Raw genomic sequence first — 57,440 nt, forward strand, 5'->3', positions numbered from 1 at the left:
GTCCTCGCCTTCCTGCGCGAACACGAGGACGACCTGGTGCTGTGCGTGCACAACTTCTCACGCTTCGCACAGCCCACCGAACTCGACCTCAGCCGCTACGACGGCCGCCACCCCGTCGAGCTGTTCGGCGGAGTCCGCTTCCCCGCCATCGGTGAACTGCCCTACCTGCTCACCCTCGCGGGCCACGGCTTCTACTGGTTCCGGCTCACCAGAGCCGCGTCCCGGATCGGTCGCCGCCAGTGAGCGTGCGCCGCGGAAAGGATGGGTCACCGTGACGAGGACCGCACCCCTGCGACCGGGCAGCGCGAGCGGCGTCCGCTCCGTCGGACCGCTCGCCGCGCTGCTGTGCGAATGGCTGCCCCGGCAGCGCTGGTTCGCCGGCAAGGACCGGCCGCTCACCGATCTGCGCATGCTGTCGATGACCGAGCTGTATCCGGGCTGTCTGCATCTGCTCGTGCACGCCGACCAGTCGGGGCTCCCGACGCCGGGCGGCACTCCCCCGGCCGGCGACTGCTACCAGCTGCTGCTGGGCGTCCAGGAGCATCTGTCGCCCCGGCTGGGGCGTGCTCTGATCGGCAGGGTCGAACAGGGGCCGCTGGCCGGGCTGACGGTCCATGACGCGCTGCAGGACCCCCGCTCGGCGCAGCTGCTCCTGGAGCGGATGCGCCACCCCGGCGCCCTGGGCCCGCTGTGCTTCGAGTCCGACCCGTCCGTGTCGCTGCCCCCGGGGCTCGCGCCGCGGCTGCTGGAGGCCGAGCAGTCCAACACCTCGCTGGTGTACGGGGACGCGTTCATCCTGAAGATCTTCCGGCGCGTCCAGCCCGGGGTGAACCCCGATCTGGAGGTGCCCGTCGCCCTGGCCGGGCAGGGGTGCGGGCGGGTTCCCGCGCCCGTGGCCTGGTTCCGCACGACGCATCCGCAGGAGGCGACCCTCGGCGTGCTCCAGCCGTTCCTGCCCGACGCGTCGGACGGCTGGACGCTCGCGCTGCGGGCCCTGGCCCGCGGGGAGGACTTCACGGCCGAGGCCGAGGAGCTGGGACGGGCCACCGCGGACGTCCACCTGGCGCTGGCCGCGGCCCTCCCGGCCGGTCCGGACGCCGAGGACGGACGGACCGCGGCGGCGATGACCGAACGGCTGGAGGCGGCGGCCCGCCACGTGCCGGCGCTGCGGCCGTTCGTCCCCGGGCTGACCACCGCGTTCGGCGCGCTGGCCGTGTGCGACGCCGGGCCGCCCGCCCAGCGCATCCACGGCGACCTGCACCTCGGTCAGGTCCTGCGGGCCGGACGCGACTGGTTCGTCATCGACTTCGAGGGCGAGCCCTCGCGTCCGCTGGCCGAGCGGCGCAGCGCCCATTCCCCGGTCCGCGACATCGCCGGGATGCTGCGCTCCTTCGACTACGCCGCCCGCCAGCGCCGCCCGTGGCGGCCGGAGTGGGCACGGCGTTGCCGGGAGGCCTACTGCGCGGGCTACGCGGCCCGCGCAGGCTGGGACCCCCGGAAGAAACATGCCCTGTTGCGTGCCTACGAGACCGACCGAGCCGTGTACGAAGTGCTGTACGAGGCCCGTAACCGTCCCGACTGGCTGCCCGTACCCATGGCGGCGATCGAGCGACTCGCCGTCCGAGGAGGCTGACCCCCGTGGCCCTGCGTGACACCACTCCGCCCGAGTCGGCCGGCCCCCGCCCGCGCACGGCGCCCGCGCTCGATCCGGGCGACCGCGACCGCCTGCTGTCGGGCTCCCACCACGATCCGCACGCCCTGCTGGGCGCGCACCCGGTACCGGGCGGCATCCTCTTCCGGGCCCTGCGCCCCTTCGCGGACGCCGTGAGCGTCGTGATCGACGGCGATGCCACGCCGTTGGCCTCTCAGGGCGACGGTCTCTTCGCCGCCGTCCTGCCGTCGGCCGAGTCGCCCGCGTACACGCTGCTGGTGTCGTACGACGGTGTCGAGCACAAGGTGGACGATCCGTACCGCTTCCTGCCCGCCCTCGGCGACCTCGATCTGCATCTGATCCGCGAGGGGCGGCACGAGGAGCTGTGGAAGGCGCTCGGCGCGGAGCCGATGGCGCACCAGGGGGTGAGCGGCACCCGGTTCACGGTGTGGGCGCCGAACGCCAGGGGGGTGCGGGTCGCCGGGGACTTCTGCTTCTGGGACGGGACAGCCTTCCCGATGCGGTCCCTGGGCTCGTCCGGGGTGTGGGAGCTCTTCCTGCCCGGCATCGGCGAGGGCGCCCGGTACAAGTTCGAGATCACCTCCCGCCACGGGCACCGCTTTCTCAAGGCCGACCCGATGGCGCGGCGCTGCGAGGTACCGCCGGACACCGCGTCGATCGTGCACGCCTCGCACTACGAGTGGACGGACCGGGAGTGGATGGCGCACCGGGGCGACGTCCCGGTGCACGTGGCGCCGTTCTCCGTGTACGAGGTCCATCTGCCTTCCTGGCGACCAGGTCTGACTTATCGTCAGCTGGCCGAGGTGCTCCCGGCGTATGTCGGCGACCTCGGTTTCACCCACGTGGAGTTCATGCCGGTCGCCCAGCACCCGTTCTCCGGCTCCTGGGGGTACCAGGTCACCGGCTTCTACGCGCCGGCCTCCCGGCTGGGCACGCCGGACGACTTCAAGTGCCTGGTGGACGCGCTGCACCGGGCCGGGATCGGTGTGATCGTGGACTGGGTGCCGGCGCACTTCCCCAAGGACGACTGGGCGTTGGGGCGGTTCGACGGGGACCCGCTGTACGAACCCGGGGACTCCCGGCGGGCCGAGCACCCGGACTGGGGGACGTTCGAGTTCGACTTCGGGCGCGTCGAGGTACGCAACTTCCTCGTGGCGAACGCGACTTACTGGTGCGAGGAGTTCCATGTCGACGGTCTGCGGGTGGACGCCGTCGCCTCGATGCTCTATCTCGACTACTCCCGGGACTCCGGGCAGTGGACGCCGAACGTGTTCGGCGGCCGGGAGGATCTGGACGCGATGGCGTTCCTGCAGGAGATGAACGCGACGGTGTACCGCCGCAACCCGGGGGTCGTCACCATCGCGGAGGAGTCCACCGCGTGGGAGGGGGTGACCCGGCCGACCGACAGCGGCGGTCTGGGATTCGGGCTGAAGTGGAACATGGGCTGGATGCACGACTCGCTCCAGTACATCGCCAAGGATCCGGTGCACCGCAAGTACCACCACAACGAGATGACGTTCTCGATGGTGTACGCGTACAGCGAGAACTACGTGCTGCCCATCTCCCACGACGAAGTGGTCCACGGCAAGCAGGCGCTGGTGTCCAAGATGCCCGGCGACTGGTGGCAGCGACGCGCCAACCAGCGGGCCTATCTGGGCTTCATGTGGGCCCATCCCGGCAAGCAACTCCTTTTCATGGGACAGGAGTTCGCGCAGGGCGCGGAGTGGTCGGAGGAGCACGGGCCGGAGTGGTGGCTGCTCGACCCCGGCTACGCATCGGCGGGCGATCACCGGGGCGTGCAGGATCTGGTGCGCGACCTCAACGCCGTCTACCGGGCCACCCCCGCGCTCTGGGAGAGGGACACGGACCCGGCAGGCTTTCGCTGGGTGCTCGGCGACGCGGCGGACGACAACGTCTTCGCGTTCCTCAGGCACGACGCCCACGGGGCTCCGCTGCTCGCCGTCAGCAACTTCTCCCCGGTCGTGCGCCACGACTATCCGCTGGCCGTCCCCGGCGACGTCCCGGCCTGGCGCGAGGTACTCAACACCGACGCCGCACGCTACGGCGGCAGCGGCGTCGGCCAGGCAGCCCCGGTCGCGTCCCGCGAGGGCCGGATCGGGCTGACGCTGCCGCCGCTGGCCACGGTGTGGCTGGCGCCCTCGTCCGCTTGAAAGCAGGCGGAGGGGGCAGGCGGGTGCGTACCACCCACCACAGGAAGGTCACCTCGCGTGCGCACCGTCGGAGTGGAGGAGGAACTTCTCCTGGTCGACCCCGGGTCCGGGGAGCCGCAGGCCCTGTCCGCCGCCGTCCTCGCCCGTGCCGCGCGGTGCGCGGCGGACGACGACGTCTTCGAGAAGGAACTGCACAGCCAGATGCTCGAGTTCAACACCCACCCACAGTCGGGGATGGACGAGCTCGGCGCGGAGATCGTGCGCATCCGCGGGGAGGCGGCACGGCATGCCCGGGAGGCCGGGTGCGCCGTCGCCGCGCTCGCCACCTCGCCGTTGCCGGCGCGCCCCTCGATCGGCATGAACCGGCGCTACCAGTGGATGGCGGAGCAGTACGGGATCGCGACGCGTGAGCAGATGGTGTGCGGCTGCCACGTGCATGTGTCCGTCGAGTCGGACGACGAGGGCGTGGCCGTCGTCGACCGGATCCGGCCCTGGCTGCCGGTGCTGGTCGCGCTGAGCGGCAACTCGCCCTTCTGGCAGGGGCGGGAGACCGGCTACGCCAGTTACCGCAGCAGGGTGTGGCAGCGCTGGCCGTCGGCGGGTCCGACCGAGCTGTTCGGTTCCGCCGAGAGCTACCGCCGACGGGTGGCGGACATGGTGGACACGGGCACGATCCTCGACGAGGCCATGGTCTACTTCGAGGCCCGGCTCTCGGCCCGCTATCCGACGGTGGAGGTGCGGGTGGCGGACGTCTGTCTGCACGCGGACACCGCCGTGCTGATCGCCACGCTGGTGCGCGGGCTCGTCGAGACGGCCGCCCGGGACCGGCAGTCGGGCCGGGGTCCGCTCGACCACAGCGTGAGTCTGCTGCGGCTGGCCAACTGGCGCGCCGCGCGCACCGGGCTGACCGGGGACCTGCTGCACCCGGCGACCATGCGGCGCACCCGCGCCGAGACGGTCGTGGAGGCCCTGCTGGAGCACGTGGAGGGCGCGCTGTCGGACAGCGGTGACCTGGAGCGGGCCCGCGCCTCCTGCGCCCGACTGCTGCGGCACGGCACCGGGGCCGAGGTCCAGCGTGAGGTGTGGGAGCGCACCGGCAGTCTGCGCGAGGTCGTCACCGCCTGCGTGGAGCACACGCAGGCCTGAGGAGCCCGGCCCTGGGGTCGAGATCGTCAAGGCGGATTACATATCCGTTCCCGGCCACAAGCGGTCTCTCCTGGGCTACATTCGACCACCGTCGATGACCCTTCCCGTCGGCGGAGTCACAGCCCGCACACGTCAGGAGCAGCGCATGCGCGACTTCGCCCTCGCTCCCCCAGCCCCCTCGCCCCTGACCGGAGGGCTCGCCGACAGCGTCTTCGAGACCGCCGCCCGTACCCCCGCGCTCCCGGTGCTCGCCCGGCGCGCGGACGCCTCCGCCGGCTGGGAACAGGTCACGGCCGCCGAGCTGTGCGACGAAGTGACCGATCTCGCCAAGGGGTTCGTGGCGTCGGGGATCTCCCCCGGCCACCGCGTCGCGATCATGGCGCGCACCCGGTACGAGTGGACGGTGCTGTGTCACGCGTTGTGGGCGGTGGGCGCCGAGGTGGTGCCCGTCTGTCCGACGTCCTCGCGCGAGCAGGTCGAGTGGATCCTGCGGGACTCCGGCTGCGTCGGGGTGGTCGTCGAGGACGAACAGAGCGTCATGACCGTGGGATCCGTGTGCGCGGCCCTGCCCGCGTTGCGCCACGTATGGCAGTTGGACGCGGGAGCGCTCGAACAGCTCACGCAGCGCGGTGAGTCGGTGGCGCTCACCACGGTGAACTCGCTGCGCCGGATCGTGCTGCCCGACTCCTCGGCCGTGATCGCGTACACCTCCGGCACCTCCGGGCGGCAACGGGGCTGCGCGCTGACCCACCGCAGTCTGGCCAGTCCGTGCGACACGCTCCTGGCCGGCTGGGGGCACACGGCGGCGCCGGAGGGCGAGCAGGCGAGCGTCCTGGCCTTCCTGCCGTTCTCCCATGTCTACGGACTGATGATCCAGGGGCTGTGCCTGCGCGGGGGCATCCTGATGGGTCACGAGCCCGACCTCGGCGCCGAAGCGGTCACGGAGTCGCTGCGCACCTTCCGCCCCACGTATCTGTACGCGGTCCCCTCGGTGTTCGAGAAGATCTACAAGAACTTCCTGCGGGTGGCCCAGGAGGCCGGACGCGGCGCCCTGTTCGAGCGGGCGGCGGAGACGGCGCGGGTCTTCGCGGCCGCCGTCGAGCGGCAGCGCCTGGGCCGCGGCTCGGGGCCGGGCCTCGATCTGCGGCTGCAGCACGCGGTGTTCGAGCGGACGGTGTACCGCAGACTCCGGGCGGCGCTCGGCGGCCGGGTCCACCGCGCCACCTCGGGCGGCTCGCCCCTCCTGCGCGATCTGTCCCTCTTCTACGAGGGCATCGGCATCTACGTGCACGACGGGTACGGCCTGACGGAGACCGGCGGCGGGATCACCATGCAGCCCCTGGGCCGGGAGAAGTCCGGCACCGTCGGGCAGCCCCTCCCGGGCACGGACCTCCGGGTCGCGGACGACGGGGAGATCCTGGTGCGCGGCCCGTCGGTCTTCCAGGGCTACCTCAACGACGACGCGGCGACGCGTGCGGCCCTGTCGGGCGGCTGGCTGGCCACGGGGGACCTGGGCTACCTGGACTCCGACGGCTATCTCACGATCACCGGCCGCAAGAAGGACGTCATCATCACCAGCGGCGGCAAGAGCGTGGCGCCCACCGCGCTGGAACAGCGGCTGCGGATGCACCCGCTCGTCCACCAGGCGGTGGTGGTGGGCGACAACCGGCCCTGCGTGGGCGCGCTCATCACCCTCGACCCCGACTTCCTGGCGCACTGGCGCGGTGGTCTGACGCTGCACGGGGACTCGCAGAGCCGGGAGACGCGCGAGGAGAACGCGCTGCGGGAGGAGATCGGGCGGGCGGTGGCCGCCGCCAACAGCGCCGTGTCCCGCTCGGAGTCGATCCGGGCCTTCCGTATCCTGCCGCAGCCCTTCGACCAGACCAACGGGCTGCTGACCCCTTCGATGAAGCTGCGCCGCGACTCGATCGTGGCGCACTACGCGGCGGAGATCGAGGCGATGTACCAGGCGCGGGCGCGACTGCCCCGGCAGAGTCCTCAGGAGGAGGTCCTGAACTGGGACGACGCGGACGACGTGTTCCGCTGAGCCGGCTCCGGCCGTCCGCGGGGAGCGCCCGCGGGCCCACCCGGTGCGGGACCGCTCCGGCCGCCTCTCGCACGTGGGGTGATCACCTGGTGACGGACCGTCGGATCCCGGCCCGCCCCGGCGGCGAGGAGCCGTGCCGTACGTCCTGCGGAGCCGTAGGCCGCGACCGGACGGACGCGTAGCCTGGGCGGCCCCGGGAACCCTGCAAGGGGCGAAGCCGGACACGGACACAGCCGCACGAGAAAGGACGACGGTCCCGGCCGAGGCGGGACCGCACACTGACATGGCAACCGAGCCGCGGGGTAACGAAGCATTGTCCTCCTGGGCGATTCCGAGCCGAACGGCCCGTTTTGCGGGTGAACCGCACGACGTGACGGGTGCGCGACTGACCACGGAGGAATTCCTCCACGACCTGGCGCGGGCGTCACCGCCGACGGCGCCGGAGTGCTGGCACGACATCGTGCTGATCGTCACGGAGCTGGCCGCCAACGCGGTCCAGTACGCGCCGGGGCCGTTCGAGCTGCAGCTGCGGCGCACGTTCGACGGGGTGCACGTCACGGTGCACGACACCAACAGCACTCCGCCGACCCCTCGCCCGTTCCACCCCGACAGCGGCGGCGGGGGCATAGGCTGGTACCTGGTGCACACGCTCTGCACCCAGGTCAGCGTGGTGACCGCGGACGCGGGACAGGAGCCGGGCAAGGACGTCCACGTCTTCCTGCCGTGGTGAGGCCACGGTGCGGCCGGCGTGCGGTGCGCGCTGTTCAGACCGGGCGGTCGAGGTCGCGGACCGGCAGAAGCACGCTGATCGTCTTCCCGCCCGTGGACCGCTTCTCGACGTCGATCTCCCGGGCCAGACGGACGACCAGCGGCCAGCCGTAACCGCCCGTACGACCCCCGGCGGGCGGGGAGCCCGGCCCGTACGCGGCGGCCGGCACGACGTCGCTGTGATCCCGGACGTCGACGCGGATCCCCTCGGGAACGGGCGTCACCTCGAACCCGGCCAGTCCGCCGCCGTGCCGGAGGGCGTTGCTCACCAGCTCCGACACGACGAGCAGCAGATCGATCACGTCCTCCTCGCGCGCCGGGTGCGTCGAGGGATCCCACCGGGAGTCCACCACCGCACGGGCATGGGCCCGGGCGGACGCCGCGGTCGTCACCCGCGCCGCGGGCGCGCAGGTCCGTACGGTCGCGGACTCCCCTTCCCTCACGGCGACGCCGTCCCCCTCGGGGCCGGGCGGCCGTAGTGTTCGCCGACGGCCGTGAGATAGGCGGGGTCGCCGGTCTCGCTGTCGGTGCGGAAGCGGGGCGCCTCCTTCACCTCGTCGCCGGTGCAGGCCAGAGAGACCTGGCGGGCCGCGTGGTCGACGCCCTTCACCAGGCCCACCGGGACGACGGCGCTCCTGCCGAACACCCAGACGCCGGTGTCGACGACCAGGTGCCGCATCCCCTGCGGCCCGGCCTCGCGTTCCACATGTCCCAGGGTGCCGTCGGTCGTCACGACGGCGTAGCCGGTGAGGTCCTGTCCCTCGACATGACCGCTGCCCGGCGCGTACGACCAGATTCCGTGGATGGTCACGCTGCTCCCTTCTCGCGTTCCACAGCTGCAATTACCCTGCCGGGGCAGCCGCATTCGGGGCGGGACGGCCTGTTTCGGGCCTCGGCCGGGCGGGCGTGGGCGCCCGCCCGGGAAGCCGCGGGAAACAGGTGCACCACGCCCGCACGACGCGGGGGCGCCGGGGCGGACGGACCGCGTCGTCGCGGAGAGGAAATCTGATCGGGTACCCCGCTTCCGGTCATGCATGCATCGTGTGCACGCTCTGGAATTCCTGTGTGGGCGAAGTGATGTGAGGCTTTGTTTCCGTGCGCTCGCGTGGGTTAGCCTGCGGCGGATTTCTCTCATCGCACACTTCCGTGAACTGCGGAAACACTGGCGCGACATGCGGGGCCGCCCACCCGGGCGGCCCGGTTCCGAGTCCCCGTCCGGGGGCTCCTGGGGAGCGGAACGAGGATACGCATGACCAGCAACGTGACCGAGACGTCGGACACGGTTCCCGGCGACCACGAGCTTCGCCAGCTCCTGGCCGGCCTGACAGCGGTACGGGACGGGGACTTCGGCACCCGGCTGCCCACCGACGGCGACGGTCTCATGGGCGACATCGCCACCGTCTTCAACGGCATGGTCGACCAGCTGTCGGTCTTCACCTCCGAGGTCACCCGGGTGGCGCGGGAGGTGGGCACCGAGGGCACTCTGGGCGGACAGGCCGAGGTGCCGGGGGTGTCCGGGACCTGGGCCGACCTCACCGACTCCGTGAACGCCATGGCGGGCAACCTCACCACGCAGGTGCGCGACATCGCCCAGGTGGCGACCGCGGTGGCCAAGGGCGACCTCTCCCAGAAGATCGACGTGCCGGCCCGCGGCGAGATCCTCCAGCTGAAGGAGACCGTCAACACGATGGTCGACCAGCTCTCCGCCTTCGCCGACGAGGTCACCCGCGTCGCCCGCGAAGTGGGCACGGAGGGACGCCTCGGCGGCCAGGCCCAGGTGCCGGGGGTGGCCGGGGTGTGGCGTGACCTCACGGACTCGGTCAACTTCATGGCCGGAAACCTCACCAACCAGGTCCGCAACGTCGCCCAGGTGACCACCGCGGTGGCCAAGGGCGACCTCTCCCAGAAGATCACCGTCGACGCCCGCGGCGAGATCCTGGAACTGAAGAACACCATCAACACGATGGTCGACCAGCTCTCCGCCTTCGCCGACGAGGTCACCCGCGTCGCCCGCGAGGTCGGCACCGAGGGACGCCTCGGCGGCCAGGCGGACGTCAAGGGCGTGAAGGGCACCTGGCGAGACCTCACGGACTCGGTCAACTTCATGGCCGGAAACCTCACCAACCAGGTCCGCAACGTCGCCCAGGTGGCGACGGCGGTGGCCAAGGGCGACCTCTCCCAGAAGATCACCGTCGACGCCCGCGGCGAGATCCTCGAGCTGAAGAACACCATCAACACGATGGTCGACCAGCTCTCCGCCTTCGCCGACGAGGTCACCCGCGTCGCCCGCGAGGTCGGCACGGCGGGCAACCTCGGCGGCCAGGCCACCGTCCGCGGGGTGTCCGGCACCTGGAAGGACCTCACAGACAACGTCAACGTCATGGCGTCGAACCTGACGGGTCAGGTCCGCTCCATCGCCCAGGTCGCCACCGCCGTGGCCCGCGGCGACCTGTCGCAGAAGATCACCGTCGAGGCCAAGGGCGAGGTCGCCGCGCTGGCCGATGTGATCAACACCATGGTGGACACGCTCTCCGCGTTCGCCGACGAGGTCACCCGCGTCGCCCGCGAGGTCGGCACCGAAGGACGCCTCGGCGGCCAGGCGCAGGTCCCGAACGTGGCCGGCACCTGGAAGGACCTCACCGACAACGTCAACTCCATGGCCAACAACCTCACCGGCCAGGTCCGCAACATCGCCCTGGTGACCACGGCGGTGGCCAAGGGCGACCTGTCGAAGAAGATCGACGTGGACGCCCGCGGCGAGATCCTCGAGCTGAAGACGACCATCAACACGATGGTCGACCAGCTCTCCGCGTTCGCCGACGAGGTCACCCGCGTCGCCCGCGAGGTCGGCACCGAAGGACGCCTCGGCGGCCAGGCCGAGGTGGAGGGCGTCTCGGGCACGTGGAAGCGCCTGACGGAGAACGTCAACGAGCTGGCCGGGAACCTGACCCGGCAGGTCCGGGCGATCGCCGAGGTCACCAGCGCCGTCGCGGAGGGCGACCTCACCCGGTCGATCACCGTGGTGGCCTCCGGTGAGGTCGCCGACCTCAAGGACAACATCAACTCGATGGTGGAGTCGCTGCGCGAGACCACGCGGGCCAACCAGGAGCAGGACTGGCTCAAGACCAACCTGGCGCGCATCTCGGGCCTGATGCAGGGCCACCGCGACCTGCCCGTGGTCGCCGAGCTGATCATGGACGAGCTGGTGCCGCTGGTGTCGGCCCAGTTCGGCGCCTTCCATCTCGCCGAGGACGGCCCCGACGGACCCGAGCTGCGCCTGGTGGGCGCCTACGGCTACCCCGCCGACGACACCCGGCCCACCCGCGTCCCCTTCGGCCGCTCCCTGGTCGGCCAGGCCGCGCGCAGCCGCCGCACGATCACCGTCGACGAGCTGCCGCCCGGCTATGTCACCGTCTCCTCGGGGCTGGGCGAGGTGGAGCCCAGCGCCCTGCTGCTGCTGCCCATCGTCTTCGAGGGGCAGGTGCTCGGCGTGATCGAGCTGGCGTCGGTCACGTCCTTCACCCAGACCCATGTGGACTTCCTGGAGCAGCTGCGGGTGACCATCGGCGTCAACGTCAACACCATCGTGGCGAACGCCCGCACCGACGAGCTGCTCGACGAGTCCCAGCGGTTGACCGCTGAACTGCAGGCCAGATCGGCCGAGTTGCAGTCCCAGCAGGAGGAGCTCCAGCACTCCAACGCCGAACTGGAGGAGAAGGCCTCGTTGTTGGCGGCGCAGAACCGCGACATCGAGGCGAAGAACCTGCAGATCGAGCAGGCCCGGCAGGAACTGGAGGCGCGGGCACAGCAGTTGTCGCTGGCGTCGAAGTACAAGTCGGAGTTCCTGGCGAACATGAGCCACGAGCTGCGCACCCCGCTCAACAGCCTGCTCATCCTGGCCCAGCTGCTGGCGCAGAACCCCTCGCGCAACCTCACCCCGAAGCAGGTCGAGTACGCGGGCATCATCCACTCGGCCGGCTCGGACCTGCTGCAGCTGATCAACGACATCCTGGACCTGTCGAAGGTCGAGGCGGGCAAGATGGACGTCTCGCCGGAGCGGGTCTCGCTGCGGCAGCTCATCGATTACGTCGAGGCCACGTTCCGGCCGATGACCTCGCAGAAGAGCCTGGAGTTCAGGATCGACACGGCCGCGGGGGCCCCCGCCGACCTGCTGACCGACGACTCCCGGCTGCGTCAGGTGCTGCGCAACCTGCTCTCCAACGCGGTGAAGTTCACCGAGCAGGGCGGCGTGGAACTGCGCATCGAGCCGGCCTCCGACGAGGAGGTGCCGAGCGGTGTGGTGCGCGGCGGCACCGTGGTGGCGTTCCGGGTGAGGGACACCGGCATCGGCATCCCCGAGCAGCAGCTGGAGACCATCTTCGGCGCCTTCCAGCAGGCGGACGGCACCACGAGCCGCAAGTACGGCGGGACGGGTCTGGGGCTGTCCATCACCCGCGAGATCGCGCACCTGCTGGGCGGCGCGGTGACGGTGGACAGCACTCCGGGGCGCGGCAGCACCTTCACCCTCTATCTGCCGGTGGCGCGACGGGACTTCCAGGAGGTCATCGACGGCGGCCGGCCGGTGGAGCGGGTCCTGGGCGAACCGCCCGCGGCGATCCCCGCCGGCGTCCCCGGCGTCCAGGGCGTGCCGTTGGCCGCGGGTCCGGCCGCGCGGCGCCCGCGCCGGCTGCTGGTGGTGGAGGAGCGGCCGCGCGGTCTGCTGACGCTGGTGGCCGAGAGCGTCGTCGCGGACATGGCGCGCGGCCGGGAGGACGGCACGTCGGCGGCACCCGTCGACATCGTCACCGCGGTCGGCGCGCACGAGGCCGCGGGCGCGCTGGCCGCGGAGCCGTGCCACTGCGTCGTCCTGGAGCTGGGCATGCCCGACGCGGAGGCGTCGCGGTTCCTGGAGGCCCTGCACAACGACTCGGCGCTGACCGGCGTGCCGGTGCTCGTGCACAGCGGGCACCGCGCGGACCTCGCCCAGGAGCGGAGCCTGCAGTCGCGTGCCGCGGGCAAGCCGATGGAGTTCCTGTCCAGCCTGGACGAGCTGCGCGAGCGCATCACGCTGCACCTGTCGGCCGAGCAGCCGGGGGACGTCCTGGCGCTGGTGCGCCCGGACGAGCCGCAGCAGCCCGAGGGGCCGCCGCCGGTCGACGACGCCGTCGTGGGCCGCACGGTCCTCGTGGTCGACGACGACGCGCGCAACCTGTTCGCGCTCAGTGGCATTCTGGAGCTGCACGGGGTGCGGGTGCTGCACGCGGAGAACGGCCGCGAGGGGATCGACACCCTGCGCAACAACCCGGACATCGCGATGGTGCTGATGGACGTGATGATGCCCGAGATGGACGGGTACACGGCCACGGCAGAGATCCGCCGCATGCCCGAGTACGCCGAGCTGCCCATCGTCGCGGTGACGGCCAAGGCCATGCCCGGCGACCGGGAGAAGAGCCTCGCCTCAGGGGCCAGCGACTATGTCACCAAGCCGGTCGACACCCATGACCTCATGGCCTGCGTCCGCCGCTGGCTGTCCGTCTGAGGAGGTCCTGCCCGCCCCGCGCCACAGGCGTTCCGAGCCGAGGAGACCAGCACACCGTGACCATTCCCGCCCAGCCCACAGAATCCGGCGACGCCCGGTCCGGTCCGGCGGCGCCGGCCGGCGCCGCCGGGGCCACGACCGCCACGGCGAGCCCCGCCCCGCCCGCCGGGCACGCGCTCGTGTCCGGGCAGGACGCGAGCCTCGCCGAGGCGGACGCGGCGTCCTCGCCCGTGGGCCGGCTGGCCGCCACCGTGGACCGGCTGCGCCAGGAGGTGCGGGCGGCCCAGGCCGAGGCCGACGGGCGGGCCCTGGTCGAGCTCGCCAAGGGCATCCTCGTGGAGCGCCTGGGGTGCGGGCCGGCCGAGGCGGCGCAACAGCTGACCGCGCTCGCCGAGCAGGCCGGGACGACCCCGCTGGAGTTCGCGGTGGAGGTCATCAACCAGGCGGCCAAGGACCGCGTCTCGGAGGTGACGGAAGCCTTCCTCGCCGCCGTCCGGGGGGTGGACGATCCGGCGGAGCAGTCGACGGCCGTGCGGCTGCGGACCGCCGAGAGCGGGGCGCTGGCGGCGGCGCACGACACGCAGGCGGTCGCCGACTCCCTGCTGCAGCACGCGCTGGGCCCGCTGGGCGCGGTGGCGGTGGCGATCTGGGCGGTGGGCTCCGACGGCTCGCTGACGCTGGCCGGGAGCGCGGGCTTCTCCCCCGGCGAGGCGGAGCGCTGGCGGTACGTGCCGCCGGACGTGGCCACCGTGGCGCGCAACGCCCTGGCCGAGGGGTCGACCCAGTGGATCGGATCGCTCGAACGGACCGGGCTGCCCACCGTCGGCCGCCAGCTGCATCCCGAGGGCGGACGGGTCGCCGTGCCCGCCGCGACGGCCGGGCGCGTGCACGGGATCCTGGAGATCGCCTGGCCGTCGCCCCTTGCCCCGCAGCCGCCGCAGGTGATGCGGCAGGTGGAGGCGCTGGCGGAGCTGTGCGCGCACACCCTTCAGTCGTACGCGTACGTGCGCGGGACCGATCAGCAGCCGGTCGTGCTGCCGGACGCGTCGGAGCTGATGGACCTGACGGACGGCCTGCACGATCCCGCCCTGGTGCTCGTGCCGCACGTCGACGGGGCGGGCAAGCTCCTGGACTTCCGCATCCAGCACGTCAACGACCGGTTCCTCGACCCGGCGGGCCGGCCGCGGGCGGTGATCAACGGCGCCCTGCTGCTGGAGGCCTATCCGATGGCCGCCGGCGGCGGCGACCTCTTCCAGCGGATCGAGCGGGTGCACGCCACGGGCGAGCCGTTCCGGGCCCGCCGGATGAGTCTGACCGCGCTGGTCGGCGAGGTGCCGCTGGCGGCGGTGGCCGATCTCAGCATCAGCCGGCACGGCACGTGCGTGCTGCTCATCTGGCGGATCGAGGACGAGGCGGCCCGGCTGGCGAGCCTGTTGCAGAACGCCCAGCGCCTCGGCCGCATCGGAGGCTTCGAGGAGGACCTCCTCACCGGTGAGACCACCTGGAACGGGCAGCTGTTCGCGCTGTACGGGCGGCCGCTGTCGAGTCCTCCGGTCCGGCTGGAGGAACTGGCGGAGCACACCCACCCCGACGACGCGGTCGTCGTGGGCCGTCTGCTGCGCACGCTGCTGCACCGCCGCCGGCCCGCTTCCGCCGCCTTCCGGCTGCAGCGGCCGGACGGGGTGACCCGGCACATGCGGATCGTGGCCGAGCCGGTGCTGGACACCGACGGGCGGCTGGTCGCCGTGCGCGGGGCCTACCAGGACATCTCCTCCCAGCACTGGACGGAGGTGGCGCTGGCCGCCACCCGCGACCAGCTGGCGCAGACCGAGCAGCACGCCAGCGAGCGCAGCCGGCTCGCGCTGCAGCTCCAGCACGCCATCATGCCGCCCACGCGGGCCCCGCTGGAGGCTCCCGGCCTCCAGGTGGCGGTCCGCTACCGGCCGGCCGAGGAGGAGCACCTGGTGGGAGGCGACTGGTACGACGCCGTCGTGCTCCCCTCCGGGCTGGTGATGCTGTGCGTGGGCGATGTCGCCGGACACGGCATCGAGGCGGCCACCAGCATGGTGGTGCTGCGCAACGCGCTGCGCGGTCTGGCCGTGACCGGGGCGGGACCGGGGCAGCTGCTGTCGTGGCTCAACATCGTCGCCCACCATCTGACCGGCTCCATCACGGCCACCGCGGTGTGCGGTCTGTACGACCCGTCCCGGCACACCCTGCGCTGGGCCCGCGCGGGCCATCTTCCGCCGGTGCTGGTGCGGGACGCCCATGCGGCGCCGCTGCCCCTGCTCGCGGGCATGCTGCTGGGCGCCGTGCCGGACACGGAGTACGAGGAGGCGGAGGTCCAGCTCGCGGCGGACGACACCCTGCTGATGTACACCGACGGCCTGATCGAGCGGCGCGACCGGTCCGTGGAGGAGTCGCTGACCCAGTTGCTGGTGCAGGCCCGCACGGTGCCGCCGACCCTGGACCAGCAGCTGGACCGGCTGCTCACGTACAGCAGGTCCGACACGGACGACGACACCTGCATCGTGGGCATCCGGCTGCGGTGATCGTGGGCATCCGGCTGCGACAGGAGTCCGGGCGGGCGCGGGTCTGCGACGTCGATGCATGTCCCGGGGATTCGGGGGTATCCGCCTGTGCGCACCAACAGGCCCAAGATCCGCAGGTGGAAAGGGGCTGGACCGGACCATGGGGTACGTATCCGTGCCGCCCGTCGTCCCCGTCCACCGTCGCGGCGCATCGAAGTCGCCCGCCGGGGCAGACGCCCCCGACCGCCAGCTTTCGGAGGAACACGTGTCCATCGCCCAGAACCCCCTGTCCGTCGAGGTCACCCTCCCTCGTGAGGACGTCGCCCTGGTCACGGTCGCGGGCCATCTCGATCTCGACACCGCGACCGAGTTCCAGGCGCATCTGGCCAACCAGCTCCATCACGGACGACGGCACTTCCTCATCGATCTCTCCGAGGTCCCGTTCATGGACTCGTCCGGGATGAACATCATCCTGCGGGTCTACCAGGAGGCCCGAGGGCTGCCGGGCAGCGTGCACGTGATCAATCCGACGCCGGCGGTGCGCCGGGTCCTGGACCTCACCGGGGTCAGCATCACCGTGCCCATATCCGACAAGCCCGAGCAGGCGCTGGAACTCATCGACCGGCAGCACGCGTCCGAGGCGCCCGACTCCCGCGGCCGCTGAGCGGCGGGACGCCGTCCGCGGGGTCCCGGGCGCCGGGCCGGGCCGGAAAACTCGCAGGGGCGGACGACCGACGCCCAACAGTTGTCATTTGACAACTGTCCAGCAAAGCAACAGAGTGAGCGGGACCGATGCGGGAGGGATCACGGATGCGCCGGTGGGCGAACCCGATCGCCCGGGAACACCGTCAGGCGGTCCGGGCGTCAGCGGCGTCGGACTCGTGGATCTGCGCGGCCGCGGCCGCGCAGAAAGCCTCCAGGCCGCCCAGCAGCGCGGCGCGCTGCGCTTCTGGCATCTGCTCCAGCACGCCTTCCAGGGCCGCCTCCCGGCGCGACCTGAGGTCGGCGAGGAAGGCGCTCCCGCGGCGGCTCAGGAACAGCTCAAGCTCCCGGCGGCTCCCGGCGGAGGTGCGGCGCTCGACGAAGCCGACGGCCTGGAGCCGGTCGCACAGACGGCTGGTGGACGGCGGAGTGGACCCGAGGGAGTCGGCGAGCGTGCGCAGGTTGATGCCTTCGTGGTGCTCCAGGATGAACAGCACACGCAGCTGGGAGGCGGAGACCGGCGCCGTGGAGGCACGACCCCAGAGGACTTCCAGCAGTTCCGACGCCTGTGAGGTCACACGCGCCACCTGGTGGGGCTGCGGACGCGAGGAACGCGAGGAGGGCGACATCACGGTGACACTCTCGCAGGCTTCTCGGCGGCTGTCAGCCCACCCCCGCCGCGGGGAGACGACGGGACCGGCCGCGTGAACGCACTCGTCGCCGCCGCACGCGCCCTGCGCGCGGCGGCACCGCACCGGCTGCCCGGCGCGCTGCACACCGTGCTGCGCGCCCGTCACGCGGCCGAAGCGGTCGACTTCCGGCTGGCCGACTACGGACTGACGGCGCTGCTGACCGTGGCGCCCGACGGGCACGACCCGCAGCACCGGCGGTCGGTCCCCCTGCACGGCAGCGCCCCCGGCCGCGCCTTCGGGTCCCAGGAACCGTACGTGGAGGACCGCGCCGACGGCCTCGTCGTCGCGCACCTGCCCGTGACCGTGCGCGGCGACCGGCTGGGCGTCCTGTCGGTCACACTGCCCGCAGCGGAGCTCGACGACGGGCGGCTCGCCGAACTCGCCGAGCTGGCGCGGCTCCTGGGGCACGAGGTCGTCGTCGCCGAGCGCGACACCGACGTCTACCGGCAGGCACGCCGCACCGACCGGCTGACGCTGGCGGCCGAGATGCAGTGGGAGTTGCTCCCGGCCCGGTCCTGCGCCGCCGACGAGTACGCGCTGGGCGCCCAGCTCGAGCCCGCCTACGCCGTCTTCGGGGACAACTTCGACTGGGCAGCCTCGGCCGACCGGCTGCTGGTGTACGTCACCGACGGCATGGGCGAGGGCATCGAGGCGTCGCTGCTGACCGGACTCGGGATCAATGCGCTGCGCAATGCGCGCCGGGCCGGGATCCCGGTCGCGGACCAGGCGGCCCTCGCCGACCAGGCGATCCACGCCCACTACCGGGGCGAGGCGCACCTGTCGGTGCTCCTGGCGGAGATCGAGCTGTCCACGGGGTGCATGCGGGTCGTCGACGCCGGCTCGCCGCAGCTGCTGCTGGTGCGCGACCGGGCCCTGACCCGCCTCGCGCTCGACGCGCAACTGCCGCTGGGCATGTTCGAGGAAACCGACTACACGGCGCAGGAGTTCGACCTGCTGCCGGGCGACCGGCTGCTCTTCGTCAGCGACGGGGTGCACGCGGTCGCGTCGCCGGACGGCGTGGCCTACGGCGAGCACGCGCTCGCCAGGGCGGTGGCCTCGGCGGCCCTGCTGCCGGCGGCGGACGTCCCCGGCGCGGTGCTGCGCGAGCTCACCGCCCACCGCGGCGGAACCGAGCCGGACGACGACGCGCTGGTCGTGTGTCTCGACTGGTTCGCAGGACAGTTCCCGTCGTCGTCCGGCAGTCCCGATGCGGATCTGCCGCCCGGCGACGGGCCCAGTACGGTCCCCTCGCCATCGGCGGGACCACAGCGACACGAAGCGGACGAGGAGTGAAGCAGTTGCCGGAACACGACACGGCGGCACGCAACGCGCAGAACCCGACGCCCACGGAGGAGGTCGGCGCGTTCCTGAGCCGCCGCCGTGAGCAGATCGCCCAGCGATGGGCCGACGAACCCCTGTTCCGTGCGGTGTTCACCGTCTCGCGGGACGAGGCGGTGGAAGCGGGCCGGGCGATCGCCGACGCGCTCGCCCAGGTGGCCGGGTCAGGCCGGGTGGAGGACACCGACGGCTCCGGCTTCACGCCGGTGCGCGAGCAGCTGGCGATGACGGCGGCCTCCCGGGCCCGCGCCGGACTGACCACCGCGCAGATCTCGCGCGAGGTGGACGCCCTGCGCGTGCCCGCGGTGGACCTGCTCGTCGCCGACCTCCCGCAGGCCTCGTCCGAGCACGTCAGGGAGTGCGCGACGACCCTCACGGCGCTGATGGGGACGCTGCGGCTCGTGGTCATGGAGACCTCGCTGACCGAGGGCCAGGCCCTCATCGACCGGCAGCAGGTGCAGCTGCTGGAGGTCGCCACGCCGGTCATCCGGCTCTGGGACGGCATCGTCGCCGTCCCGCTGATCGGCACGCTCGACAGCGCCCGCAGCCAGGTCGTGATGGAGACCCTGCTGGAGTCGGTCGTCGACCAGCAGGCGCGGTTCGCGATCCTGGACATCACCGGGGTGCCGACGGTCGACTCGCTGGTGGCGCAGCACCTGATGAAGACCGTGGCCGCCGTGCGGCTCATGGGCGCGGAGTGCGTCGTCTCGGGCATCCGGCCCGCCATCGCGCAGACGATCGTCCATCTCGGCCTCGACCTGCCCGTGGTCACCCGCTCCAGCCTCGCCGACGCCCTGGCCTACGCCCTGCACCGGCTGGGCGCCGACATCGTGTCCGTGACGCCCGGCGGTGCTGGTCCCCGGTGAACCACGATCTCTCGCGCGCGGGCGCGGCCCCCGTGCCGGTGCTCCGGCTCGGCGACGTCCTGCTGGTAACCCTCCAGGGCGACCTGCACGACGGCACCGCGGAGCGACTGCAGCAGGACATCGCCGAGTCGATCGTCCGCAGCCGGGTGACCGGAGTGGTCATCGACATCTCCGGGGTCGAGATCATCGACTCCTACCTGGGACGTGTGCTGGCCGAGATCGCGGCCGGCTCGCGTCTGCTCGCCGCCCGGACGGTGGTGGCGGGTATGCGGCCCGCGGTGGCGATCACCCTGGTGGAGCTGGGGCTGACGCTGCCGGGGCTGCGGACCGCGCTGAGCACGGAGGCGGCCTTGGAGCTGCTCGCGGCGCCGGTGGACCGCCCGCGCCGGGAGCCACGGTGAGCGGGACGGCCGCGGGCGTCGACGCCCGCCTGCCGATCCGCTCGGACCTGGATCTGGTGTGGGTGCGCCAGCACGTGCGTCAGGCGGCCGCCGCGGTCGGTTTCGGCCTGGTCGAGCAGACCAAGCTGGTCACGGCGGCCAGTGAGCTGGCCCGCAACACCCTGGTGTACGGCGGTGGCGGCGAGGTGGCGACCGAGCGCGTGCAGGACGGGCGGGGGACGCATGGACTGCGGCTGACCTTCACCGACCGCGGGCCGGGCATCCCCGACCTGGAGCAGGCGCTGAGCGACGGCTACACCTCGGGCGACGGGCTGGGCCTGGGCCTGGGCGGAGCCCGTCGGCTGGTGCACGAGTTCGCCATCGACAGCGCGCCCGGGTCCGGCACCACGGTCACGGTGACCTCCTGGGCCGATCGCCCGCCCCGGCCACGGGAGGAGCTGAGATGACCCGCGTGTGGGACGTCCCCGTGCACGACTCGACGCGGCTGCGCGACGCACGGGTGGCCGCGGAGGGCGCGTCGGCGCTGGCCGGTCTGGACCGGGCGCGCGCCGACGCCGCCGCCCTGGTGGCGACGGAGCTGGCGACGAACCTGCTCAAGCACGCGCACGGCGGACAGCTCCTGGTGGAGGCGGTCGCCGCGCCGGGCGGACGCGCGGACGGCCTCATGGTCCAGATCGCCGCCGTGGACCACGGGCCGGGCATGGCCGACGTCCCGGCGGCCCTCGACGACGGATTCTCCACGGCAGGCTCGCTCGGCGCCGGCCTGGGCACCTGCCGACGGCTGGCGGACGACTTCGACCTGCACAGCGTCCTCGGGCGCGGCACGGTCGCGCTCGCCCGGATAGGCGGTACGGCGGCGTCCCGCGGCCGCCCCGGCGCGGCCGGAGGCCGGACCGGCTCCGGCGCGGCGGGCGAGGTCGTCGCGGACGCGCCTTTCGGGGTGCGCGTCGGCGGGGTCAACGTCCCCTTCCGGGGCGCCGAGCACTCCGGGGACGCCTGGACCTGCGTACGGGCCGGCGACCTGCTGACGCTGATGCTCGCCGACGGGCTGGGACACGGGCCCGAGGCGGCCCTCGCCTCGACCGCGGCGGTGGAGGAGGCCCGGCGTTCGGGCCACCTCCCGCCGGCCGAGCTGCTGCGCCGACTGGACGACGCGCTGCGCGGCACGCGGGGAGCGGCGGCCGCGGTGGCCCAGCTCGACCTGCGGGCCGGGCGGCTGCGGTTCGCCGGCATCGGCAACGTGGGCGCGCGGCTGCGCGAGGGCGATTCCTGGCGGCATCTGCTCTCCCGGCCCGGCATCGTCGGCGCCTACCGGCCCTCGAGGCTGCCCGAGACGGAGGCCCGCTGGGCCCCGGACCGTCTCCTCGTCCTGCACAGCGACGGGCTGCCCAGCCGCTGGGCGCCGCCCGCCGATCCCCGTCTGCTGTCCGCCGACCCCGCGCTCACCGCCACCGTGACGGTGCGCGACGCCGGCAGCTCCGCCCGCCCGGCGCGTGACGACACCGCCGTGGCCGTCCTGTCCCCGACCCCGCCGGACCGCACATGACCCGCACCTGGGAGATCAGCACCGTCACCGACGCCGCACGGGTGCGGATCGCGACCGCGCGGGTGGCCGCCGCCTGCGGCGTGCCGCCGCTGGAGCGCACCCGGCTGACCGCCGCACTCGGCACGCGGCTGCGCCGGTGTCTGGCCGAGGGCGGTGCCTGGCGGCTCGTCCTGACGACGGCCCGGGCGACCCTGCGGGTCGAGGTGGCCCGCTCCCCCGCCGGCGACGAGCCGCCGTGGCTGATCACCGCGCCCTGTCCCGGACCCGCCGGCCCGGCGGCCGACCCGCTGGCGGCCGACGCCCCCGTGCTCTCCGAGGCCCTGCTCGGCGCCGACGAGGACGCCGCCGTCCTGCTGGACCGGCTCGCCGGGCAGGAGGAACTCGTCGCCTTCCACCGGGAGGAGCTGCACCAGACCAACCAGGGCGTCCTGGCGCTGCACGCGGAGCTCGACGCGGCCGGGCGGGCGCAGCGCGAGGCCTTCGCCGCGGAGCGCGCGGCGCGCCGGGAGGCGGAGGCCGCCCGGCGCAGGCTGACCTTCCTGGCCGACGCGAGCGCGGCGCTGACGGCCTCCCTCGACCATGAGGAGATCGTGCGCCGGCTGCCGGAGCTGCTGGTCCCCGAGTACGCCCGCACGGTCGACGTGTGGCTCCTCGACGCCGAGGGGGACCGCGGCCCCTCCGTCCCCCGTCCGGCGGCCGCCGTGCTCGCGGCCCGCACCGGCCGGCCGCAGTACGCGGCGGCGCGGCCGGGCGGCCTGCCCGGGGTGAACGACCAGCCCCCGTCGGCGCTGCTGCCCGACCGGCCCCTGCTGTGCGTGCCGCTGCCCGCGCGCGGCGCGCCCCTGGGCGTGCTGACGCTGACCCCGCCGGGTGAGCGCTGGGACCCCGACGACGCCGTGATGCTCCTGGAGCTCACCCGGCGGGCGGGCGGCGCGCTGGAGAACGCGCGCCGTTTCGAGCACAACCAGGACATCGCCGAGACCCTTCAGCGCGCCCTGCTCACGGAGCTGCCGAGCCTCCCCGGCCTGCGCCTGACGGCGCGCTATCTGCCGGCGACCTACGGGCTGAACATCGGCGGCGACTGGTACGACGCGTTCCGGCAGCCCGACGGCAGTCTGATCACGGTGATCGGCGACGTGACCGGGCACGGCCTGCACGCGGCGGTGATGATGAGCCAGCTGCGCACCGCGCTGCGCGCGTACGCCGTCGACGGGGGCACCCCCGGCGAGCTGCTGACGCGGCTGCACACCTTCCTGCACCACCTTCAGCCCGACCTGTACGCCACAGCCGTGATCGCACGCTTCCAGCCCGGCGAGCCCGTGCTGACGTGGGCGGCCGCGGGGCATCCGCCGCCCGTGCTGCGCGGGCCCGACGGGCGGGTGCGCACGCTCGACGCCAAGCCGGGGGCGATGCTCGGCATCCCACTGCACCAGGAGATCTCCGACCACACCGTGCCGCTGGAACCCGGTTCCACGCTGGCGCTCTACACCGACGGACTGGTGGAGCGCCGCGCCCAGGGCATCGACCCGGGGATCGAGCGTCTGTCGGCGGCGCTGGGCGCGTTCCGCGCCGACGAGCTGGACGCGGATCTGGACGGGTCGGCGGAGCGCATCCTGGAGCCGATGCTGAGCGACTCGGAGCGCGACGACGACGTCTGTCTGCTGCTGTGCCACCTGGACGGCCGTTTCGACGGCCGTTACGTCAGCCGCGCCGACGGCGGTCCGCACGGACGGGACGTACGGCTCGGCGGTCGTCCCGGCGACCGCCGCCTCGACGGGCGTCTCGACGGCCATCTGCCGGCCGGGTCCTGAAGGGCGCTCAGCCGTCCGTCCCGACGCGCCCGCGCCCGGTCCCTCCGGTCCGTCCGGTTCCGGGGCTCCTGGCCTGCGCCTGGTGGAAGGCGAACAGCCCCCGTTCCAGGGCCGCGCGCTGGGCGGGCGACATGCCCTCGAACACGGCCGCGAGCCGCCTTACCCGGCGCTCGCCCACATCGGCGAGGACACGCTTGCCGTAGGCGGTCAGCACGAGCCGCACCTCGCGGCGGTTGCGCGGGTGGACGGCGCGCTCCAGCAGCCCCGCGGCCTCCAGCCGGTCGCACAGACGGCTCGCGGTGGGCAGGCCGACGTCGAGGCGCTCGGCCAGGGCGGTCAGGTTGAGCTCCGGTCTGTGCCGGACCGTGCGCAGGGCGAGCAGTTGCCGGGCGGGCAGCCGCGGCGCCGCCTCCTCCACAGCCGTCAGCCAGCAGGCGACCAGGCTCTCGACCGCGTCAGCGACCTGACGGGCCTGTGCCCGCCCGCCGTCCCGCCCCACGTCCCGCCGAGCGTCCCGCCGGCCGTCGCCGGCGTCCTCCGCACAGCCCACCGTCATCGCTCTCCGAGCACCGCGAGTGTCATGTACGTCGGCCTACCCGAAGGCAGGGGGCGTACACAGGGCCGTCCGCGGGTACGGAGGCAGCCTCAGGAGAAACGTTCGTCTGCATGCCTCGTCCGACTGGCGCAACCGGTCCGGGCGCGGTGGGATCGATGAGGTGCGAACGCCCGGGGGCGGGGCACGCGCATCAGGTCGGGCAGACCGCCTGGAGCCGCAGAAAGGGATGGACATCGTGACACGACCCAGGATCCTGGTGGTGGGCGCGGGTTTCGCCGGAGTGGGGTGCGTGCGGCGTCTGGAACGCGCGCTCTCCGCCGCGGAGGCCGACGTCACCCTGGTGACGCCGTTCGCCTACCAGCTCTATCTGCCGCTGCTGCCACAGGTCGCCTCAGGCGTGCTGACGCCCCAGTCGATCGCCGTATCGCTGCGCCGCAGCAAGAAGTACCGCACGCGGATCATTCCCGGCGGCGCCATCGGCGTGGACCTCAAGGCGAAGGTCTGCGTCATCCGGACCATCACCGACGAGATCGTCAACGAGCCGTACGACTACATCGTGCTGGCTCCCGGCAGCGTCACCCGCACCTTCGACATCCCGGGGCTGACCGACCACGCCTTCGGGATGAAGACCCTGGCGGAGGCCGCGTACATCCGCGACCACGTCATCACCCAGCTCGACCTCGCCGACGCCAGCAACGACCCCGCCGAGCGGGCCGCGCGGCTGCAGTTCGTGGTCGTGGGCGGCGGCTACGCCGGCACCGAGACCGCCGCGTGTCTGCAGTTGCTCACCCACAACGCGGTCAGGCGCTACCCGCGGCTGGATCCCGGCCTGATCAAGTGGCATCTGATCGACATCGCCCCGAAGCTGATGCCGGAGCTCGGCGACAAGCTGGGCCGCAGCGCGCAGGAGGTGCTGCGCAGGCGCGGCATCGAGGTGTCGCTGGGCGTGTCGATCGCCAAGGCGGGACCGCAGGAGGTCACCTTCACCGACGGGCGGGTCGTCCCGACGCGGACGCTCATCTGGACGGCGGGCGTCGTGGCGAGCCCCCTCATCGCCACGCTCGGGGCCGAGACGGTCCGCGGGCGGCTCGCCGTGGAGGCCGAGATGAACCTGCCCGGCGAGGACGGGGTGTTCGCGCTCGGGGACGCCGCCGCCGTGCCCGACCGGACCAAGGGCGAGGACGGCGCGGTCTGCCCGCCCACGGCGCAGCACGCGATGCGGCAGGGCAGGGCCGTCGCCGACAACGTCATCGCGACGCTGCGTGGGCAGTCGATGAAGCCCTATGTGCACAAGGACCTCGGCCTGGTCGTCGACCTCGGCGGCACGGACGCCGTGTCCAAGCCGCTCGGCGTGGAGCTGCGGGGGCTGCCCGCGCAGGCCGTGGCCCGCGGCTACCACTGGTCGGCCCTGCGCACGGGCGTCGCCAAGGCGCGGGTGCTCACCAACTGGACGCTCAACGCGATCGCGGGCGACGATTTCGTCCGTACCGGGTTCCAGGCCCGCCGGGCGGCGAAGCTGAAGGACTTCGAGTACACCGACAGCTATCTGACGCCGGAGCAGGTGCGGGCGCAGGTGGAGGGGACCGGGCCGGATTCCGCCTGAGATCCACCGGCCACCGCAGAACACGGGCACGGCAGAGCACGGGCAAGGGAGAGTACGGCGGCGTGAGGGCGGCGGCACGGGCGTTCGGACCACGATGGCGAGATCGGGTCGCGGCGTCCGACCCCGGACTGCTGCGGCTCGCGGCCGGCCTGCGGACGGTGGGCGCGATCGCCGTCACGCTGGCCGTGCTGTCGCTGCTCGGCGCCGACGTCCCGCATCTGGTGGCCGGCGCCATCGCCGCGATGGTCGCCACGTTCGCCGTCCGGGAGAAGCAGCGCGGCCGGCAGGCCGTCACCCTGGCGCTGGGCCTGCCGGTCGCGCTGGCGTCGGTGTCGGTCGCGGCGCTGCTCAGCTCACGGACGGTGGCCGGCGACCTCTTCTTCGTCGCCCTGATCTTCTGCGCGGTCTACGGGCGCCGCTTCGGCGACCGGGGCACGGCTCTGGGGCTGATCGGCTTCCAGGTCTACTTCATGTCCCTGTTCGTCGGCGTCGGGACGTCGTCGCTGCCCGGGTACTACGGGGTGATCGCGGTGGCCTTCGCCGGCAGCGCGGCGGCCCGGTTCGCGCTCGTGCCGCAGACCCCGACGGGGATTCTGCTGCGGCTGCGGCAGGCCTTCCGGGCCCGGCTGGCGCAGTTGCTCGACGCCCAGCTCGACCTGCTGGACGCCGCACCGGACGACATGGCGAAGGCCGTCGCCCAGGTGCGCGAGGGCACCGCCCGGCTGCACGACACGGCCATGATGATCCAGGGCCGGCTGGACGAGGGCACCCCGGACGAGTCGGTGGCCCGGCTGGTGCAGCGGCGGATCGCCGACGCGGAGATCGCCGCCGAGCGCCTCGGTCTGCTGCTGCTCACGGCCCGCAGCGCCGAGCGCGCCGACACGCTGACCATGCACCTGCCGGGCGCGCCCCTGCCCGAGAGCAGCCGGCTGCCGGTGCGGGACGAGGCCCTGGAGACCCTGCGCCACGATCTGCGGGCCCTGGGGCTGCTCGTACGGCATCCGGTGGCGGCGGGGTCGGGGACGGCGTTGTCGCAGGTGCGCAACCGGCTGCTCGGCTACCGGGACGAGGATAACCTGCCTAAGGCGCCGCCCGCGGTGCAGGACGTCTTCCGGGGCGTCGGCGAGGCGGCGCGGGCGGTGCTGGGGCTGCGGATCGCGCTGGACGGCCCGCAGGACGAGTCCGGCGACAGCCCCGAGACGGCACGCTCGCGCGAGGAGCTGGACGCCGAGGACGCCGCGATCGGCGGAGCCGAGGAGGGCGAGGGGGCGGCGGAGCAGGCCACGGGGCTGCGGCGGCCCACCACCCGGGCCGCCGTGCAGGTCGCCGTCGGGTCGGCGCTGGCCATCGTCGGGGGCGAGCTGCTGTCCGCGCACCGCTGGTACTGGGCGGTGCTGACCTGCTGGATCGTGTTCATCAACACCGCCTCCACCGGGGAGATCCTGGTCAAGGGCTACCGGCGGCTGCTGGGCACCGTGCTCGGCGTGGTCGCCGGCATCGCGCTGGCGGGGCTGGTCGGACACCACACGTGGACCGCGTTCACGGTGGTGCTGCTGTGCGTCTTCGCGATGTTCTACACGGCACCGCTGTCGTACACCCTGATGTCCTTCTTCGTGACGGCCGCCCTGGGCGTGCTGTACACGCTGCTGCACACCTACAGCCTGTCGGTGCTGGTGCTGCGGGTGGAGGAGACGGCGCTCGGAGCGGCCTGCGGGATCGTCGCGGCGGCGCTGGTGCTGCCCGTGCGCACGGACCGGCGGACCAACGAGTTGCTGACGGCCGTGCTGGAGCGGCTGACCGAGGTCACCGAGGCGGCCGTGGAGCAGCTGAGCGGCGCTCCCCCCGCCGACCTGCTGGACCGGGCCCGCGATCTCGACCAGGCGCTGGCCGACCTGCGGGCGGCGACCCAGCCGCTGACGCATCCGGTGACGCCGCTGCGGGCGCGACGGGACACCGCCCGCTACGTGGTGGCGCTCCTGGAGACCTGTGCCTATCACGCCCGGTCCCTGGCGGCCACGGCCGAGCTGCTCCCGACGCATCCGTCGATCGCGGCGGACCCCCGGCTGCGCCGGGCCGGGCAGCGCATCGTGCACAACATCGGGGCGATCTCCGCGCGGGTCGCGCAGGAGCCGAGCACCGCCGAGGTCGTGACCGGACCCAGTATCGCCGCGCTGCTGAAGCCGGGCGTGCCGGGGACGCCGCGCTACGGCCGGGTGACCGACCGGGTCCTGCGGCATCTCCAGCGTCTGGACGAGGCGGTGGTCGGCCTCGCGCGCCCGCTCGGGGCGCCGGTGGCGCCGCCGCGGTGAGGCGTGGCCCCGGCCGGGCCCGGAAGTCCGCTCCGAAGCCGCTCAGAAGTCCGTGGACATGCCGCTCGCGGCCGCTATGCCCCGCAGCGCCTCGGTGTCCTGCTGACGCTGCTGGATGCATCCGGCGATCTCGGCGAGGCGACCTGGGTCGGACGCCGTCGCCGCGTCGGTGACCACCCGGACCGGGCCGGTTCCGTCGACCTGGATCTCCACCAGCTGGTTGTCCAGCCGGCCGGTGACCGCGGTGGCGATGACCAGGGCGGCCTCGTCGCGGATCTCCTGGGGCAGATCCTCGGTCTCCTCCGGGTCGAGGGCGAAGTCGAGGCTCTCGGGAGGCTGTTCGTCGAGGGCGCGCAGCGCAGGCGCCACGACCTTCAGCAGAAGCTGGTAGTCCTCGCTGTCCATGCGGACGCGAAGCAGGTCGAGGTACATGTCCACGGGCCGTCCGTCGCGCGGGAACTCTGCATCGTTCATCTCGTCCGTGTTCCCCGGGAAACCGACGTCAGACCTTGCGCCAGCGTGCCATGGCGAACGAGAACAGTCCGAAGAGGACGAGCCCGGCCGCGACGCAGGCCAGCAGGCCGGGGCCGGCGGGGGTCCCGGCGAACGAGCGCAGCGTGTCGTCCAGCCCCTTGGCCCTGTCCGGCTCGTACTCGACGGCGGCCCGCACGGCGAAGACACCGGCCGCGGCGAAGACCAGGCCGCGGGCCGCGCCGCCGCCCACCCCGGTGACGTCCACCAGACGCCGCACGCGCGGGGACATCTCCCCCAGCCGCAGCTTCTTGTGGTAGGAGCGCATGACGGCGCGGGCGCCGATCCACAGGCCCGCGACGACGATCCCGACGCCGGCGACCCCCACGATCCACTGTCCACCGGGAAGGCCGAGCACCCGTGCGGTGACGTCGCGGGACTGCTCGTCGCTCGAGCCTCCGCCGCTGCCCGAGCCCGCGGCGAAAGCGAGGACGGAGTACGCGACGAAGGAGTAGAAGGCGCACCGGCCGAGCGCCAGCAGCCGCTTCCTGGCGCTGCGGCCGTCCTCGCCGACCGCGCCGAACACGGCCTCGGAGAGCCGCCACAGCGCCATGCCGACCAGCCCGACGCCCAGTGCCCAGAGCACCACGGAGCCGAAGGGCTTCTGGGAGATCTCGGCGAGGGCGCCCCGGCGGTCGGCCTCCTCCTTGCTGTCGCCGAAGGCGATCTGCAGGGCCAGCAGCCCGACCAGCAGATAGATCACGCCGCGTGCGGCGAACCCGGCTCTGGCGGCCCCCTTCGTCACCGAGCCGCGTGCCGCCCGTTCCGCTCCGGCACGGCCGTTGCGCGCCATGGCGCTCGTGTTCATTGCGTCCCCTCCCGGAAGTCTCCCCGAATTTCGCAGGATCCGACTGCCCCGGCTCCGGCCGCACACACGCGCGAGGTGTGCACACACACCTGCGGCCGGCCGCCCCCGAGCAGGGGCAGCCGGCCGCGGAGGGCGCGTGAAGCGGTGCGGGGCGGGGCGTGAAGCAGTGCGGGGCCCGGCGGGGCGGCACGGACGCTGCCGCGGCTGGTCCTGCGGACCACCGGTCGGGTCACCGTGAACCGCCCCGCGCGCGGCCGCCGCCTCTCAGGCGTACACGCGGGGGCCGTCGTCGGTGTGCGGACGGGCCGCGGTCGCCTGCGAGCGGGCCGCGGTCGCCTGCGAGCGGGCCGCGGTCGCCTGCGAGCGGGCCGCGGTCGCCTGCGAGCGGGCCGCCGTGTCGGCGGCGGCGGCCGCCTCCAGCCAACGGCGGGCCGTCTGCAGGGCCTCGTCCACGTCCCGCGTGCCGGTGGACACGCACGGCGTGTAGGCGAGGTCGCGCTCCTGCGCGCACGCCTCGGCGGCACCGGTCGCGGACAGCGCTTCGTACTCGTCGACGAGTTTGCGCAGGACGGCGGGATGGGGCATGAGCATCGGCGGGCTACTCCGTAAGTCGGAAGTGAGGGCTCGGGTGTACTGCTGTCGGCTGTCAGCGCAGGGCTTCGTTGCGCACCCGCTCGCAGCTGCGGCTGATGAGGCGGGAGACGTGCATCTGGGAGATGCCGAGCTGGTCGGCGATCCTGCTCTGTGTCATGTCCTCGAAAAAGCGCATGTAGAGGATGGCGCGTTCGCGTTCCGGAAGGCGGCGCAGCCCTTCCTTGGCGGACTCCCGGTCGACCACGACGTCGAAGGAGGAGTCGGCGGCCCCGAGGGTGTCGGCGAGGCTGTAGCCGTCGTCGCCGGAGGGGGCCTCGGCATCCAGCGACAGGGTGCTGAAGCTCTCCAGGGCCTCCAGGCCGGCGCCCACCTCTTCCTCGGTCAGGCCGGTGCGGGCGGCCAGGTCGGCGACCGACGGTTCGGGCGCCCCGGGGCTCTGGGCGAGTTCGCGGCGGGCGACGCGCACCTTGTTGCGCAGTTCCTGCACCCGGCGGGGCACCCGCAGGGCCCACATACGGTCGCGGAAGTGCCGCTTGATCTCGCCGGTGATGGTGGGCACGGCGTAGCTCTCGAAGGCCCCGCGTTCGGGGTCGAAGCGGTCCACGGCCTTCACGAGTCCGAGGGCCGCCACCTGGCGCAGGTCCTCGATCGCCTCGCCGCGGTCCCGGAAGCGGCCGGCGATCCGGTGGGCCATGGGCAGCCAGGCCGTGACGATCTCGTCGCGCACGGCGTCCCGCTCGGGCCCCTCCTCCAGGGCGACCAGCCGGGCGAACCGGCTCGCGGTGTCGGGCGCGTCGTCGTGGACGCGGCGCGGCGCGGTGGTGGGGGTGGCCGTGGTGGCGGTAGGGGTGGGGGTGGCCGATGCGGCGGGACGGTTTGTCGACATGTCGCTGAGCATGCGTAAACGCTCCTGAACGGTTGTCTCAGGTGACTGACGACGGGAGGGCTTCCTGACACCCGGGGCACGAGCAGCGCCCCGAAGCGGTCCCACCGCTCCCGTCGGCGCGCCTCCGGTCCGAAGCACGAACCTCCGTCTGCCCTGCCCCTGGACGTACAAACTCCGCATGCGCAAAAGGTGTTCACGCAGCCCTCGCCGCCGGGCCGCCGACCGGGTGGCAAGGGCGGGGGGCGCGGGTGCACGGGGGGCTGCGCGGGGGCCTGCCGGGGCCGGCGCGTCGCCGCCCCGTGACGGCCGGGCGGTCCCGAGGGCCGCAGGTCGGGCGTCCGGGCCGGACGCCCCCGTACCCGGCCGTCGGGGCCGGACGGGGGTGGGCGGTCGCGCCACGACGAAGCCCTCACTCAGCGAAGGGTGTCCGGGGAAGACCTCGGCGAGGGCCCCGACGGCGGCGATCCCCTCGTCGGGGAGGCCTGCCGTCTCCTGCGCCGTCTCCCGCCGTGCTCCGCCCGGCCGGCCGTCCCCGCGACGAGCGAACCGTGCGGACCAGGAGCGATCGTCCGGGAAACTTCGGGAGCGCCCGGGAGCCATCGTCCGGCCCGGCGCGGGTAGGCGATCTGCATGACCGATGTGGTGGACTCCGACGAACTGCTGCGGCGCATCCAGCGCTCCCGCACCTGCGCCCGCGAGGAGCTGCTGGCCTGCCGGGCCCGCAGCGCCGATCTCTCCCAGACCGATCCGGACGGGGCGCGCGACGCCCACGTGCGGGGCCTCGCCTACGAGGCCGTGGTCAGAGTGCTGGACGAGATCCTGACCCCCGGCCGCTCCGCCGACGCGGACTGAACCGGAACTGGCGTACGCCGCAAGCCAGTTGTGGACCGCTTCGCCGGCTGAGGCGGCGAAGGCGGGCGAACTGCGCACGATCGCACCGGAGATGACCGCGAGCCGACGAAGACGGAGTGAAACAGGTCACTGGACCGGGTTTCCCCTGAGTGAAACCTCCACGGATGGTTTACGGTTCATCCATACGTGGTGGACGGGGTCGACGCACCTCCTCCTCCGTCCGCCACCCCTTGACTGCCCTGGCTGGCTTCCCCCGTCCAGCCAGGGCTTCTCCATGCCCGCACCGCGCCGGCGCCCGAGGCGCCCGGGACGGAGGATGTGCGGAATCCGGGAAAGTACCGTCCGCCGAGGTGCCCGGGGCGGTGGCAGCGGCTGAAATGGGAGAGGGAGAGAACCCCCACCGAATCGCCGGCGAGGAGCCCCGCGCCATGACCAAAGCGACCAGACTGCTGACCGCCCTTCCCCCGCCCCAGCGTGGACGCCTGATGGAGCTCGCCCGGGAGGTCTCCTTCCCGGAGGACACCCGGATCTTCGAGGCGGGCGGCGCGGCCGACCGTTTCTGGATCGTCCGGTCCGGGGCGGTCTCGCTCGTCCAGCAGGTGACGCCCCTGCGACGGGTCACCGTCGCCAGTCTCGGCGCCGGCGACCTGCTGGGCTGGTCCTGGCTCTTCCCCCCGTACCGGTGGGACTTCGGCGCCGAGGCCTTCAGCCCGGTGCGCGCCTACGAGTTCGAGGCGCAGCCCGTGCTCAGGCTCTGCGAGGAGGAACCGGCGCTCGGGCTGTCGCTGGTGCGGATCGTGGCGGAGATCCTCGCGCACCGGCTGGAGATGACCCGGGGCAGACTGATGGAGCAGTACGGCTCCCACCGGCACGGGGCCCTGTAACCGACGGCCCGCACGGCACGACGACCGGCCCGGCACGACCGCACGCCCGGCGCCCCGGCGGATCCAGGTACCCTCCGCCCGCGGATCCCGGTCCGGCGCCCGCCCTCAGATGCGGTACCGGCGCAGGGCGGGGACCGCGACCGCCAGCCCCAGCATGAGCGCGACGACCAGCAGGCCTCCGCCCGCGACCGCCGCACGGGGCCCGAACGCCGCGCCCGCGGTGCCGTGCAGGACGTCGGCCAGCCGCGGGCCGCCCGCGACGACGACCGTGAAGACGCCCTGCATCCGGCCGCGCATCTCGTCCGTGGCGGCGGACAGCAGGATCGCCCCCCGGAAGACCATGGAGACCATGTCGGCGACGCCGGCGCACGCGAGGAACCCCACCGCGAGCCACAGACCGCGGCTCAGTCCGAAACCGGCGATCGACACACCCCACGCGACGACGGCGCCGATGACCATCCAGCCGTGCCGGCGTGCCCGGGAGAACGTGCCGGAGAACAGTCCGCCCAGCACCGCCCCGATCGGGATCCCCGCGAAGAGCAGACCGAGGGCGAGCCCTTCGCCGTACGAGGCGTACGTCTCGGCGGCGAGCTGCGGGAACAGGGCGCGGGGCATGCCGAAGACCATGGCGATGACGTCGGCGAGGAAGGACAGCAGCAGGACCTTGTGCAGGGCGATGTAGCGGAAGCCCTCCGCGATCTCACGCAGCCCCGCGCGCCGGGCGGTCGCGCTCGCCGACGGGGGCAGGGCGGGCAGCCGGAACACCGCCCACAGCGTCACGCACAGCGCGACGGCGTCGAGGAGGTACAGCTCGGGGAGCCCGATCACGGGTATCAGGGCGCCCGCGAGGAGCGGGCCCGCGACGAGGCCCGTCTGCATGACGGTGGAGCCCAGGGCGTTGGCGGCGGCCAGTTCGTCCGCGGGGACCAGCCGGGCGATGGAGGCGTTGCGGGCGGGCGAGTTGAGGCCGAAGAACGCCTGCTGGGCGGCGAGCAGCACCATCAGCACGGCCACCGAGTCGAGCCCGGAGAACGCCTGGATCCAGAACAGCACCGAGGTGACGGCGATGCCGCTGTTGGTGACCAGCAGCAGCTTGCGGCGGTCGACCGCGTCGGCGACCGCGCCGCCCCACAACGCGAACAGCACCATCGGCACCAGTCCGGCGAGGCCGGCGTAGCCGACCCAGGCGGAGGAGCCGGTGATGTCGTAGATCTGTTTGGGCACGGCGACGGCGGTGAGCTGGCTGCCCACGGCCGTGACGACGGTCGAGGACCACAGCCGCCGGTATGCCGGCCGGCGCAGGGGCCGGGTGTCCATGGCCCAGCGGCGCCGGCCGCGCGGGGCAGGGCCGCGCGGACTCGGGTCGGCCTCCTCGGCCGGGGGTGCGGGGGTGCTCTCGCCGGTGTCCACACGCTTCCTGGTTGCTCGTTACATCTTTCGATTCCGTGGGTCACTATGGCAGCCCTCCTGCGATGTCCGCCGCCCTTTGGACGTACCGTCCCGGATCACGGACCTCAGGCCCCGGCGATCAGCAGCCCGCCGAGCGTGATCATCGTGACGGCCACCAGGCCGTCCAGGACCCTCCAGGCCGCGGGGCGGGACAGGAAGCGGCCGAGCAGCCGGCCGCCGAAGCCCAGGGCGGCGAACCAGCACAGACTGGCCAGCGCCGCGCCGAGGCCGAACGTCCAGCGCAACGGGCCGCGGTCGGCGGCGATCGAGCCGAGCAGGAAGACCGTGTCGAGGTAGACGTGGGGGTTGAGCCACGTCAGCGCCAGACAGGTGAGCACGGCCCGGCGGCGCGAACCCTCGGCCGCGCCGTCCGTGCGCAGCGCCTCCGTGCCGGGCCGGACCACCCGGCGGGCCGCGAGCAGTCCGTACCCGAGCAGGAACGCACCGCCGATCCAGCCGACCACGGTCAGCGCCCCGGGCCAGGCGGCCACCACCGCGCCGACCCCGCCCACGCCGAGCGCGATCAGCAGGGCGTCGGACAGGGCGCAGATCCCCACGACGGCCAGGACGGCGTCCCGGCGGATCCCCTGGCGCAGGACGAAGGCGTTCTGGGCGCCGATGGCGACGATGAGCGAGAGACCGGTGCCGAAGCCGGCGGCCGCGGCGGCGAGTGCGTGGGACATGCCGCTCACGCTAGGCAGTCGATCACTGCCGGTACAGCTAAAGATTCTTACGTATCATTAGCCTTCATGATGTCCCGGGCGCCGGTGGCGCGGTGATGCTGACGGACCTCCCGCTCGACCAGGTGCGGACACTGCTCGCCGTGGTCGACGAGGGCACCTTCGACGCGGCGGCGGCCGCCCTGCATGTGACGCCGTCGGCGGTCAGCCAGCGCGTCAAGGCACTGGAGCAGCGCACCGGCCGGGTCCTGTTGCTGCGCACCAAGCCGGTGCGGCCCACGCAGTCCGGCGAGATCGTCGTGCGGTTCGCCCGCCAGCTGGCCAGGCTGGAACGCGACACGCGGGCCGAACTGGGCATGAAAGGCGAGGGCGAACCGACCCGGGTGAGCGTCGCGGTGAACGCCGACTCGCTCGCCACCTGGTTCCTGCCGGCTCTGGACAGGGTGGCGCAGGAGCCGCCGCTCTGCTTCGAACTGCACCGTGAGGACGAGACCCGCACGGCCGAACTGCTGCGGGAGGGGCTGGTGATGGCCGCGGTGACCTCGTCGCCCGTCCCCGTGACCGGCTGCTCGGTGCGGGCCCTGGGCACGATGCGCTACCTGGCCGCGGCCGAGCCCGGCTTCGTCGCCCGTCACCTCGCCCACGGCCCGCTCGACGAGACCCTGCCCTCGGCCCCGGTCGTGACGTTCGACCGCAGCGACGACCTCCAGGACGCTTTCGTGCGCGGCCTGCGGCGGGGCGCCCGCGGCGCGGGTCCGGTGCGCCACGCCGTGCCGACCTCGGAGGGCTTCGTCGCCTCGGTCGCGGCCGGGTTCGGCTGGGGCATGGTGCCCGAGGTCCAGGGGGAGGCGCTGCTGCGCTCGGGCCGCCTGGTGGCCCTCGCCCCCGATCGCCCACTGGACGTCCCCTTGTACTGGCAGCAGTGGCGACTCGACTCTCCGGCCCTGGCGGCGGTGGCGGACGCGGTGGTCGCGACGGCGGCCGAGTCGCTGGACCGCGCCCCCTAGGGGCGGCGGCGGGCCGCCGCCAGGACCGCCAGCCGGGCCTGCGCACTGTCCAGCAGCATCTCCAGCGCCGTCGGATAGGCGCTGGTCACCATGCGGGTCGACAGCAGCGGCGCCGCCTCGGCGATCCTGGGGTGGGTCTCGGCGGGCAGCCGGGCGTAGGTCGAGCGCCAGATGGCGTCGTCGGCGTGTCGCGCGGCGCGGGGCAGGGCCAGGGACGCGGCGTCCAGAGCGGCGAAGGCCAGCGTCTGGTCGATGAACGCGTGGTAGATCCGCACGGTGTCCGGCAGCGGGAAGCCTGCGGTGCGCAGGATGTCCAGGACGGCCTCGTCGGCGGCGAGTTCGTTGGCCCGGCCCGTGACCCGGCTCGCGGTGAGCTGGGCGGCCTGCGGATGGGCGACATAGGCGGCGTGGATGCGCAGGCCCACGGCGTGCAGGTCCGCCCGCCACTCCCCTGTGGGCCGCCAGCCGCGCAGCGCCTCGCCGATCAGCGCGTCACCGATGGCTAGGGTGAGTTCGTCCATGCCCCGGAAGTAGCGGTAGAGCGTGCTCGGGTCGCAGTCGAGGGCGAGCCCGAGGCGGCGGGCGCTGAGCCCGGCGCTGCCGTGCTCGCGCAGCAGCCGCAGCGCGGCCTCGACGATCAGCGTCTCCGACAGCACGGTGCCGCTCCTGGTGGGGCGGCGCCGCCGTCGCTTCTCCTCCGGGACGACCTGCTTGGCCATGCGTCCCACACTCCCTCGTGCTCTCGCGCTCCGGGCCCCGGCGGTCCGTGCCCCGGCGCTCCGGGCTCTCGTGCCCTGGTGCGCGTGCGCCGCCCCCGTCGTGCCGCTCGCGCCCTTATGCCAACGCCATTGACCTTACGTGCACCCGCGGCGTTGTATCTGGGACAGGGCCCCGCTTCACACACTTCGTTCGCACTCTCCGACCGAGGGAGTTCCCGTCATGCGTGTCCTGCTCGTGGGCGCCGGGGGTGTCGGCACCGCCATCACCCGGATCGCCGCCCGGCGTCCGTTCTTCGAGGCGATGGTCGTCGCCGACCACGACCCGGCGCGCGCCGCGGCAGCCGTCGCCGCGCTCGACGGCGACGACCGGTTCCGCGCCGAGCGCGTGGACGCCTCCGACGAGGCGGCCGTGACCGCCCTGCTCGCCCGCCACCGCTGCGACGTCCTGCTCAACGCCACCGACCCGCGGTTCGTGATGCCCCTGTTCCACGCGGCGCGCACCGCCGGCGCCCGTTATGTCGACATGGCGATGTCGCTGTCGCGGCCGCACCCGGAGCGTCCGTACGAGGAGTGCGGCGTCCGGCTCGGCGACGCGCAGTTCGCCGAGGCCGACGAGTGGGCCGAGGCGGGTGCCCTGGCGCTGGTCGGCATGGGCGTGGAGCCAGGGCTGTCGGACGTCTTCGCCCGGTACGCCGCCGACGAACTCTTCGACGAGATCGAGGAGATCGGCATCCGTGACGGCGCGAACCTCACCGTCGACGGCCACGACTTCGCGCCCTCCTTCAGCATCTGGACCACGATCGAGGAGTGTCTGAACCCTCCGGTGGTCTACGAGGCCGACCGTGGCTGGTTCACCACAGCGCCGTTCAGCGAGCCCGAGGTGTTCGACTTCCCCGAGGGCATCGGACCGGTGGAGTGCGTGAACGTCGAGCACGAGGAGGTGCTGCTCGTGCCGCGCTGGGTGAAGGCGCGCAGGGTCACCTTCAAGTACGGCCTGGGCGGCGAGTTCATCGAGACCCTGAAGACGCTGCACCGGCTCGGCCTCGACCGCACCGCTGCGGTCACCGTGCCGGGCGCGCGGGGCCCGGTGTCCGTCTCACCGCGGGACGTGGTGGCCGCCTGTCTGCCCGACCCGGCGACGCTGGGCGAGTTGATGCACGGCAAGACCTGCGCCGGCACCTGGGTACGGGGCGTCAAGGACGGCGCGCCGCGCGAGGTGTACCTCTACCACGTGGTCGACAACCAGTGGTCCATGGCCGAGTACGGCAGCCAGGCCGTGGTGTGGCAGACGGCGGTGAACCCGGTGGTGGCCCTCGAGTTGCTCGCCACCGGAGCCTGGTCCGGCGCGGGCGTGCTGGGCCCCGAGGCGTTTCCGGCCCGGCCGTTCCTCGACCTGCTGACGGCGTACGGATCCCCGTGGGGCCTGCGGGAGCAGTGAACGTTTTTTCGGGGCCCCCCGTTTCAGCGCCGCCGTGCCGGTGACCCGATCGGGAGCACCACCCCGGAAAAGCACATACGACTCGATCGCAGGTGACTTCGATGCACGACTGGCGAGAGCACGCCGAATGCCGTACCGAGGACCCCGATCTCTTCTTCCCGATCGGCACCTCGGGCCCGGCGCTGCTGCAGACGGAACAGGCGAAGGCGGTCTGCCGTCGCTGCCCGGTGCGTGAACCGTGCCTGGAATGGGCCATGGAGACCGACCAGACCCTCGGGGTGTGGGGCGGCACGAGCGAGACCGAACGGCGCGCCCTCAAGCGTCGCATCAGGGCGCGGCGCGGTGCCTGACCCCGCAACGCCCGGCTCCCGCCCGCGCGGTCGGCGCCCCGGGGGCCGGCCCGCGCGGTGGCCCGCGTGCGCGGTCGCCGAAGCGGGCTGGTCAGCCGTCCGCGGGCGGCGCCGCCGCGGGCAGCCTCAGGGTGAACACGCTGCCCGCGCCGGGAGTGCTGGCCGCTTCGGCGGTGCCGCCGTGAGCGGCCGTCAGCTGCCGGACGATCGGCAGGCCGAGGCCGCTGCCGCCGGTGCGGCGGCTGCGTGACTTCTCGGCTCGCCAGAACCGCTCGAAGACATGCGGCAGATCCTCGTCCGTGATGCCCGTGCCGGTGTCGGCGACCGCCAGCACCACCTCCCCGCCGTCCCCCCGCGCGGTCAGCGTGACCGTACCGTCGGGCGGCGTGTGGCGGACGGCGTTGGCGACGAGATTGCCGAGCGCCTGCCGCAGCCGCACCGGGTCGGCGTCCAGCCAGAGCGTGCCCTCGGTCTCGGTGCGCAGGGCCACTTCGGCGCCGTCGGCCGCCACGCGATGGGCGGCGGCGACCTGGGCGAGCAGATCGTCGGCGGGCACCGGCTCGCGGTGCAGTCGCAGGGCGCCGGCGTCGGCGGCCGCGAGATCGCGCAGGTCGTCGATGACGCGTTGCAGGACGAGGGCCTCCTCGTGCAGGGCGCCGAGCAGTTCGGCGTCGGGCTCGACCAGTCCGTCGCGTGTGACCTCCAGCCAGCCCCGGATGTTCGTGAGCGGGGTGCGCAGTTCGTGGGCGACGTCGTTGACCAGTGCCTTGCGCTGGACCTCCAGACGCTCCCGGCGCTCGGCGAGGTCGTTGAACGCCTCCGCGAGGATCCCGGTCTCGTCCCATGTGGTGACGGGCACGCGCGCGTGCCGGTCCGGGGGCTGCTGCGCGGCCTCGGTGAGGGCCCGCAGCGGTCGCACAAGGCGGGTGGCGACCAGGGCGCTCACGGCGACGGTGACGGCCAGCACCAGGCCTGCCGCGCCGAACACCTTCACCTTGTTGGCCGGTGACATGTCCCAGCGCGGCGTCGCGCCGCTGCCCCCGCCGCCGAGGAACAGCTCGGCGACCGGCGCCACGTACGGGTCGAGCTGCGCGTGACGGGCCTCGTCCAGGCAGGCCTGGGCCGCGCGCCCCCCGTGGGCGTCGAGCGCCTTCACGAGCGTGGAGCCGGGGGTCGCGTCCAGGCCGCCGAGGCCGGGTACGCCCACGCCGAGGACCAGCGGCAGGTCCGGGCCCAGGCCTTCGCGGACCAGACAGGGGCGCACTCGGGTCTGGAGCGCGGTCAGCGCCTTGCGTTCGGTGGCCGTCGGCGCGCCGAGCTGTCCGTCCGCGCAGCCCTCGGGCACGTAGTCGGTGGTCGCGCCGCCGTCGGCGCCGGTGAGCACCGGGCGGCCGCTCGGGGTCGCGGTGACGGTCGTCTCGATGCCGTAGCGGGAGAAGCACCGCTGCCTGGCGTGCGCGACGGCGTCGAGCTTCTGGCGTTCGAGCGGGGGGAGCAGGTAGGGGCCCACCACGCGCGGGTCGGTGCCGCTGAGCTGGGCGCCGCGTTCGGTGTAGGTGTCGGTGCGCAGGGGGTCGACGGTGGCGGCCGCGCGCGGGGGCAGCGAGGTGCCCTGCGGCGCGGAGTCCGCGAGGGGCGTGCGGTCGGGGGCGGTCAGGGCGATGCGCCGGCCGGTCCTGACGGACAGGTCGCGCACCGTCCGCTGGACGCCTGACCAGTCGGGATGAGTGGCCGCGTAGCCGCTGAGCCGGGCGAGGATGTCCATGTCGTCGGCCAGGGCCTGCCCCTGCTCCTCCCGCAGCGCGCGGGTGGTGGTCGCGACCGCCAGCCATGCGGTGGCGGCCACCGAGCACACGGCGATCAGCACCGACGCGCTCAGCAGCCGCACCAGCAGCCGTTTGCGCAGCGGTATCCGGACCCGGTCGCCGGGCCTCACGCGCGGCCGCCGCTGAGTTTGTAGCCGACGCCGAACACGGTCAGCAGCCGCACGGGTCTGCGCGGGTCGGCCTCGATCTTCCGGCGGAGGTTCATGATGTGCACGTCCACGGCCCGTTCGGTGGAGGAGCGGTCGAAGCCGCGGGTGCACTGGAGCAACTGCCCCCGTGAGAAGACCCGTTCCGGCTCGGCGGCCATCGCCAGCAGGATCTGGAACTCGGCGGGCGTGCAGTCCACGGTTTCCCCGTCGCACCGCACCTCGTGCCGCTCCGGATCGACGGAGAGCCCCGCGGCCCGTACGACGCCGTCGTCCCGTCGGCCGGCTCCGGCACGTCCGCTGCGCCGCAGGACGGTGCGGATGCGGGCCATGAGCTCGCGCGGGCTGTAAGGCTTGGTCATGTAGTCGTCGGCGCCGAGTTCCAGGCCGAGCAGTACGTCGTCCTCGGCGGCGCGGGCGGTGAGCATCAGCACCGGCAGGTCGTCGTCGCGGCGCAGCACCCGGCAGACCCCGAAGCCGTCGATGACCGGCAGCATGAGGTCGAGGACGACGAGGTCCGGCCGGTCGCGCCGCACCGCGTCGAGCGCGGCGGAGCCGTCGTGCACCACGGTGGCCGTGTGGCCCTCGGCGATCAGCGAGCGGCGGATGAGTTCGGCCTGCATCGCGTCGTCCTCGGCCACCAGTACATGAGCGCACACGCCGTGTCTCCGATTTCTCAGCGGGCCAGAGAGGCGTGGTCGCCCATGACGACCACGGGGTGCAGCGCGGGGTCGAGCGTGCGCAGCAGTTCCTTCATGTGCTCCTCGGCGAGGCTCACACATCCGTGGGTGGGCCCGCCGTGGTCCACGTGGAACCAGATCCCGCCGCCGCGGCTCGCGCCGAGCGGACGGGTCCAGTCCAGCGGTGAAGTGCCGGGCTTGCGGTTGTAGTTGATGGCGACCACGTAGTCGAAGGAACCGTCCAGCGGCTCGCCCTCGAAGCCGGTGCCCGGCGAGCGGAAGGCGGGCCCGCGGTCGTAGGGGAGTTTCGTGCCCGGGTCGGCCAGCAGCCCCCCGGCGTCGGTGAGTCCGTAGACGCCGACGGGTGAGCGCAGGTCGCCGCCCATGTGCCGGTCGCTCCAGCCGCGCAGCGCGTTGTGCGCGGCCCAGGAAGCGCCGGGCTGCCAGTCGGATCCGGTGCGCCGGTACAGGACGACCGAGGAGAGCGGCGAGTTCCTGTCGCGGCCGCTCACCACGACCACCTGCCGTGCGTTCGGCGGAACCGCCGCGCGGGTCCGGGGCCCGAGCCCCGGTATCTCCCGTGGCGCCGCCTCGGCGGAGGGCCCGGGCGGCGCCTGGGCGCCTCTGACGGAGGCCGTGGGGTGAGCGGGCTCACCGGATGCGGCGCCGCATCCGGTGAGCAGAAAGGACGCGGCGAACAGCGCTGCGCGAGTGCGGTACTTGAGCATGAGGTGACCTTGACCGGAGGATGTGTGGAACTCGTCAGGTTCCCCATGCCCGTTCGGTCGGATATCACGGGTGGCGCGGTTTGCCCTGCGTGTACAGCCAGGTCGTGAACAGCCGGTCGAGGTTCTTGCCCGACAGGCGTTCCGCGAGCCGTTCGAACTGGGCGCTGGTGCCGTGGCCGTAGCGGTGCTGCTGGGCCCAGGCGCGCAGGATGCGGAAGAAGTCTCGGTCGCCGACGGCGGTGCGCAGGGCCTGCAGGGTCATGGCTCCCCGGGCGTAGACGGGAGTGCCGAAGATGTGGGCGCCGCTGCCGGGGTCGCCGGGCGGGAACGCCCACAGGCCGTCGGTGGCAGGGCGGGCGTACAGGGCGTCGAAGGCCTTCTGGGCGCTGTCTCCGCCGTGCTGCTCGGCGTAGAGCCACTCGGCGTAGGTGGCGAAGCCCTCGTTGAGCCAGATGTCCTTCCAGGAGGTGAGGGAGACGGAGTCGCCGAACCACTGGTGGGCGCTCTCGTGGACGAGGGTGCTCAGGTCGGGGGCTCTGTCGTAGACCGGCCGGGTCTGGGTCTCCAGCGCGTAGCCGACCTCCGGGGCGTGGTCGACGATGGAGCCGGCCGCGCGGTAGGGGTAGGGCCCGAACAGCCTGCTCTCCCACTCCAGCACCGAGGGCAGCTGCTTCAGCACCGGTTTCGCGGCGGCGGCCTCGCGCGGGTCCACGGCGTCGTAGACCTTGATTCCGTCCCGGGTGGTGTACTGCGTGACCTGGAACGCGCCCACGGTGGCGGTGGCCAGGTAGGCGGCCATGGGCTCGGTCTGACGCCAGTGGAAGGTGGTCCGGCCCTTCGCGGTGCGCTGTCCGAGCAGGACGCCGTTGGCGACGGCGGTGCGGCCCTGGGGGACGGTGATGGTGAAGTCGTACGAGGACTTGTCGAGGGGGTGGTTGTCGGCGGGGAACCACGTCATGGCGCCCTGCGGCTCGCCCGCTACGAACGCGCCGTCGTCGGTGGGGATCCAGCCGTCGGCGGAGCCGTCGGGGTCGGTGACCGGGCCGGGGGTCCCGTTGTAGGTGACGGCGACCTGGAACCGCTCGCCCTTGCGCAGGGCGCGCCGGGGGGTGACGACGAGTTCCTGGCCGTCGCGCCGGTGTTCGGCCTTGACGTGGTCGACCGTGAGGCCGGTGATCTTCAGGCCCTGGAAGTCGAGGTCGAAGCGGGTCAGCCGCTGGGTGGCGCGGGCGGTCAGGACGGCCCTGCCGTCGAGGTGTCGGCCGACCGGGTCGTAACGCAGGGTCAGGTCGTAATGGCTCACGTGGTAGCCGCCGTTGCCTGCGAGGGGGAAGTAGGGGTCGCCGACGCCGGCCGTGCCGACGGAGCCGGCCGCCACGGCGGGGCCGGACCCGGCGAGCAGCGCGGCCACGGCGACGGGGACGGTGGCGGCGACCGCCTCGCGGCGCAGCAGGGCGGGGCGTCTGCGGGGGTGTGTCACGTGCGCTCCTAGGGGGGTGGCGGGTGATCAACGCTCTCAGACTAGGGACCTGACCGCCGCTCACGCCCCCCGTTCAGGTCAAGCCGGGCGGGGGTGGCGGACGCCGCGCGTCTAGGCTGGGAGGATCCCCCGATCCGAGGACGGCCACCATGACGGTCCGCGTTCGCCGTGTCTACGACCCGCCCGAGCCCGAGGACGGGGTGCGCGTCCTCGTCGACCGGCTGTGGCCGCGGGGGGTGTCCAAGGAGGCGGCTCGTGTCGAGGAGTGGCCCAAGGGGCTCACCCCGTCCACCGAGCTGCGCCGTTGGTATCACGCGGGCGGGGGGACGTACGAGGAGTTCGCCCGCCGCTACGAGGCGGAGCTGGCCGAGCCCGAGGCGCGCGAACTCCTCGACCGGGTGCGTGACATGGCCGGGCGGGGGCCGGTGACGCTGCTGACCTCGGCGAAGTCCCCGGAGCGCAGCCACACGGCGGTGCTGGTCCGCCTGCTGGAGGCGGACCGGCGCTGACGCCGCGGACGTCAGCCCGTCTGCTTCGCCGCCGCCCGCCCGGCCGCCCGCCCGGAGAAGAGGCAGCCGCCGAGGAAGGTGCCCTCGAGCGCGTTGTAGCCGTGGACGCCGCCGCCGCCGAAGCCGGCGACCTCCCCGGCCGCGTAGAGACCCTCGACCGGCTGCCCGTCGGCGCCCAGGGCGCGTGAGTCGAGGTCGGTCTGGATGCCGCCGAGCGTCTTGCGGGTGAGCACGTGCAGCCTGACGGCGATCAGCGGGCCGGCCTCGGGGTCGAGGAGGCGGTGCGGGGTGGCCACGCGGCCGAGCCGGTCGCCGATGTAGCGGCGGGCGTTGCGGATGCCCTGGACCTGGGCGTCCTTGCTGTACGGGTTGGCCGTCTGCAGGTCGCGGGCCCGGATCTGGCGGCGCAGGGCGTCCGCGTCGAGCAGCGCCTTCTCCGTCAGCCCGTTCATCTTCTCGACCAGCTTCTCCAGCGTGTCGGCGATCACGAAGTCCGCGCCGCGGTCGAGGAAGGCCTGCACCGGCGCCGGGGCGCCCTTGCCGAGCAGCCGGTCGCGCACGACGGCCTTGCGGTCCTTGGCGGTGATGTCGGGGTTCTGCTCGGAGCCCGACAGCGCGAACTCCTTCTCGACGATCTTGCGGGTGAGGACGAACCAGGAGTGGTCGTACCCGGCGATGTCCTCGGTGGTGCGCAGGTGCCTGAGGGTGTTGAGGGTGTCGTAGCCCGGCAGGCACGGGTCGGGCAGCCGGCGGCCGAGCGCGTCGAACCACATCGAGGACGGGCCGGGCAGGATGCGGATGCCGTGGCCGGGCCAGATGGGGTCCCAGTTACGGATGCCCTCGGTGTAGTGCCACATGCGGTCGCGGTTGACGAGGCGGGCGCCGGCCTCGGCGCTGATGTCGAGCATCCGGCCGTCGACGTAGGCGGGGACGCCGGTGACCATCTCGGCGGGCGGGGCGCCCAGCCGTTCGGGCCAGTGGCGGCGGACCATCTCGTGGTTGGCGCCGATGCCGCCGCTGGTGACGACCACGGCCTGCGCGGTCAGCTCGAACTCGCCGATGGGGTCGCGGTGGGAGGCGACGCCGCGCGCGGAGTCGTCGGCGGCGAGGACCGTGCCGCGCACCCCGCGCGCGGCGCCGTCCGCCAGGACCAGCGCGTCGACGCGGTGGCGGTGGTAGAAGGTCAGCAGACCGTCCTTCGCCGCCTGCTTGGCGTAGCGGACGAACGGTTCGACGACGCCCGTGCCCGTCCCCCAGGCGACGTGGAACCGGGGCACCGAGTTGCCGTGGCCGTCGGCGCGCAGGTCGCCGCGCTCGGCCCAGCCGACGGTCGGCACGAAGGTGATCCCGTGACCGGCGAGCCAGGTGCGCTTCTCCCCGGCCGCCCACTCCACATAGGCGCGCGCCCAGCGCACGGCCCAGGAGTCCTCGTCCTCGGTGCGGTCGAACTGCGCGCTGCCCTGCCAGTCGCTCCAGGCGAGGTCGAAGGAGTCCTTGACGCCGAGCCGGCGCTGCTCCGGGGAGTCGACCAGGAAGAGTCCGCCGAAGGACCAGAACGCCTGGCCTCCGAGGTTGGCGGCGTTCTCCTGGTCGACCAGTGCGACCCGTCTGCCCCTGCTGGTGAGTTCGTGCGCCGCTACGAGGCCCGCGAGGCCCGCTCCGACGACGATGACGTCCGCGTCCATGGCGAGGGTTGCCTTTCTCATTCGGAACATCCGGGAGGGGTGCTGCCGTCGGTCAGCAGCGCGGTGAGGAGTTGCTTCAGCCAGCCGCGGGCGCGGTCCACGTCCTTGTCCAGCAGCAGTTGGGCGGTGACCCCGTCGTAGGCGGCGACCACCGCGTGGGCGGCGGAGTCGGCGTCGCCGAGGACGGCGGGCAGCGGGGTGTGACCGCGGGCGCGGGCCAGCCGGTCGGCGATCGCGCCGCGCAGCCTGGCCCGGTGCTCCAGGAGGGTCTGGGCGACCGTGGCGTCCCGGGCGGCATGCACCAGGAAGTCCGTCTTGACCAGCAGCCAGTCGAGGTCGAGGAGGAGCACCTCGGTGACGCGGTCCACGGAGGCCGGCACGGCGAGGTCGGGCCCGTCGCCGGCGAGGGCGTCGGCGACCTGCCGGGCGATGAGGTCGGCGCGCTCCCGGTACAGGGCGAAGAACAGCTCGTCCAGGCTGGCGAAGTTGGAGTAGAAGGCGCCCCTGCTGTAGCCGGCCGCGTCGCAGACCTCCTCGATGGAGACCCGGCCGAAGCCCTTGGCCGCGAACACGGCGAACGCGGCGTCGAGCAGGTTGGCGCGGGTGCGGGCCCGCCGCCGGGTGACGCGCGCGGTCGGCTCCGTCTGCCGTACGGCCATGGCTGGACCTCCGTTCGATACATGAATGTATCCGATACATCTGTGCATCGAAAGGCCCGGACGAGGGCGCCCACGAGGCGCAACGAACATATTTTCGATTACGACGTACGCTGGAGGCATGACCGCGCACCACCTTCAGGGCTCCCTCTTCGACCAGGCCGACGAACTGCGCCTCGGCCCGCTCGACGGGCTCCGCCGCACCACGCTGGGGGCGGGCGCCTGGATCGACGCGCTGCCGGGCTGGCTCGCCGGCTCGGACGCGCTGTTCGAACACCTGGCGGCCGAGGTCCCATGGCACGCCGAGCGCCGCGCGATGTACGACAACGTCGTCGACGTGCCGCGCCTGCTGGCGTTCTACGGCGCGGACGAGCCCCTCCCCCACCCCGTGCTGGAGGAGGCCCGCCGCACCCTGTCCGCGCACTACGCGGACGAGCTGGGCGAGCCGTTCGTCACCGCCGGCCTGTGTCACTACCGCGACGGACGGGACAGCGTCGCCTGGCACGGCGACCGGACCGGCCGCGGGGCCCGGGCCGACACGATGGTCGCGATCCTCTCCGTGGGCTCCCCGCGCGACCTGCTGCTGCGTCCGGCGGGCGGCGGCGCGGCGGTGCGGCGTCCGCTGGGGCACGGCGACCTGATCGTGATGGGCGGCTCCTGCCAGCGGACCTGGGAACACTGCGTCCCCAAGTCCACCCGCGCCGCCGGGCCGCGCATCAGCGTCCAGTTCCGCCCGCGCGGGGTGCGCTGAGCACCCGCGCGGTGCGCCTGAGCACCCTGCGTGGAGGGCAGGACCGGACCGGATCAGCCCGCGCGGCGTCAGGGCGCCGCGTGCGGAGCGGACCCGCCGGCCGGACGCGGTCCGTCCCCCACGGGCGGACGGACCCGGCGTCCGCCTCCTCATGACGATCTGTTTTGCTGTCCCCGTCGAGCACCTCGCGAAGGACACGGGACGGTCATGCGGGCAGACGTACGGCAAGTGGCGGACGGCACCTACCTGGTGCACGGCGGCAACACCAACTGGGTGATCCTCACCGACGGGGACGCGCTCACGCTGATCGACACCGGCTACCCCGGAGACCGCGGGCTCGTCCTCGACTCGCTCGCCCGTGTGGGCGGTTCACCGCAGGCGGTGACGGCCGTGCTCGTCACGCACGCCCACAACGACCACCTGGGCTCCGCCGAGCACCTGCGCTCGGCGTACGGAATCCCGGTGTACCTGCACGAGGCCGAAGTGCCGCACGCCCGCCGCGAGTTCCTCCAGCAGGTGACCGTCGGCCAGGTGCTGCGCAACGCCTGGCGGCCGGGCGTGCTGCCGTGGATGGTGCACGTGCTGCGCTCCGGCGGCACCGGACAGCACCCGGTCACCGCGCCCGAGCCGTTCCCGGCGGCCGGGGGCCCGCTCGACCTGCCCGGCCGGCCGGTGCCGGTGCACACCCCGGGCCACACCGACGGGCACACCGTCTTCCACCTCCCCGACCGCGGGATCGTCGTGTCCGGGGACGCGCTGGTCAGCGGGCACCCGACGTCCCGCGTCCGGGGCCCGCAGTTGCTGCCCGACATGTTCCACCACGAGCGCGCCCGCGCGGTCGCGTCGCTGGACGTGATCGCGGGACTGCCGGGCGAGCTGCTGCTGCCCGGGCACGGACCGCTCCACCAGGGGTCCGTACGGGCGGCGGCGCAGCAGGCCCGCGACCGCGCCGTCTAAGGTCAGGCCATGGCTTTGCAGATCAGCGCCACCAACCCGGAGCACCCGGCACTCCTGCTGGAGCTGCCCTGGCACCTGCCCCTGGAGGAGTGGCCCGAGGAAATCCTGGTCCCGCTGCCGCGCGGCATCTCCCGCCACGTGGTGCGCTACGCCCGGGCCGGCGACGAGGTGATCGCCGTCAAGGAGCTGGCCGAACGGCCCGCGCTGCGCGAGTACGAGCTGCTGCGCGACCTCGACCGGCTCGGCATCCCCGCCGTCGACCCGCTGGCCGTGGTCACCGGCCGCGCCGACGACGGCGGGGCGCCGCTGGAGTCGGTGCTGGTCACCCGGCATCTGGGCGGTTCGATGCCGTACCGTTCGATGTTCGAGACGACGATGCGTCCGGCCACCATGCACCGGCTGATGGACGCCCTCGCCGTCCTGCTGGTGCGACTGCACCTGGCCGGGTTCGCCTGGGGCGACTGCTCGCTGTCCAACACGCTGTTCCGGCGGGACGCGGGCGCCTACGCCGCCTACCTCGTGGACGCCGAGACCGGCGACCTGCATCCGCAGCTGAGCACCGGCCAGCGCGAGTACGACCTGGACCTCGCCCGCGTCAACATCAGCGGCGAGCTGCTGGACCTGGAGGCCTCCGGGGCACTGCACCCCTCGGTGGACCCGGTCGAGTTCGGCATGGAGATCTGCGCCCGTTACGGGGCGCTGTGGCAGGAGCTGACCCGCACCTCGGTCTACCCGGCGGGCAAGTACCACTACATCGAGCGCCGGATCCGCCGCCTCAACGAGCTCGGCTTCGACGTCGCCGAGATGCAGATCGAGCACTCCTCCAACGGCCACACGGTCACCTTCGTGCCCAAGGTCGTCGACGCGGGCCACCACCAGCGCCAGCTGCTGCGTCTGACCGGCCTGGACACCGAGGAGAACCAGGCCCGTCGGCTGCTGAGCGACCTGGAGAGCTGGATGGCCACCCAGGACGACTACGCCCCCGGGGACCCGCTCGCCGCCCGCCCGGAGGTGCTGGCGCACCGCTGGGTGCGGGACGTCTTCCGGCCCACCGTGCGTGCGGTGCCGCTCGAACTGCGCGGCTCCATGGACTCCGCGGAGATCTACCACGAGCTCCTCGAACACCGCTGGTACCTGTCGGAGCACGCGCAGCACGACATCGGTCTCGACACCGTGGTCGAGGACTACGTCAGGAACATCCTGCCCAAGGCGCGCGCGACCCTGGAGCCGACCCTTCCCGAGTGACTCCGGGACGGACCCGGGAAAGGGCTCACGACGGGTCCGGCGCGCGCCCGGGGCGGACGCGGATCCGGGGCGGGTCAGTCGTGGGGCACGACGGCCACCGGACAGTCCGCGTGGTGCAGGACGCCGTGCGCCACGGAGCCGATCCGGGCGCCGACCGCCGTACGGTGGGCACGGCGCCCGACCACCATCAGCTGCGCCCTTCCGGCGACCGACAGCAGCACCTGGCCCGCGCTGCCCATCTCGACGTGCTGCACCACCGGCACGTCGGGGAACCGCTCCCGCCACGGCTGCAGCGCCTCGGCCAGCGCCTTCTTCTCGTAGGGCTCCAGGCCGCCGGCCTCATCGAGGAGCTTGAGCGAGGCGGGGCTGTAGGCGAACACCGGCGGCAGCGTCCAGGCCCGCACCGCGCGCACGCCCGCGCCCCGCGCGGCCGCGGTCTCGAACGCGAAGCGCAGGGCGGGCGCGCTGTCCTCGGGCTCGCCGTGCTGGCCGACGACGATCTCCCGTCCGGCCGCCTCCGACGACGCGCGGTCGCCCGCCCGCACCAGCACGACCGGGCGCGCGGCCCGGTCGATCACCTGCCGGCCGACCGAGCCCAGCAGGAATCCGACGACGGCCCCGTGCCCGCGCGAGCCGAGCGCCAGCAGCTCCGCCTCGGCCGCGGCGGCGACCAGCGACTCCACCGGGTCGCCCTCGTGGACGTCGGCGGTGACGCTCAGCGCGGGGTGCCGCTCGGCGAGCGTCGCCATGGTCCGCCCGACCGCGTCGCGCACCCACCGCTCCTGCGCCTCGCGGTCCGCCACGTCGGCCGCCGCGTTCGGCTGGAACCGCCAGGCGTGCACCACCCGCAGCGCCGCATCGCGCCGGACGGCCTCCCGGGCCGCCCAGGCGAGCGCCGCGAGGCTCTCGTCCGTCCCGTCGACCCCTGCCGTGATCGGGCCCGTCATCCCGCCGCCTCCTCGTGTCGCGATCACATCCGTCGCCCCCAGTCTTCACTACGCCGCCGGCATGACGGCGCGGCGGGAGCGGACGGCCGTCGACGAGGCCGGCCCGGTGGCGCCGGGACGCCGGCCGGGCCGCGGTCCACGCCGCGCAGGACGAGCGGGAGATCCGGCCGCGGCGGGACCGGCCGGCGCACCCGGTCCTCGTTCCGGCGCCGGTGGGGGAAGGCCGCCGGGGACCGGCTCCGCCTGGACTTGCGCCCCGACGACCAGCACGCCGAGGGGGCCCGCCCGCCGTCGCCGGACACCCGTCGCGCGGACGTCGGCCGGGAGCGGGCGGCCATGGGTGGCGCCGGCCAGCGCCGAGGGCGACGGGTTCCGCGCGCCGGGAACCCGGCAGCCGTCTCGACGGCGTTCGGCGGGGGTGTGCGGCTTGACGGCGTGTGCCCCGGCCTGTGCCGAGAGCGCACAGTCCGTCCACGCCGGCAGCGGACCGGGACGATGGACCATACGATGGGCACAGTCGGCGCGGGGTTCGCCGTGCCGCCACGAGCAACGACCCTCTCGGGGTGGGGAGACGTATGGCACAGGCCGCCGACACCGCGCGGACCGTCATCCTGACCGTGGACGACGACCCGGGTGTGTCCCGGGCCGTCGCCCGTGACCTCAGGCGGCGCTACGGCGCCTCGTACCGGATCGTGCGGGCCGAGTCCGGGGAGTCGGCGCTGGACGCCCTGCGTGAGCTGAAACTGCGCGGCGACCTGGTGGCCGTCATCCTGGCCGACTACCGGATGCCCCAGATGAACGGCATCGAGTTCCTCGAACAGGCCCTGGACGTGTATCCGGGCGCCCGGCGCGTGCTGCTGACCGCGTACGCGGACACCAGCGCGGCGATCGACGCGATCAACGTCGTCGACCTCGACCACTACCTGCTCAAGCCCTGGGACCCGCCCGAGGAGAAGCTCTACCCGGTCCTGGACGACCTGCTGGAGGCCTGGCGGTCCAGCGACCACCGGCCCGTGCCGGCCACGAAGGTCGTCGGGCACCGCTGGTCGGCCCGCTCCTCCGAGGTGCGGGAGTTCCTCGCCCGCAACCAGGTGCCCTACCGCTGGTACTCCGCCGACGAGCCCGAGGGGCGGCGGCTGCTCGCGGCGGCCGGCGTGGACGGGCAGCGGCTGCCGCTGGTGGTCACCGCCGACGGCACGCCCCTGGTCGAGCCGGACGCGCCCGAGCTGGCCGCCCACGTGGGGCTGGCGACCACGCCGACCGCCGACTTCTACGACCTCGTGGTGATCGGCGGCGGACCGGCCGGCCTCGGCGCGGCCGTGTACGGGGCCTCCGAGGGACTGCGGACGGTGCTCGTGGAGCGGTCGGCGACGGGCGGACAGGCCGGGCAGAGCTCACGCATCGAGAACTACCTGGGCTTCCCCGACGGCGTCTCCGGGGCCCAGCTCACCGACCGGGCGCGGCGGCAGGCGGGCAAGTTCGGCGCCGAGATCCTCACCGCGCGCGAGGTGACGGGACTGGAGGTCAACGGGTCCGCACGGGTCGTGCGGTTCTCGGACGGCTCGGCGGTGGCCGCGCACAGTGTGATCCTCGCGACCGGCGTGTCCTACCGGCAGCTGGCCGCCCCGGGCTGCGACGACCTGACAGGCTGCGGGGTGTACTACGGTTCCGCGCTCACGGAGGCGTCCTCCTGCCAGGGGCACGACGTGTACATCGTCGGCGGCGCCAACTCCGCCGGGCAGGCGGCGATGTACCTGGCCAGAGGCGCCAAGTCGGTCACGCTGCTGGTGCGCGGGGAATCGCTCGAGGCGTCGATGTCGTACTACCTGATCCAGCAGATCGAGGAGGCGCCCAACATCTCGGTGCGCCCCGGCACCGTGGTCGAGGCCGCGCACGGCGACGGCCGGCTGGAACAGCTGACGCTGCGGGACGTGGCGAGCGGACAGACCGAACTGGTCGACGCGCAGTGGATGTTCGTGTTCATCGGCGCCGCCCCGCTGACCGACTGGCTGGACGGCACGGTGCTGCGCGACGAGCGCGGGTTCATCCTCGCCGGCCCCGACCTCACGCCGGACGGGCGGCCCCCGGCGGGCTGGGAGCTCGACCGGCCGCCGTACCACCTGGAGACCAACATCCCCGGCGTGTTCGTGGCGGGCGACGCGCGCGCGGAGTCCGCCAAGCGCGTCGCGTCCGCGGTGGGAGAGGGAGCCATGGCCGTGATGCTCGTCCACCGCTACCTGGAGCAGTCATGAGCGGGACGCCGATGCCGTGCAGCGCGGACGAGATCAGCTCGCTGTTCCTCTTCGAGAAGCTCTCCCCCGCACAACTGGGGCGGCTGTGCGCCGATGGACGGGTGGAGAGGTTCGAGCCGGGCCCGGTGTACACCGAGGGCGACCCGGCGACCTGCTTCTACGTGATGCTCGACGGCACGGTCGTGCTGTACCGCCGGGTCGGCGCGGACGACGTCGAGGTCAGCCGCACCTCCCAGCGCGGGGTGTACGCCGGGGCCATGCAGGCCTACCTGGGCGACCGGGTGCCGCAGGTCTACAACAACTCGATGCGGGTGACCGAGCCGACGCGGTTCTTCGTGCTGCCCGCCGAGTCGTTCTCCGCCGTCATGCGGGAGTGGTTCCCGATGGCGGCCCATCTGCTGGAGGGGCTGTTCTTCGGCTCGAAGAACACCCAGCGGGCGATCGGTCAGCGCGAACGGCTGCTGGCGCTGGGCTCGTTGTCGGCCGGCCTCACGCACGAGCTGAACAACCCCGCGGCGGCGGCCGTGCGGGCCACCGCCACGCTGCGCGAGCGGGTGGCGAAGATGCGCCGCAAGCTCGCCGTCATCGCCTCCGGCGCGTACGACCCGGAGGCCCTGACCCGGCTGATCGAGATCCAGGAACGCACGGCGGAACTGGTCGCCAAGGCACCGGTGTTGAGCCCTCTGGAGGCTTCCGACCGGGAGGACGCCCTCACCGACTGGCTCGACGACCACGACATCGAGGAGGGCTGGCGGATCGCGCCGACCTTCGTCCAGGCCGGGCTCGACGTGGACTGGCTGGAACAGGTCGCGGCGGCCGTGGAGCCGGACATCCTGCCCGGCGCGGTCGGATGGCTCAACTACACGGTCGAGACCGAGCTGTTGATGGACGAGATCGGCGACTCCACCAACCGCATCTCGCATCTCGTCGACGCCGCCAAGCAGTACTCGCAGCTCGACCGCGCCCCCTACCGGGTCGTCGACGTGCACGAACTGCTCGACTCCACCCTGCTGATGCTCTCGGGCAAGATCGGCCGGCGCATCGAGGTGGTCAAGGACTACGACCGCGCGCTCCCGCGGATCCCGGCCTACCCGGCCGAGCTGAACCAGGTCTGGACGAACCTGATCGACAACGCCGTCTTCGCCGTGGACAGCTCCGGCGGGGACGGCACGCTGACCGTGCGGACGGCACGCGAGGGGGACCGGCTGCTGGTCGAGTTCCGCGACACCGGGCCCGGCATCCCGCCGGACATCCGGGAGCGGATCTTCGACCCGTTCTTCACCACCAAGCCGGTCGGCGAGGGCACCGGTCTGGGCCTGGACATCTCCTGGCGGATCGTCGTCAACAAGCATCACGGCAGCATGCACGTGGAGTCCGTTCCGGGCGACACCCGCTTCCAGGTCCTGCTGCCGCTGACCGCCCCCGGCGCCGAGAACGTCCAGGACGACCCCGACGCCGAGAACGCCGAGGAGACGGTATGACCGACGTGAACCCCATCGACCCGAGCGTCCCGCCCAGCGGCGCGGGCTGCGTGGACTGCGACGCGAGCGGCGGCTGGTGGTTCCATCTGCGGCGCTGCGCGAGCTGCGGGCACGTGGGCTGCTGCGACTCCTCCCCCGCCCAGCACGCCACCGCGCACTACAAGGCCACCGGGCATCCCCTGGTGCGCAGCTACGAGCCGGGCGAGGAGTGGTTCTGGGACTACTCCACCGACGAGCTGTACGAGTCGGGCCCGGAGCTCGCCCCTCCGGTGAGCCACCCCGCGGAGCAGCCGACGCCGGGGCCGGCCGGCCGCGTGCCCGCGGACTGGGCGAGCCTGCTGCGCCGCTGAGTCCGCCGCGGGCCGCCCGGCAGGGCCGCGTCCTGGTCGCGGGCCGCGCTGTCGGCGGCGCGCGCCTGCCGGGAGCCGCCTGATCGAGCCGGAGCCGGACTCGGCGGGCCGACCGGAGCCGGGTCCGGCGGGCCTCTTCGCGGCGTCGGCGGGGGAACGACGTCCCGAGGCCCCCTGACGGCCCGCCCGGGGCGGCACCGTTCGTCCCGGCCGCCTCCCGAGGCGTTCTGAGCCTCTCAGGCAACCCCATCGGCTCCGACGACGTCTTGCCCGGCAACACAGCTGACTATACCCATCGCGTATACGCAGCGTGCATACCTGGCGTGTGCGCGGCGTGCACACGGTGGCGGCCGGAAGGAACCGATGTACGGCAAGGCCTCCGCCCCGGAGTACCAGGGCGCCCTCACCACCCTCTCCGTGAATTCCTCGCTGGACGACGTGCTGGCCGCCGGCACCGCGCGGCTGAGAGCGGCCGAACAGGCCGGGGAGCCCGGCGAGGCGGCCCGCTCGGGGCTCGCTGTCGCCGAGGCGCACCGGCGGCTGGGACAGATACGCGAGGCCGACCGGGCCTGGAAGGCGAGCTACCGGGCGGCCCGCGGCGCGGGGGACGTCGCCGCGATGGCGTGGGCGCTGTGGAGCGGCGGCACCCTGGCCCGGCAGCGAGGCGCGTTCCCGCTGGCCCGGCGGCTGCTGGGGCTGGCGGCGGATCTCGGCGAGCGGGGCGGGGACGTCGTCGTGCGCGGCTACTCCCTGGCCGGACTCGCCGAGACCGGGCGTATCCAGGGCGACTACGAGGCCGTGGGCAGGCTGCACGAGCAACTGCTGGCCGAGGCCCGCCGGCGCGGCGAGGCACGGCACACGGTGTGGGCGCTGGAGGGCATCGCGCAGATGCACCGCAACTCCGGCGACCACGACAGGGCGTACGCCCTCTTCGAGGAGGCCGCCGAGATCGCCTCGGGGGCCGAGGACCGACGCGGTCACGCCTGGGCGCTGCGCGGGCTGGCCGACATCGTCTCCGTCCGCGACGGGGACACCGAGCGCGCCCTGCGTCTGCTCACGGAGGCCGAGGAGTCCTGCCGCACGATGAACCTGTCCGGCGCGCTGGCGTACAACCACAAGATGCGCGGCAACGTCCTCTACCGCGCCGGGCGTCACCGCGAGGCCCGCGAGCTGTACGAGCGGGCGCTCGGCGAGTTCCGTGCGATGGGCGAGCCGCGCGGGGAGGCCCTCTCCCGGCTCGGGCTGGCGAAGTCGCTGGCCCGTCTGGGCCGCGACCGCGCCGAGACGGCGGCCGAACTGGACGATCTGGCAGGGGTGCTGGAGCGCATCGGGCTGAAGCACGCACGCGAGATGGTGGCTCGGGCGCAGCGCGAGCTGGGCCTCGGCCCGGCCTCGCAGGACGTCACGGCGGCGGCCGGCGCAAGCGTGGAGGCCGTCCGTTGACCGCGCTCGACTCCGCGGTGCGGGAACCGGCCAGGGCTCTTGCGGCCGCGCCCCACGCCCATCAGGTCCTGTCCCGCTGCCGTTCGCTGGCCCGGCCCGCGCTCAGGGAGGCCGTGGAGCGGTCGCACCCCTGGGTGGCCGAGATGGCCGGCTACTCCTTCGGCTGGTGCGGGATCGGCGGGGCCCCCGCGACCGGGTCCTCCGGGAAAGGCCTGCGCCAGGCCCTCGCGGTGCTGGGCGCGGAGGCGGCCGGCGCGTCCGGGCGGGCCGGGGTGCCCGCTGCGGTCGCGGTGGAACTCGTGCACGCGTTCTCCCTGCTGCACGACGACATCATGGACGGCGACCCGGTCCGGCGGGGGCGCGCCACGGTGTGGAAGGCCTACGGCACCGGCGCGGCTGTCCTCGCCGGAGACGCGCTGTTCGCCCTGGCCGTCGAGACGCTCGCGCGGCAACCGCTCCCGGCGGGCGCCGACGCCGTGCGGATGCTGTCGGGGGCCCTCGGGGACCTCGTCCGCGGGCAGGCCGACGACCTGTTGTTCGCGGACCGGCCCTGGACGGGGCCCGAGCGGGTGCGGCCGGAGGCGTACCGGACGATGGCCGAGGGCAAGACCGGGGCGCTGCTGGGCTGTGCGGCCGCTCTCGGCGCCGTTCTGGGCGGCGCGAGCGCGGGCACGGCGGCCGCCCTCGACCGGGCGGGACGGCACCTGGGGATCGCGTTCCAGGTCGTCGACGACATGCTGGGCGTGTGGGGCGACCCGTCGGTCACCGGCAAGCCCGTCCACGGCGATCTGCGGGAGCGCAAGAAGACGTTCCCGGTGCTGGCCGCCCTCGGCTCCCCGGCCCCCGCCGCGCGCCGCCTGGCCGCGGTCCTGGAGCAGGGCGGCGATCCGGCCGAGGCGGCCGAACTGGTCGAGGCGGCGGGCGGCCGGGCCGCGGCGCTTCGCGAGACGGGCCGGCAGGTCGCCGCCGCCGAGTCGGCGCTCGCCGGGGCGCCGCTGGCCGCCGGGGCCGTCCGCGACCTGCGCGCCCTGGTCGAGTTCGCCGTACGCCGGGACCTCTGAGACAGGCCGCGAAAGGAGTTGACCCGGACCGTGGCCGCGGGCGAGGGTGCGAGGCGGACAAGGCGCGGCCGCTCTCCCTCTCCGCCCGCGCCGGAAGGGTGACCGCCTTGATCGGCATCTCGGACATCGAAGCGGCCGCGGAACGGATCGCCGGACACGTCGTCCGCACTCCGACCGCGCCGAGCCCCGGCCTGTCGGCGCTGCTCGGCGTGCCGGTGACCGCGAAGCTGGAACTCCTCCAGCGCACCGGCTCGTTCAAGGCACGCGGGGCGACGGCCAAGCTGCTGTCGTTGAGCGAGGCCGAGCGGGCGGCCGGGGTCGTCGCGGTGAGCGGCGGCAACCACGGGATCGCGCTCGCGGTCATGGCCGCCGCGCTGGAGGTGAAGGCCACGGTCGTGATGCCGCGTTCGGCGCCCGCCCGTGCCGTCGAGATCGCGCGGACGGCCGGGGCGTCGGTGCGGGTGACCGACACGATGGACGAGGCGTTCTCGCTGGTGGAGCGGTTGCGGCAGGAGGGCTTCACGCTGGTGCACCCGTTCGACGATCCCGTGGTCGTCGCCGGGCAGGGCACGGTCGGTCTGGAGTTCGCCGCCGACGCCGACGAGGTCACGGACGTACTGGTGAGCGTCGGGGGCGGCGGACTGATCGCCGGTGTCGCCGCGGCCCTGCGCGCCCGTCGCCCGCGGGTGCGGATCTGGGGCGTGGAGACCGAGGGCGCGCAGGCGATGTCGCAGGCGCTGGCGGCGGGCGGGCCGGTGCCGGTCGCGCTGTCGTCGATCGTCTCCACCCTCAGTGCGCCGTCCGTCTCGCAGCTGACGTACGACCAGGTGTCCGCCCTGGTCACCGACGTGCTGAGCGTCCCCGACCGGGAGGCCGTGCGGGGGTGTCTGGACCTGGCCGAGCACGCCAAGCTGTGGACCGAGCCGGCGGCGGGCTGCCTCCTGCCTGCGGCCCGGCAGGTCGTCGAGCGGATGGGGCACGACGTGCGGCTGGGCCTGGTGGTCTGCGGCGGCAACGCGACGACCGCGGACATGGCGGTGTGGACGGAGCAGTTCGGGTTGCGCTGAGAGCATTCCCGCCGAGAGCAGTCCGACCATGGCGGACCCGGCTTCGAGGAAGGCGCTCGAGGGCGACGCTTCGACGGGATCGCGGGAATTCGCCGGATGGGCCCTCGCACGGGAATGGGCCACGGGCAAGGAGGTCGTTCGCCGAGGCGCCGGACTCCGGCGTGTTCGGCGCTGGTCGCACCACAGGAGGAAGTCGTGGCTGCCGCCCGCTTATTTCCCTTTTCCTCGCACACGCATGCGGTCCAGGCCCGACTTTCTTGAATGAAAGACAGGAATCGCG

The 57,440-nt window shown here is 73.5% G+C and carries 50 protein-coding genes; 32 read left to right on the plus strand and 18 right to left on the minus strand.

The window, feature by feature from the left end:
- The 6 genes from IE239_RS26895 to IE239_RS26920 all read left to right on the plus strand — a co-directional run.
- On the plus strand, nt 1-243 hold a 243-nt coding region (locus tag IE239_RS26895), incomplete at its 5' end, for an alpha-glucosidase C-terminal domain-containing protein (RefSeq protein ID WP_190151988.1).
- Between the two features lie 28 nt (nt 244-271).
- Nucleotides 272-1,633 (plus strand): maltokinase N-terminal cap-like domain-containing protein, encoded by a 1,362-nt coding sequence (locus IE239_RS26900; protein WP_190151989.1) that lies wholly within the window; start codon nt 272-274, stop codon nt 1,631-1,633.
- A 5-nt stretch (nt 1,634-1,638) separates the two neighbouring features.
- A complete protein-coding gene (gene glgB, locus IE239_RS26905; protein WP_190151990.1) occupies nt 1,639-3,843 on the plus strand; it encodes a 1,4-alpha-glucan branching enzyme in 2,205 nt (734 codons plus the stop codon).
- A gap of 57 nt (nt 3,844-3,900) precedes the next feature.
- Nucleotides 3,901-4,989, plus strand: a complete 1,089-nt coding sequence (locus tag IE239_RS26910) for a glutamate--cysteine ligase 2 (RefSeq protein ID WP_190151991.1) — start codon at nt 3,901-3,903, stop codon at nt 4,987-4,989.
- Between the two features lie 145 nt (nt 4,990-5,134).
- Nucleotides 5,135-7,036 (plus strand): AMP-dependent synthetase/ligase, encoded by a 1,902-nt coding sequence (locus IE239_RS26915; protein WP_190151992.1) that lies wholly within the window; start codon nt 5,135-5,137, stop codon nt 7,034-7,036.
- Between the two features lie 283 nt (nt 7,037-7,319).
- On the plus strand, nt 7,320-7,766 hold the full coding sequence (locus IE239_RS26920; protein WP_190151993.1) for an ATP-binding protein: 447 nt from the start codon (nt 7,320-7,322) through the stop codon (nt 7,764-7,766).
- A 34-nt stretch (nt 7,767-7,800) separates the two neighbouring features.
- Here IE239_RS26920 and IE239_RS26925 read toward each other — a convergent pair whose 3' ends face one another.
- Together IE239_RS26925 and IE239_RS26930 are read right to left on the minus strand one after the other, a co-directional pair.
- The gene (locus IE239_RS26925; RefSeq protein WP_190151994.1) at nt 7,801-8,247 is read right to left on the minus strand and encodes an ATP-binding protein; all 447 of its coding nucleotides are present in this window, start codon (nt 8,245-8,247) and stop codon (nt 7,801-7,803) included.
- Entirely contained in the window at nt 8,244-8,615 is a 372-nt protein-coding gene (locus IE239_RS26930; RefSeq protein ID WP_190151995.1) for a PRC-barrel domain containing protein, read from the minus strand. Before IE239_RS26930 ends, IE239_RS26925 begins: the two co-directional genes overlap by 4 nt.
- Before the next feature lie 438 nt (nt 8,616-9,053).
- Here IE239_RS26930 and IE239_RS26935 point away from each other — a divergent pair, with 438 nt between their 5' ends.
- The 3 genes from IE239_RS26935 (at nt 9,054) to IE239_RS26945 (ending at nt 16,538) form a co-directional block, all read left to right on the plus strand.
- A complete protein-coding gene (locus IE239_RS26935; RefSeq protein WP_190151996.1) occupies nt 9,054-13,343 on the plus strand; it encodes a HAMP domain-containing protein in 4,290 nt (1,429 codons plus the stop codon).
- 179 nt (nt 13,344-13,522) lie between these two features.
- Nucleotides 13,523-15,895 (plus strand): SpoIIE family protein phosphatase, encoded by a 2,373-nt coding sequence (locus IE239_RS26940; RefSeq protein WP_229878338.1) that lies wholly within the window; start codon nt 13,523-13,525, stop codon nt 15,893-15,895.
- Between the two features lie 244 nt (nt 15,896-16,139).
- Nucleotides 16,140-16,538 carry an STAS domain-containing protein gene (locus tag IE239_RS26945; protein ID WP_190151998.1) on the plus strand — a complete coding sequence of 133 codons (399 nt, stop codon included), beginning with the start codon at nt 16,140-16,142 and terminating at the stop codon, nt 16,536-16,538.
- A 184-nt stretch (nt 16,539-16,722) separates the two neighbouring features.
- Here IE239_RS26945 and IE239_RS26950 read toward each other — a convergent pair whose 3' ends face one another.
- Complete coding sequence (locus tag IE239_RS26950) at nt 16,723-17,205, minus strand: MarR family winged helix-turn-helix transcriptional regulator (protein WP_190152106.1); 483 nt, start codon at nt 17,203-17,205, stop codon at nt 16,723-16,725.
- Nucleotides 17,206-17,280: 75 nt separating this feature from the next.
- On the opposite strand from IE239_RS26950, the gene IE239_RS26955 reads away from it, so the two are divergent.
- Genes IE239_RS26955 through IE239_RS26980 form a run of 6 tightly spaced genes read left to right on the plus strand, consistent with a single transcriptional unit; the run spans nt 17,281 to nt 23,230 of the window.
- Nucleotides 17,281-18,561: a PP2C family protein-serine/threonine phosphatase gene (locus tag IE239_RS26955; RefSeq protein ID WP_190151999.1), complete on the plus strand. Its 1,281-nt coding sequence runs from the start codon at nt 17,281-17,283 to the stop codon at nt 18,559-18,561.
- A gap of 5 nt (nt 18,562-18,566) precedes the next feature.
- A complete protein-coding gene (locus IE239_RS26960) occupies nt 18,567-19,472 on the plus strand; it encodes an STAS domain-containing protein (protein WP_190152000.1) in 906 nt (301 codons plus the stop codon).
- Nucleotides 19,469-19,873: an STAS domain-containing protein gene (locus tag IE239_RS26965; RefSeq protein ID WP_190152001.1), complete on the plus strand. Its 405-nt coding sequence runs from the start codon at nt 19,469-19,471 to the stop codon at nt 19,871-19,873. Before IE239_RS26960 ends, IE239_RS26965 begins: the two co-directional genes overlap by 4 nt.
- Nucleotides 19,870-20,319 carry an anti-sigma regulatory factor gene (locus IE239_RS26970; protein ID WP_190152002.1) on the plus strand — a complete coding sequence of 150 codons (450 nt, stop codon included), beginning with the start codon at nt 19,870-19,872 and terminating at the stop codon, nt 20,317-20,319. Before IE239_RS26965 ends, IE239_RS26970 begins: the two co-directional genes overlap by 4 nt.
- Nucleotides 20,316-21,419: an ATP-binding SpoIIE family protein phosphatase gene (locus IE239_RS26975; protein WP_190152003.1), complete on the plus strand. Its 1,104-nt coding sequence runs from the start codon at nt 20,316-20,318 to the stop codon at nt 21,417-21,419. Before IE239_RS26970 ends, IE239_RS26975 begins: the two co-directional genes overlap by 4 nt.
- Nucleotides 21,416-23,230, plus strand: coding sequence for a PP2C family protein-serine/threonine phosphatase (locus IE239_RS26980; RefSeq protein ID WP_190152004.1), 1,815 nt, complete (start codon nt 21,416-21,418; stop codon nt 23,228-23,230). The genes IE239_RS26975 and IE239_RS26980 overlap by 4 nt, the downstream gene beginning before the upstream one ends.
- 7 nt (nt 23,231-23,237) lie before the next feature.
- On the opposite strand, the gene IE239_RS26985 is transcribed toward IE239_RS26980, so the two are convergent.
- Nucleotides 23,238-23,786, minus strand: a complete 549-nt coding sequence (locus IE239_RS26985; RefSeq protein WP_190152005.1) for a MarR family winged helix-turn-helix transcriptional regulator — start codon at nt 23,784-23,786, stop codon at nt 23,238-23,240.
- Between the two features lie 226 nt (nt 23,787-24,012).
- On the opposite strand from IE239_RS26985, the gene IE239_RS26990 reads away from it, so the two are divergent.
- Both IE239_RS26990 and IE239_RS26995 read left to right on the plus strand, forming a co-directional pair.
- Nucleotides 24,013-25,389 carry an NAD(P)/FAD-dependent oxidoreductase gene (locus tag IE239_RS26990; RefSeq protein ID WP_190152006.1) on the plus strand — a complete coding sequence of 459 codons (1,377 nt, stop codon included), beginning with the start codon at nt 24,013-24,015 and terminating at the stop codon, nt 25,387-25,389.
- A gap of 62 nt (nt 25,390-25,451) precedes the next feature.
- On the plus strand, nt 25,452-27,698 hold the full coding sequence (locus IE239_RS26995; protein ID WP_190152007.1) for an FUSC family protein: 2,247 nt from the start codon (nt 25,452-25,454) through the stop codon (nt 27,696-27,698).
- Between the two features lie 42 nt (nt 27,699-27,740).
- Here IE239_RS26995 and IE239_RS27000 read toward each other — a convergent pair whose 3' ends face one another.
- The 4 genes from IE239_RS27000 to IE239_RS27015 all read right to left on the minus strand — a co-directional run bounded on the left by IE239_RS27000 (nt 27,741) and on the right by IE239_RS27015 (nt 30,529).
- Entirely contained in the window at nt 27,741-28,172 is a 432-nt protein-coding gene (locus tag IE239_RS27000; protein WP_069772077.1) for a hypothetical protein, read from the minus strand.
- 28 nt (nt 28,173-28,200) lie between these two features.
- Nucleotides 28,201-29,037, minus strand: a complete 837-nt coding sequence (locus IE239_RS27005; RefSeq protein WP_190152008.1) for a DUF1206 domain-containing protein — start codon at nt 29,035-29,037, stop codon at nt 28,201-28,203.
- 264 nt (nt 29,038-29,301) lie between these two features.
- Entirely contained in the window at nt 29,302-29,628 is a 327-nt protein-coding gene (locus tag IE239_RS27010) for a DUF5133 domain-containing protein (RefSeq protein ID WP_190152009.1), read from the minus strand.
- Between the two features lie 55 nt (nt 29,629-29,683).
- Complete coding sequence (locus IE239_RS27015; protein ID WP_190152010.1) at nt 29,684-30,529, minus strand: SigB/SigF/SigG family RNA polymerase sigma factor; 846 nt, start codon at nt 30,527-30,529, stop codon at nt 29,684-29,686.
- A 618-nt stretch (nt 30,530-31,147) separates the two neighbouring features.
- On the opposite strand from IE239_RS27015, the gene IE239_RS27020 reads away from it, so the two are divergent.
- Together IE239_RS27020 and IE239_RS27025 are read left to right on the plus strand one after the other, a co-directional pair.
- Nucleotides 31,148-31,369, plus strand: a complete 222-nt coding sequence (locus tag IE239_RS27020; protein ID WP_190152011.1) for a hypothetical protein — start codon at nt 31,148-31,150, stop codon at nt 31,367-31,369.
- A 428-nt stretch (nt 31,370-31,797) separates the two neighbouring features.
- Nucleotides 31,798-32,253 carry a cyclic nucleotide-binding domain-containing protein gene (locus IE239_RS27025; protein ID WP_190152012.1) on the plus strand — a complete coding sequence of 152 codons (456 nt, stop codon included), beginning with the start codon at nt 31,798-31,800 and terminating at the stop codon, nt 32,251-32,253.
- Between the two features lie 105 nt (nt 32,254-32,358).
- Here IE239_RS27025 and IE239_RS27030 read toward each other — a convergent pair whose 3' ends face one another.
- Nucleotides 32,359-33,663, minus strand: coding sequence for an MFS transporter (locus tag IE239_RS27030; protein WP_190152013.1), 1,305 nt, complete (start codon nt 33,661-33,663; stop codon nt 32,359-32,361).
- Nucleotides 33,664-33,767: 104 nt separating this feature from the next.
- Nucleotides 33,768-34,385, minus strand: a complete 618-nt coding sequence (locus IE239_RS27035; protein WP_190152014.1) for a LysE/ArgO family amino acid transporter — start codon at nt 34,383-34,385, stop codon at nt 33,768-33,770.
- 95 nt (nt 34,386-34,480) lie between these two features.
- Between IE239_RS27035 and IE239_RS27040 the strand changes: the two genes are divergently transcribed.
- On the plus strand, nt 34,481-35,389 hold the full coding sequence (locus IE239_RS27040) for a LysR family transcriptional regulator ArgP (protein ID WP_190152015.1): 909 nt from the start codon (nt 34,481-34,483) through the stop codon (nt 35,387-35,389).
- On the opposite strand, the gene IE239_RS27045 is transcribed toward IE239_RS27040, so the two are convergent.
- Complete coding sequence (locus tag IE239_RS27045; RefSeq protein ID WP_190152016.1) at nt 35,386-36,108, minus strand: TetR/AcrR family transcriptional regulator; 723 nt, start codon at nt 36,106-36,108, stop codon at nt 35,386-35,388. The genes IE239_RS27040 and IE239_RS27045 overlap by 4 nt on opposite strands.
- A gap of 220 nt (nt 36,109-36,328) precedes the next feature.
- On the opposite strand from IE239_RS27045, the gene IE239_RS27050 reads away from it, so the two are divergent.
- A complete protein-coding gene (locus IE239_RS27050; RefSeq protein WP_190152017.1) occupies nt 36,329-37,546 on the plus strand; it encodes a saccharopine dehydrogenase family protein in 1,218 nt (405 codons plus the stop codon).
- A 101-nt stretch (nt 37,547-37,647) separates the two neighbouring features.
- Nucleotides 37,648-37,896: a WhiB family transcriptional regulator gene (locus IE239_RS27055; protein WP_190152018.1), complete on the plus strand. Its 249-nt coding sequence runs from the start codon at nt 37,648-37,650 to the stop codon at nt 37,894-37,896.
- Nucleotides 37,897-37,987: 91 nt separating this feature from the next.
- Here IE239_RS27055 and IE239_RS27060 read toward each other — a convergent pair whose 3' ends face one another.
- The 4 genes from IE239_RS27060 to IE239_RS27075 all read right to left on the minus strand — a co-directional run bounded on the left by IE239_RS27060 (nt 37,988) and on the right by IE239_RS27075 (nt 42,756).
- Complete coding sequence (locus IE239_RS27060; RefSeq protein WP_229878328.1) at nt 37,988-39,832, minus strand: sensor histidine kinase; 1,845 nt, start codon at nt 39,830-39,832, stop codon at nt 37,988-37,990.
- Nucleotides 39,829-40,527, minus strand: a complete 699-nt coding sequence (locus IE239_RS27065; RefSeq protein ID WP_190152019.1) for a response regulator — start codon at nt 40,525-40,527, stop codon at nt 39,829-39,831. Before IE239_RS27065 ends, IE239_RS27060 begins: the two co-directional genes overlap by 4 nt.
- Nucleotides 40,528-40,544: 17 nt before the next feature.
- Nucleotides 40,545-41,276, minus strand: coding sequence for a L,D-transpeptidase family protein (locus tag IE239_RS27070; RefSeq protein WP_190152020.1), 732 nt, complete (start codon nt 41,274-41,276; stop codon nt 40,545-40,547).
- Nucleotides 41,277-41,340: 64 nt separating this feature from the next.
- On the minus strand, nt 41,341-42,756 hold the full coding sequence (locus IE239_RS27075) for a M1 family metallopeptidase (RefSeq protein WP_190152021.1): 1,416 nt from the start codon (nt 42,754-42,756) through the stop codon (nt 41,341-41,343).
- Nucleotides 42,757-42,905: 149 nt separating this feature from the next.
- Between IE239_RS27075 and IE239_RS27080 the strand changes: the two genes are divergently transcribed.
- A complete protein-coding gene (locus IE239_RS27080; protein WP_190152022.1) occupies nt 42,906-43,265 on the plus strand; it encodes a DUF488 domain-containing protein in 360 nt (119 codons plus the stop codon).
- An 11-nt stretch (nt 43,266-43,276) separates the two neighbouring features.
- On the opposite strand, the gene IE239_RS27085 is transcribed toward IE239_RS27080, so the two are convergent.
- The gene (locus tag IE239_RS27085; RefSeq protein WP_190152108.1) at nt 43,277-44,950 is read right to left on the minus strand and encodes an FAD-binding dehydrogenase; all 1,674 of its coding nucleotides are present in this window, start codon (nt 44,948-44,950) and stop codon (nt 43,277-43,279) included.
- A 17-nt stretch (nt 44,951-44,967) separates the two neighbouring features.
- Complete coding sequence (locus IE239_RS27090; protein ID WP_190152023.1) at nt 44,968-45,609, minus strand: TetR/AcrR family transcriptional regulator; 642 nt, start codon at nt 45,607-45,609, stop codon at nt 44,968-44,970.
- A 118-nt stretch (nt 45,610-45,727) separates the two neighbouring features.
- Here IE239_RS27090 and IE239_RS27095 point away from each other — a divergent pair, with 118 nt between their 5' ends.
- The 3 genes from IE239_RS27095 (at nt 45,728) to IE239_RS27105 (ending at nt 48,559) form a co-directional block, all read left to right on the plus strand.
- Nucleotides 45,728-46,357, plus strand: a complete 630-nt coding sequence (locus IE239_RS27095) for an alpha-ketoglutarate-dependent dioxygenase AlkB (protein WP_190152024.1) — start codon at nt 45,728-45,730, stop codon at nt 46,355-46,357.
- Between the two features lie 207 nt (nt 46,358-46,564).
- Entirely contained in the window at nt 46,565-47,314 is a 750-nt protein-coding gene (locus IE239_RS27100; RefSeq protein ID WP_190152025.1) for an MBL fold metallo-hydrolase, read from the plus strand.
- A 9-nt stretch (nt 47,315-47,323) separates the two neighbouring features.
- A complete protein-coding gene (locus IE239_RS27105; RefSeq protein WP_190152026.1) occupies nt 47,324-48,559 on the plus strand; it encodes a DUF4032 domain-containing protein in 1,236 nt (411 codons plus the stop codon).
- Between the two features lie 74 nt (nt 48,560-48,633).
- On the opposite strand, the gene IE239_RS27110 is transcribed toward IE239_RS27105, so the two are convergent.
- The gene (locus tag IE239_RS27110; protein WP_190152027.1) at nt 48,634-49,506 is read right to left on the minus strand and encodes a universal stress protein; all 873 of its coding nucleotides are present in this window, start codon (nt 49,504-49,506) and stop codon (nt 48,634-48,636) included.
- Nucleotides 49,507-50,081: 575 nt separating this feature from the next.
- Here IE239_RS27110 and IE239_RS27115 point away from each other — a divergent pair.
- The 6 genes from IE239_RS27115 to IE239_RS27140 all read left to right on the plus strand — a co-directional run bounded on the left by IE239_RS27115 (nt 50,082) and on the right by IE239_RS27140 (nt 57,160).
- Nucleotides 50,082-51,758, plus strand: coding sequence for an NAD(P)/FAD-dependent oxidoreductase (locus IE239_RS27115; protein WP_190152028.1), 1,677 nt, complete (start codon nt 50,082-50,084; stop codon nt 51,756-51,758).
- Nucleotides 51,755-53,239 (plus strand): ATP-binding protein, encoded by a 1,485-nt coding sequence (locus IE239_RS27120; protein WP_190152029.1) that lies wholly within the window; start codon nt 51,755-51,757, stop codon nt 53,237-53,239. Before IE239_RS27115 ends, IE239_RS27120 begins: the two co-directional genes overlap by 4 nt.
- On the plus strand, nt 53,236-53,589 hold the full coding sequence (locus tag IE239_RS27125; RefSeq protein ID WP_190152030.1) for a UBP-type zinc finger domain-containing protein: 354 nt from the start codon (nt 53,236-53,238) through the stop codon (nt 53,587-53,589). Before IE239_RS27120 ends, IE239_RS27125 begins: the two co-directional genes overlap by 4 nt.
- 363 nt (nt 53,590-53,952) lie before the next feature.
- A complete protein-coding gene (locus IE239_RS27130; RefSeq protein WP_190152031.1) occupies nt 53,953-55,032 on the plus strand; it encodes a tetratricopeptide repeat protein in 1,080 nt (359 codons plus the stop codon).
- Nucleotides 55,029-56,093: a polyprenyl synthetase family protein gene (locus IE239_RS27135; RefSeq protein ID WP_190152032.1), complete on the plus strand. Its 1,065-nt coding sequence runs from the start codon at nt 55,029-55,031 to the stop codon at nt 56,091-56,093. Before IE239_RS27130 ends, IE239_RS27135 begins: the two co-directional genes overlap by 4 nt.
- 107 nt (nt 56,094-56,200) lie before the next feature.
- Entirely contained in the window at nt 56,201-57,160 is a 960-nt protein-coding gene (locus IE239_RS27140) for a threonine/serine dehydratase family protein (protein WP_190152033.1), read from the plus strand.
- Nucleotides 57,161-57,440 lie beyond the last annotated feature (280 nt).

Origin of the sequence: Streptomyces humidus (assembly GCF_014649655.1) — a bacterium.
GTDB lineage: Bacteria > Actinomycetota > Actinomycetes > Streptomycetales > Streptomycetaceae > Streptomyces > Streptomyces humidus.

Bases quoted from the DNA above. Each gene is read 5' to 3' on its own strand.
- IE239_RS26980 (WP_190152004.1), top strand. From the start codon at position 21,416: ATGACCCGCACCTGGGAGATCAGCACCGTCACCGACGCCGCACGGGTG.
- IE239_RS27105 (WP_190152026.1), top strand. From the start codon at position 47,324: ATGGCTTTGCAGATCAGCGCCACCAACCCGGAGCACCCGGCACTCCTG.
- IE239_RS26950 (WP_190152106.1), bottom strand. From the start codon at position 17,205: ATGTCGCCCTCCTCGCGTTCCTCGCGTCCGCAGCCCCACCAGGTGGCG.
- IE239_RS26975 (WP_190152003.1), top strand. From the start codon at position 20,316: ATGACCCGCGTGTGGGACGTCCCCGTGCACGACTCGACGCGGCTGCGC.
- IE239_RS27100 (WP_190152025.1), top strand. From the start codon at position 46,565: ATGCGGGCAGACGTACGGCAAGTGGCGGACGGCACCTACCTGGTGCAC.
- IE239_RS26920 (WP_190151993.1), top strand. From the start codon at position 7,320: ATGGCAACCGAGCCGCGGGGTAACGAAGCATTGTCCTCCTGGGCGATT.
- IE239_RS27005 (WP_190152008.1), bottom strand. From the start codon at position 29,037: ATGAACACGAGCGCCATGGCGCGCAACGGCCGTGCCGGAGCGGAACGG.
- IE239_RS27015 (WP_190152010.1), bottom strand. From the start codon at position 30,529: ATGCTCAGCGACATGTCGACAAACCGTCCCGCCGCATCGGCCACCCCC.
- IE239_RS27110 (WP_190152027.1), bottom strand. From the start codon at position 49,506: ATGACGGGCCCGATCACGGCAGGGGTCGACGGGACGGACGAGAGCCTC.
- IE239_RS26935 (WP_190151996.1), top strand. From the start codon at position 9,054: ATGACCAGCAACGTGACCGAGACGTCGGACACGGTTCCCGGCGACCAC.
- IE239_RS27115 (WP_190152028.1), top strand. From the start codon at position 50,082: ATGGCACAGGCCGCCGACACCGCGCGGACCGTCATCCTGACCGTGGAC.
- IE239_RS27010 (WP_190152009.1), bottom strand. From the start codon at position 29,628: ATGCTCATGCCCCATCCCGCCGTCCTGCGCAAACTCGTCGACGAGTAC.
- IE239_RS27090 (WP_190152023.1), bottom strand. From the start codon at position 45,609: ATGGCCGTACGGCAGACGGAGCCGACCGCGCGCGTCACCCGGCGGCGG.
- IE239_RS27000 (WP_069772077.1), bottom strand. From the start codon at position 28,172: ATGAACGATGCAGAGTTCCCGCGCGACGGACGGCCCGTGGACATGTAC.
- IE239_RS27125 (WP_190152030.1), top strand. From the start codon at position 53,236: ATGACCGACGTGAACCCCATCGACCCGAGCGTCCCGCCCAGCGGCGCG.
- IE239_RS26985 (WP_190152005.1), bottom strand. From the start codon at position 23,786: ATGACGGTGGGCTGTGCGGAGGACGCCGGCGACGGCCGGCGGGACGCT.
- IE239_RS27120 (WP_190152029.1), top strand. From the start codon at position 51,755: ATGAGCGGGACGCCGATGCCGTGCAGCGCGGACGAGATCAGCTCGCTG.
- IE239_RS27050 (WP_190152017.1), top strand. From the start codon at position 36,329: ATGCGTGTCCTGCTCGTGGGCGCCGGGGGTGTCGGCACCGCCATCACC.
- IE239_RS27055 (WP_190152018.1), top strand. From the start codon at position 37,648: ATGCACGACTGGCGAGAGCACGCCGAATGCCGTACCGAGGACCCCGAT.
- IE239_RS27130 (WP_190152031.1), top strand. From the start codon at position 53,953: ATGTACGGCAAGGCCTCCGCCCCGGAGTACCAGGGCGCCCTCACCACC.
- IE239_RS27085 (WP_190152108.1), bottom strand. From the start codon at position 44,950: ATGGACGCGGACGTCATCGTCGTCGGAGCGGGCCTCGCGGGCCTCGTA.
- IE239_RS27040 (WP_190152015.1), top strand. From the start codon at position 34,481: ATGCTGACGGACCTCCCGCTCGACCAGGTGCGGACACTGCTCGCCGTG.
- IE239_RS27080 (WP_190152022.1), top strand. From the start codon at position 42,906: ATGACGGTCCGCGTTCGCCGTGTCTACGACCCGCCCGAGCCCGAGGAC.
- IE239_RS27035 (WP_190152014.1), bottom strand. From the start codon at position 34,385: ATGTCCCACGCACTCGCCGCCGCGGCCGCCGGCTTCGGCACCGGTCTC.
- IE239_RS27025 (WP_190152012.1), top strand. From the start codon at position 31,798: ATGACCAAAGCGACCAGACTGCTGACCGCCCTTCCCCCGCCCCAGCGT.
- IE239_RS26990 (WP_190152006.1), top strand. From the start codon at position 24,013: ATGGACATCGTGACACGACCCAGGATCCTGGTGGTGGGCGCGGGTTTC.
- IE239_RS27045 (WP_190152016.1), bottom strand. From the start codon at position 36,108: ATGGCCAAGCAGGTCGTCCCGGAGGAGAAGCGACGGCGGCGCCGCCCC.
- IE239_RS26915 (WP_190151992.1), top strand. From the start codon at position 5,135: ATGCGCGACTTCGCCCTCGCTCCCCCAGCCCCCTCGCCCCTGACCGGA.
- IE239_RS27020 (WP_190152011.1), top strand. From the start codon at position 31,148: ATGACCGATGTGGTGGACTCCGACGAACTGCTGCGGCGCATCCAGCGC.
- IE239_RS27095 (WP_190152024.1), top strand. From the start codon at position 45,728: ATGACCGCGCACCACCTTCAGGGCTCCCTCTTCGACCAGGCCGACGAA.
- IE239_RS27070 (WP_190152020.1), bottom strand. From the start codon at position 41,276: ATGCTCAAGTACCGCACTCGCGCAGCGCTGTTCGCCGCGTCCTTTCTG.